Annotated in this window: 54 protein-coding genes and 1 pseudogene (2 of these 55 cut by a window edge); 30 read left to right on the forward strand and 25 right to left on the reverse strand. The window is 62.1% G+C overall.

What is annotated here, in order from left to right; all coding sequences use genetic code 11:
• The 5 genes from FAA86_RS00775 to FAA86_RS00795 all read right to left on the reverse strand — a co-directional run.
• On the reverse strand, positions 1-270 hold the 5' portion of the coding sequence (locus FAA86_RS00775) for a type II toxin-antitoxin system VapC family toxin (protein WP_136537929.1). Its footprint begins 120 nt before the window's first position; the window shows 270 of its 390 coding nt (coding positions 1-270); it begins with the start codon at positions 268-270; its stop codon lies off the left edge, out of view.
• Positions 267-515 carry a type II toxin-antitoxin system VapB family antitoxin gene (locus FAA86_RS00780; protein WP_113461884.1) on the reverse strand — a complete coding sequence of 83 codons (249 nt, stop codon included), beginning with the start codon at positions 513-515 and terminating at the stop codon, positions 267-269. Before FAA86_RS00780 ends, FAA86_RS00775 begins: the two co-directional genes overlap by 4 nt.
• Positions 516-679: 164 nt before the next feature.
• On the reverse strand, positions 680-1,771 hold the full coding sequence (locus FAA86_RS00785; RefSeq protein WP_136537930.1) for a D-TA family PLP-dependent enzyme: 1,092 nt from the start codon (positions 1,769-1,771) through the stop codon (positions 680-682).
• Entirely contained in the window at positions 1,768-3,249 is a 1,482-nt protein-coding gene (locus tag FAA86_RS00790; protein WP_136537931.1) for a M81 family metallopeptidase, read from the reverse strand. Before FAA86_RS00790 ends, FAA86_RS00785 begins: the two co-directional genes overlap by 4 nt.
• A 35-nt stretch (positions 3,250-3,284) precedes the next feature.
• Entirely contained in the window at positions 3,285-3,776 is a 492-nt protein-coding gene (locus FAA86_RS00795) for a hypothetical protein (protein ID WP_136537932.1), read from the reverse strand.
• 112 nt (positions 3,777-3,888) lie between these two features.
• Here FAA86_RS00795 and FAA86_RS00800 point away from each other — a divergent pair, with 112 nt between their 5' ends.
• The 7 genes from FAA86_RS00800 to FAA86_RS00830 are packed head-to-tail and all read left to right on the forward strand — an operon-like array spanning position 3,889 to position 11,406.
• Positions 3,889-4,275: a RidA family protein gene (locus FAA86_RS00800; RefSeq protein ID WP_136537933.1), complete on the forward strand. Its 387-nt coding sequence runs from the start codon at positions 3,889-3,891 to the stop codon at positions 4,273-4,275.
• Between the two features lie 16 nt (positions 4,276-4,291).
• Positions 4,292-5,158 (forward strand): MurR/RpiR family transcriptional regulator, encoded by an 867-nt coding sequence (locus FAA86_RS00805; protein ID WP_113461879.1) that lies wholly within the window; start codon positions 4,292-4,294, stop codon positions 5,156-5,158.
• Positions 5,159-5,189: 31 nt separating this feature from the next.
• Positions 5,190-5,966 (forward strand): SDR family oxidoreductase, encoded by a 777-nt coding sequence (locus FAA86_RS00810; protein ID WP_136537934.1) that lies wholly within the window; start codon positions 5,190-5,192, stop codon positions 5,964-5,966.
• A 25-nt stretch (positions 5,967-5,991) separates the two neighbouring features.
• Entirely contained in the window at positions 5,992-7,923 is a 1,932-nt protein-coding gene (locus FAA86_RS00815) for a beta-N-acetylhexosaminidase (protein WP_136537935.1), read from the forward strand.
• Positions 7,924-7,935: 12 nt separating this feature from the next.
• A complete protein-coding gene (locus FAA86_RS00820; RefSeq protein ID WP_136537936.1) occupies positions 7,936-9,375 on the forward strand; it encodes a M81 family metallopeptidase in 1,440 nt (479 codons plus the stop codon).
• Between the two features lie 59 nt (positions 9,376-9,434).
• Positions 9,435-10,646 carry an MFS transporter gene (locus FAA86_RS00825; RefSeq protein WP_136537937.1) on the forward strand — a complete coding sequence of 404 codons (1,212 nt, stop codon included), beginning with the start codon at positions 9,435-9,437 and terminating at the stop codon, positions 10,644-10,646.
• Complete coding sequence (locus FAA86_RS00830; protein ID WP_136537938.1) at positions 10,633-11,406, forward strand: copper homeostasis protein CutC; 774 nt, start codon at positions 10,633-10,635, stop codon at positions 11,404-11,406. Before FAA86_RS00825 ends, FAA86_RS00830 begins: the two co-directional genes overlap by 14 nt.
• Before the next feature lie 3 nt (positions 11,407-11,409).
• Here the strand turns inward: FAA86_RS00830 and FAA86_RS00835 are convergent, their stop codons facing one another.
• A complete protein-coding gene (locus FAA86_RS00835; RefSeq protein WP_167494847.1) occupies positions 11,410-13,422 on the reverse strand; it encodes a putative bifunctional diguanylate cyclase/phosphodiesterase in 2,013 nt (670 codons plus the stop codon).
• Between the two features lie 171 nt (positions 13,423-13,593).
• Between FAA86_RS00835 and FAA86_RS00840 the strand changes: the two genes are divergently transcribed.
• Positions 13,594-14,196 carry a DUF922 domain-containing Zn-dependent protease gene (locus FAA86_RS00840; RefSeq protein WP_342774114.1) on the forward strand — a complete coding sequence of 201 codons (603 nt, stop codon included), beginning with the start codon at positions 13,594-13,596 and terminating at the stop codon, positions 14,194-14,196.
• 39 nt (positions 14,197-14,235) lie between these two features.
• On the opposite strand, the gene pcaF is transcribed toward FAA86_RS00840, so the two are convergent.
• Genes pcaF through FAA86_RS00855 form a run of 3 tightly spaced genes read right to left on the reverse strand, consistent with a single transcriptional unit; the run spans position 14,236 to position 16,857 of the window.
• The gene (pcaF, locus tag FAA86_RS00845) at positions 14,236-15,441 is read right to left on the reverse strand and encodes a 3-oxoadipyl-CoA thiolase (RefSeq protein WP_136537940.1); all 1,206 of its coding nucleotides are present in this window, start codon (positions 15,439-15,441) and stop codon (positions 14,236-14,238) included.
• Between the two features lie 10 nt (positions 15,442-15,451).
• A complete protein-coding gene (locus tag FAA86_RS00850; protein ID WP_113461871.1) occupies positions 15,452-16,153 on the reverse strand; it encodes a 3-oxoacid CoA-transferase subunit B in 702 nt (233 codons plus the stop codon).
• Entirely contained in the window at positions 16,150-16,857 is a 708-nt protein-coding gene (locus tag FAA86_RS00855; protein ID WP_136537941.1) for a 3-oxoacid CoA-transferase subunit A, read from the reverse strand. The genes FAA86_RS00850 and FAA86_RS00855 overlap by 4 nt, the downstream gene beginning before the upstream one ends.
• Positions 16,858-16,987: 130 nt before the next feature.
• Here FAA86_RS00855 and FAA86_RS00860 point away from each other — a divergent pair, with 130 nt between their 5' ends.
• Complete coding sequence (locus FAA86_RS00860; RefSeq protein ID WP_136537942.1) at positions 16,988-17,749, forward strand: IclR family transcriptional regulator; 762 nt, start codon at positions 16,988-16,990, stop codon at positions 17,747-17,749.
• A 3-nt stretch (positions 17,750-17,752) separates the two neighbouring features.
• Here FAA86_RS00860 and pcaQ read toward each other — a convergent pair whose 3' ends face one another.
• Positions 17,753-18,676 (reverse strand): pca operon transcription factor PcaQ, encoded by a 924-nt coding sequence (gene pcaQ / locus FAA86_RS00865; protein ID WP_136537943.1) that lies wholly within the window; start codon positions 18,674-18,676, stop codon positions 17,753-17,755.
• Between the two features lie 94 nt (positions 18,677-18,770).
• Here pcaQ and pcaD point away from each other — a divergent pair, with 94 nt between their 5' ends.
• From pcaD to FAA86_RS00890, 5 genes are read left to right on the forward strand one after another with little or no spacing between them, the layout of a single operon-like run.
• A complete protein-coding gene (gene pcaD, locus FAA86_RS00870) occupies positions 18,771-19,580 on the forward strand; it encodes a 3-oxoadipate enol-lactonase (RefSeq protein ID WP_136537944.1) in 810 nt (269 codons plus the stop codon).
• Positions 19,573-19,992 (forward strand): 4-carboxymuconolactone decarboxylase, encoded by a 420-nt coding sequence (pcaC, locus tag FAA86_RS00875; protein WP_113375833.1) that lies wholly within the window; start codon positions 19,573-19,575, stop codon positions 19,990-19,992. The genes pcaD and pcaC overlap by 8 nt, the downstream gene beginning before the upstream one ends.
• Positions 19,985-20,734, forward strand: a complete 750-nt coding sequence (gene pcaH, locus FAA86_RS00880; RefSeq protein WP_113461867.1) for a protocatechuate 3,4-dioxygenase subunit beta — start codon at positions 19,985-19,987, stop codon at positions 20,732-20,734. Before pcaC ends, pcaH begins: the two co-directional genes overlap by 8 nt.
• On the forward strand, positions 20,734-21,348 hold the full coding sequence (pcaG, locus tag FAA86_RS00885) for a protocatechuate 3,4-dioxygenase subunit alpha (RefSeq protein ID WP_136537945.1): 615 nt from the start codon (positions 20,734-20,736) through the stop codon (positions 21,346-21,348). The genes pcaH and pcaG overlap by 1 nt, the downstream gene beginning before the upstream one ends.
• Before the next feature lie 19 nt (positions 21,349-21,367).
• Positions 21,368-22,417, forward strand: a complete 1,050-nt coding sequence (locus FAA86_RS00890; protein WP_136537946.1) for a 3-carboxy-cis,cis-muconate cycloisomerase — start codon at positions 21,368-21,370, stop codon at positions 22,415-22,417.
• Here FAA86_RS00890 and FAA86_RS00895 read toward each other — a convergent pair whose 3' ends face one another.
• From FAA86_RS00895 to FAA86_RS00915, 5 genes are all read right to left on the reverse strand, one after another.
• The gene (locus FAA86_RS00895; RefSeq protein WP_113375837.1) at positions 22,418-22,612 is read right to left on the reverse strand and encodes a zf-HC2 domain-containing protein; all 195 of its coding nucleotides are present in this window, start codon (positions 22,610-22,612) and stop codon (positions 22,418-22,420) included.
• Positions 22,609-23,241 carry a sigma-70 family RNA polymerase sigma factor gene (locus FAA86_RS00900; RefSeq protein WP_136537947.1) on the reverse strand — a complete coding sequence of 211 codons (633 nt, stop codon included), beginning with the start codon at positions 23,239-23,241 and terminating at the stop codon, positions 22,609-22,611. Before FAA86_RS00900 ends, FAA86_RS00895 begins: the two co-directional genes overlap by 4 nt.
• A 110-nt stretch (positions 23,242-23,351) precedes the next feature.
• A complete protein-coding gene (locus FAA86_RS00905; RefSeq protein WP_136537948.1) occupies positions 23,352-23,783 on the reverse strand; it encodes a DUF3429 domain-containing protein in 432 nt (143 codons plus the stop codon).
• A 1-nt stretch (position 23,784) separates the two neighbouring features.
• A complete protein-coding gene (locus FAA86_RS00910; protein ID WP_136537949.1) occupies positions 23,785-24,774 on the reverse strand; it encodes an NAD(P)/FAD-dependent oxidoreductase in 990 nt (329 codons plus the stop codon).
• A gap of 45 nt (positions 24,775-24,819) precedes the next feature.
• Positions 24,820-25,716 (reverse strand): LysR family transcriptional regulator, encoded by an 897-nt coding sequence (locus tag FAA86_RS00915; RefSeq protein ID WP_136537950.1) that lies wholly within the window; start codon positions 25,714-25,716, stop codon positions 24,820-24,822.
• A 133-nt stretch (positions 25,717-25,849) separates the two neighbouring features.
• Here FAA86_RS00915 and FAA86_RS00920 point away from each other — a divergent pair, with 133 nt between their 5' ends.
• From FAA86_RS00920 to FAA86_RS00955, 8 genes and pseudogenes are all read left to right on the forward strand, one after another.
• Positions 25,850-27,424 (forward strand): proton-conducting transporter transmembrane domain-containing protein, encoded by a 1,575-nt coding sequence (locus FAA86_RS00920; RefSeq protein WP_183954608.1) that lies wholly within the window; start codon positions 25,850-25,852, stop codon positions 27,422-27,424.
• 4 nt (positions 27,425-27,428) lie between these two features.
• The gene (locus FAA86_RS00925) at positions 27,429-29,843 is read left to right on the forward strand and encodes a YbcC family protein (RefSeq protein WP_136537952.1); all 2,415 of its coding nucleotides are present in this window, start codon (positions 27,429-27,431) and stop codon (positions 29,841-29,843) included.
• Between the two features lie 309 nt (positions 29,844-30,152).
• Positions 30,153-32,693 carry a methyl-accepting chemotaxis protein gene (locus tag FAA86_RS00930; RefSeq protein ID WP_136537953.1) on the forward strand — a complete coding sequence of 847 codons (2,541 nt, stop codon included), beginning with the start codon at positions 30,153-30,155 and terminating at the stop codon, positions 32,691-32,693.
• A gap of 191 nt (positions 32,694-32,884) precedes the next feature.
• Positions 32,885-34,657: a sensor histidine kinase gene (locus FAA86_RS00935; RefSeq protein ID WP_136538317.1), complete on the forward strand. Its 1,773-nt coding sequence runs from the start codon at positions 32,885-32,887 to the stop codon at positions 34,655-34,657.
• Positions 34,654-36,003: a sigma-54-dependent transcriptional regulator gene (locus FAA86_RS00940; RefSeq protein ID WP_136537954.1), complete on the forward strand. Its 1,350-nt coding sequence runs from the start codon at positions 34,654-34,656 to the stop codon at positions 36,001-36,003. Before FAA86_RS00935 ends, FAA86_RS00940 begins: the two co-directional genes overlap by 4 nt.
• A gap of 221 nt (positions 36,004-36,224) precedes the next feature.
• A complete protein-coding gene (locus FAA86_RS00945) occupies positions 36,225-37,205 on the forward strand; it encodes a tripartite tricarboxylate transporter substrate-binding protein (RefSeq protein ID WP_136537955.1) in 981 nt (326 codons plus the stop codon).
• 102 nt (positions 37,206-37,307) lie between these two features.
• Positions 37,308-37,769 (forward strand): tripartite tricarboxylate transporter TctB family protein, encoded by a 462-nt coding sequence (locus tag FAA86_RS00950; RefSeq protein ID WP_113461854.1) that lies wholly within the window; start codon positions 37,308-37,310, stop codon positions 37,767-37,769.
• Positions 37,770-37,781: 12 nt separating this feature from the next.
• Positions 37,782-39,184: pseudogene (locus FAA86_RS00955) on the forward strand (tripartite tricarboxylate transporter permease).
• 53 nt (positions 39,185-39,237) lie between these two features.
• On the opposite strand, the gene FAA86_RS00960 reads toward FAA86_RS00955, so the two are convergent.
• Genes FAA86_RS00960 through FAA86_RS00970 form a run of 3 tightly spaced genes read right to left on the reverse strand, consistent with a single transcriptional unit; the run spans position 39,238 to position 42,390 of the window.
• Complete coding sequence (locus tag FAA86_RS00960) at positions 39,238-40,338, reverse strand: ABC transporter substrate-binding protein (protein ID WP_136537956.1); 1,101 nt, start codon at positions 40,336-40,338, stop codon at positions 39,238-39,240.
• Positions 40,335-41,726 carry a sensor histidine kinase gene (locus FAA86_RS00965; protein WP_136537957.1) on the reverse strand — a complete coding sequence of 464 codons (1,392 nt, stop codon included), beginning with the start codon at positions 41,724-41,726 and terminating at the stop codon, positions 40,335-40,337. The genes FAA86_RS00960 and FAA86_RS00965 overlap by 4 nt, the downstream gene beginning before the upstream one ends.
• A complete protein-coding gene (locus tag FAA86_RS00970) occupies positions 41,713-42,390 on the reverse strand; it encodes a response regulator transcription factor (RefSeq protein WP_113461850.1) in 678 nt (225 codons plus the stop codon). Before FAA86_RS00970 ends, FAA86_RS00965 begins: the two co-directional genes overlap by 14 nt.
• A 263-nt stretch (positions 42,391-42,653) precedes the next feature.
• Between FAA86_RS00970 and FAA86_RS00975 the strand changes: the two genes are divergently transcribed.
• The 4 genes from FAA86_RS00975 (at position 42,654) to FAA86_RS00990 (ending at position 46,903) form a co-directional block, all read left to right on the forward strand.
• The gene (locus FAA86_RS00975) at positions 42,654-43,628 is read left to right on the forward strand and encodes a Bug family tripartite tricarboxylate transporter substrate binding protein (protein WP_246034968.1); all 975 of its coding nucleotides are present in this window, start codon (positions 42,654-42,656) and stop codon (positions 43,626-43,628) included.
• 163 nt (positions 43,629-43,791) lie between these two features.
• Entirely contained in the window at positions 43,792-44,250 is a 459-nt protein-coding gene (locus FAA86_RS00980) for a tripartite tricarboxylate transporter TctB family protein (protein ID WP_136537958.1), read from the forward strand.
• A gap of 29 nt (positions 44,251-44,279) precedes the next feature.
• Positions 44,280-45,800 carry a tripartite tricarboxylate transporter permease gene (locus FAA86_RS00985; protein ID WP_136537959.1) on the forward strand — a complete coding sequence of 507 codons (1,521 nt, stop codon included), beginning with the start codon at positions 44,280-44,282 and terminating at the stop codon, positions 45,798-45,800.
• A gap of 176 nt (positions 45,801-45,976) precedes the next feature.
• Complete coding sequence (locus FAA86_RS00990; RefSeq protein ID WP_246034969.1) at positions 45,977-46,903, forward strand: ATP-grasp fold amidoligase family protein; 927 nt, start codon at positions 45,977-45,979, stop codon at positions 46,901-46,903.
• A 2-nt stretch (positions 46,904-46,905) separates the two neighbouring features.
• On the opposite strand, the gene FAA86_RS00995 is transcribed toward FAA86_RS00990, so the two are convergent.
• Positions 46,906-47,139, reverse strand: a complete 234-nt coding sequence (locus tag FAA86_RS00995; RefSeq protein ID WP_136537960.1) for a hypothetical protein — start codon at positions 47,137-47,139, stop codon at positions 46,906-46,908.
• 218 nt (positions 47,140-47,357) lie between these two features.
• Between FAA86_RS00995 and FAA86_RS01000 the strand changes: the two genes are divergently transcribed.
• Complete coding sequence (locus FAA86_RS01000) at positions 47,358-48,098, forward strand: EAL domain-containing protein (protein WP_136537961.1); 741 nt, start codon at positions 47,358-47,360, stop codon at positions 48,096-48,098.
• A gap of 71 nt (positions 48,099-48,169) precedes the next feature.
• Here the strand turns inward: FAA86_RS01000 and groL are convergent, their stop codons facing one another.
• Positions 48,170-49,795 carry a chaperonin GroEL gene (gene groL, locus FAA86_RS01005; protein ID WP_136537962.1) on the reverse strand — a complete coding sequence of 542 codons (1,626 nt, stop codon included), beginning with the start codon at positions 49,793-49,795 and terminating at the stop codon, positions 48,170-48,172.
• A gap of 36 nt (positions 49,796-49,831) precedes the next feature.
• Entirely contained in the window at positions 49,832-50,146 is a 315-nt protein-coding gene (gene groES, locus FAA86_RS01010; RefSeq protein WP_136537963.1) for a co-chaperone GroES, read from the reverse strand.
• Positions 50,147-50,413: 267 nt separating this feature from the next.
• On the opposite strand from groES, the gene FAA86_RS01015 reads away from it, so the two are divergent.
• Both FAA86_RS01015 and treY read left to right on the forward strand, forming a co-directional pair.
• Positions 50,414-50,686 carry an usg protein gene (locus FAA86_RS01015; RefSeq protein ID WP_136537964.1) on the forward strand — a complete coding sequence of 91 codons (273 nt, stop codon included), beginning with the start codon at positions 50,414-50,416 and terminating at the stop codon, positions 50,684-50,686.
• 88 nt (positions 50,687-50,774) lie between these two features.
• The gene (treY, locus tag FAA86_RS01020; protein WP_136537965.1) at positions 50,775-53,429 is read left to right on the forward strand and encodes a malto-oligosyltrehalose synthase; all 2,655 of its coding nucleotides are present in this window, start codon (positions 50,775-50,777) and stop codon (positions 53,427-53,429) included.
• On the opposite strand, the gene FAA86_RS01025 is transcribed toward treY, so the two are convergent.
• The 4 genes from FAA86_RS01025 to FAA86_RS01040 form a co-directional block, all read right to left on the reverse strand.
• Complete coding sequence (locus FAA86_RS01025; protein WP_246034970.1) at positions 53,415-54,020, reverse strand: cysteine hydrolase family protein; 606 nt, start codon at positions 54,018-54,020, stop codon at positions 53,415-53,417. The genes treY and FAA86_RS01025 overlap by 15 nt on opposite strands.
• Positions 54,021-54,043: 23 nt before the next feature.
• On the reverse strand, positions 54,044-54,346 hold the full coding sequence (locus FAA86_RS01030; protein WP_113461842.1) for a DUF982 domain-containing protein: 303 nt from the start codon (positions 54,344-54,346) through the stop codon (positions 54,044-54,046).
• Positions 54,347-54,419: 73 nt separating this feature from the next.
• A complete protein-coding gene (locus FAA86_RS01035; protein WP_136537967.1) occupies positions 54,420-55,274 on the reverse strand; it encodes a PfkB family carbohydrate kinase in 855 nt (284 codons plus the stop codon).
• Positions 55,271-56,299 (reverse strand): substrate-binding domain-containing protein, encoded by a 1,029-nt coding sequence (locus FAA86_RS01040; RefSeq protein WP_136537968.1) that lies wholly within the window; start codon positions 56,297-56,299, stop codon positions 55,271-55,273. The genes FAA86_RS01035 and FAA86_RS01040 overlap by 4 nt, the downstream gene beginning before the upstream one ends.
• A 351-nt stretch (positions 56,300-56,650) precedes the next feature.
• Here FAA86_RS01040 and FAA86_RS01045 point away from each other — a divergent pair, with 351 nt between their 5' ends.
• Positions 56,651-56,678 carry the 5' end (the start) of an ABC transporter substrate-binding protein gene (locus FAA86_RS01045; protein ID WP_136537969.1) on the forward strand. 1,232 nt of this gene lie beyond the right edge of the window, so 28 of the gene's 1,260 nt are visible here — the first part of the coding sequence; it begins with the start codon at positions 56,651-56,653; its stop codon lies off the right edge, out of view.

The following is a 56,678-nucleotide window of genomic DNA, read 5'->3' on the forward strand; positions in this document are numbered from 1 at the left end:
CCTGCCTTTGCCGAAATCCAGGAATGCCTGTCGCGCGAGATTGCCCTGATCGATCGTAACCGGCTCGATGGTAATCGATGCTCGGCGGAAGAAGGCATCCACCTGTATCATCCCCTCGGGGCCAAGTTGCTTTTCGATGACCATGGACAATTCCACATAGTTCGCCACGCTGATCCGCGTTGATGCCGCGCCATGGATGCGTTTCGTGAAGTCGGCAGCCTCCGGCTCGCCATAGAAGATCGCGACCATTGCAGACGTGTCGACAATCATTTCGGGAGGCCATGCTCATCATAGAGAAGCTCGGCGTGATCGGCATAAGGCTGCTTCACATGCGCTCTGGCCCGGCTCGCGATCGTCAAAAGCTCATCGACAGACGCCTTGGCTTGCTGCTTCTCGAGTTGCGCATACCGCTCACGCAGTGCATCAGTGACAACACGGCTCATGCTCTGCCCCGTGGCTGCGGCGATCGCCTGAGCGAGGCGATGTGCCTCGGGATCCTTGATGTTAAGGCTCATAGCGCGTCGCTCCATTCTACCAAGGTGGCCAGAATTCTACCATTGTAGCTGACTTTACGGCCCTTTCAAAGCGTAGCAGTGCCGGCTGCAAATCCGCCCACTAAGACTCTATCAAGTACGCCTAATCGTGCTTTCTTCGGCGGGAGAAACGCCGGCTAAGGCGATTACCAAACAAGCCCGCGCGCTGTGACCTCTTCCACTCTCGTGACGATCCCGTCGTGGTGGAAGGTCATGATGTCGAAGAGGTTCGACACGACGCAGGTGTGGTTCGGGATGATCCTCACCTTTTCGCCGATCTCCGGTCGCCGTCCCTGAACCTTGGAGAGATCGACCGTGCCGTGCTCCTCGGAAAGACCAGTGATGACGGCCTCCGGGTAGTCGACAATCATGCCGTAGTCGGAGAAGCCGAGAAGATCCGAGGTCAGGGCCTTGGAGCCGGCGTCGAGGATGGCGCGATCCTCTGTCGGACGGGAGACCACGGTCGCCAGGATGTGCATGGCGCAGTCGTCGAGGCTGCAATGACCTGATCTTGCCATGGCACGGTCGTTATAGACATAGGTACCGGCGCGGTGCTCGGTCGCCGAGGTCACCTTGTGGGCGGAGAAGAGGCTCGGCGTGCCGCCATTGGAGACGATGGGGCAGGGGATGCCGCGGGCGGCGAGGCCGGCGAGCGTGGCGGCGAAGAAGGCTTCGACTGCTTCCTCGGTGTCCGCCTTCGGGTAGGTTAGGATGCCACCGAAGGTGAGGCCAGGGGCGGCAGCAATGGTTTCAGCCAGCGCAATGGCGGCCTGCGGGGTCTGGACGCCGCAGCGCCCGCCGCCGGTATCACATTCGACGAGAACGGTGAGGGGACGAGTCTGCGAGAAGGCGCAGGAAAGGCCGCGCACGGTAGTCTCGCTATCGGCGACGACCTTCAGGCCCGAGATGCGGCTGTTCAGCGCCACGAGCCGTTTGTGCTTCTCCGCGCCCAGAATGTTGAAGGTGATCAGCAGGTCCTCGAAGCCGGCATCGGCGAAGACCTCCGCCTCGGTAATCTTCTGGCAGTTGATGCCCTTCGCGCCCGCTTTCACCTGTGCGTCAGCGATCGCCGGGATCTTATGCGTCTTGATGTGCGGTCGGAAGGCGAGGCCGTGGCTGTCCATATAGGCCTGTACACGGGCAATGTTTGCAGCGAGCTTCTCTTCGTCGATCAGGGGCAGAGGCGTGGAGAGATCGGCAATGGACTGACCGATCCCGGGGTGGGGAAGTTCCATCATGCGGCCTCGCTGCCCTCGGGTGCATCATGCGGATTGGCCATAATGGGCCAGATGTCGCGGCGCACATGCCGATAGGCGGTCTTGGCCGGATCGTTCGGATAGGGTGTGCCGGCGGCACAATAGAGGATTTCCGAGGCGATCTGCGAGAAGGCCGCATAGAAGTGGTTGGTCGACTTGATCACGAGAAGATGCTTGGCTGTCGGGTCGATGCCGAGCGCCGTGAAGAGAGACGGGTCGTAGCTCTGGACCCGGACCGAGCTCAGGATGATGTCGATGCCGTTGAGATTGATATGGGCCGCATCGCCGAAAGGCGCGATACTGTCGCCAAAACGCATCTCGGCACTGGGGACGACCTTGACCACCTTCACCAGACCGTCGATCGGATGGCCGGTGCCGGGTGCTGATTTCGCGCCGAACCGCAAGGGGATTTCTGCGCCTTCGCCGGCCGCCATGCAGATCTGCACCGCAATTGGGTCCCAGATCATGCCGACGGCGGCATTCGTCACGCCACGTGCCAGCATTTCCTCGAGGATCACGGTCGCGTCACCCGCCGTGCCGCCACCCGGATTGTCCCACATGTCAGCGATGACGACCGGACCTTCCGGGTAGGCAAGTGCCTGATCCAGCGCCGCCTTCTCGTCGATCTGCGGCATCATGAAAGTGCCGCGTTTGGCAAAGAGATCAAGGCCAAGCTCTCGCGCGAGCATCGCGCCCTTTTCCGGATGACCGTCGGTGACCACGATCGTCTTCGTCCCCATCTCCGGCACGTCGCCCGCCATGAAGCCATGGATGACGGAGAGCGACAAGACCTCCGGATCGACCATCTCGATGGCCACAAGTCTGTCAACAAAGCTGCGCATCGGTTCGCGCGAGGTAGGGAAGACATCGATCATGCGGCAGTCGAAGACCGACATGACGGGCTTCACCCGGCCCTCCAGCGTGTCGACCGCGATCCGCCAGAGATCCTCCGCGCGATCGACGAAATCGGTATGCGGAAATTCCTTGAAGACGACGAAGAAATCGGCGGCTGCGACGCGCTTGGCCGTCAGATGGCTATGCGGATCGAGTTCGGCGCAGAGGAGAATGTCGGGGCCGATGATCTCGCGGATGCAGGTCAGGAGATCGCCTTCCGGATCAAGATAGCCGTCTGCGACCATGGCGCCATGCAGGCCGAGCACAACGGCATCCACGGGCATGGCGGCACGCAGTTGATCGAGGATCTCGTCGCGCAGGCTTTCAAAGGCCTGCCGGTTGATGAGACCCGCCGGATCGGCCCAGGCCGCCGTGCCCTCAATTAGCGTCCAGCCCTTGTCAGTGCAGACCTTGCGGCCAACCGTGATCGGCGCGGTGCAAAGTGTCGGCGTCGCGGGGTGCTCGCCCGGAGGTGCATAGAGCGAATCCTCGAAGGCGCGCCGGTCGATGCAGATCGGGGAGAAGGTGTTCGTTTCCGTTGCAAGCGCGGCGGTGAAGATGCGCAAAGACCGACCTCCAGGTCACAAGGGTTGGGGGCGGTTCAGGACTTGCCCATCGGATTGGGCAGATAACCGGTAAAGCCGGAGATTTTCCAGCGGCCCTCGTGCAGGCGGCAATAATAGAGCGTCTGCCAGCGCAAGACGTCGAGCGTGCCATCGGCCTTCTTGATGCCGCCGTCGAATTTCTTGCGCACGAGCGCCGTTTCCCCTGAGATCTCGATCTCTTCCAGCGTCGTGGTGGTGAAGATCGCGCTGCGCGGGTCTTCGCCATAGGTCTGGGCCGCGAAGTCCTTGGCCTGCTTCAGCCACTCGTCGCGATAGGCGGCGAGATTGGGGAAGGCGAGCGTCCACTTGTCCGGATTGTCCTCACGTTTGCCGCTGATGCCGATGAACCCGTGTTCGACGAAGTCATGGGAGACCATGCTCCAGTCGGCGGCGAGGAAGGCGTCGATGTCGCGGGGGACGAGCATCTCCCAGATGGCGTGGCGGGCTTCGTCCGCTGCCGGAAACGGATTCTGGAATGGGTCGCGCATTTCTTCCCCGCTTTTAAATTCTTTTCATGAATGACGATTTTGTCTGGTCAAATTCCGTTTTTTGTGGTCGCTTGTCAACGATCGAAGAAAATAATTTGCATAAGGGGTGTCCATGTCGATCAAGCGTTACGGAGCTGAAAAGGCAGGTGCAGGTGGTCAGCGACTGCCATTTGCCCGGGCCGTCGAGGCCGACGGCTGGCTCTATGTTTCCGGTCAGGTGGCCATGGAAGATGGCGAGATCATCTCGGGCGGCATCATCGAGCAGACCCACAAGACGATTGCCAATGTCATCGCGATTCTGGAAGAGGCAGGTTACGGCCTCGAGCATGTCGTGCGTTGCGGCGTCTGGCTCGACGACCCCCGCGATTTCTGGACCTTCAACAAGATCTACCAGCAGTATTTCGGCGAGCACCCGCCGGCACGCGCCTGCGTTCAGGCCTCGATGATGGTCGATTGCAAGGTCGAAATCGACTGCGTAGCCTTCAAGCCTTCGAAATAGGAAAGAGGGCAGGGCATTGGATATCTTCGCGCGCATTCAGGAAGAGGCAGGGCAGTTTTCGGCCTCCGAGCAACGCATTGCGGATATCCTCCTCAATTCCTTCGACTTCGCGGTCAATGCCTCGATCATCGAGCTCGCGGAGAAGGCAGAAGTCTCGCCGCCGACGGTGACGCGCTTCTGCCGTCGTCTCGGCTGCCAGAGCTTTGCCGACTTCAAGGTCAATCTTGCCCGCACGGCCTATGTCGGGGTGCGCTATCTCAACCCCGAGGCCCAGAGCACGGAGCCGGCCGATGTCGCGACTGATGTCATCACCAAGGCGCAGAATGCGATGTTCATGGTGCATCGGGCGCTCGATCCTGTTGTGCTGGACAAGGTTGCCGACCGGCTGGCGCGGGCGGAGATGGTCTATGCCTTCGGCTCGGGCGGCAATTCCTCGATGATCTCAGGCGAGATCCAGAACCGTCTCTTCCGACTGGGGTCGCGGGTGACGGCCTCGGCCGACCACAACATGCAGCTTATGCTGACAGCCGCTGCTCGATCCAACGACGTTTTGATCGGCTCGTCGTTTTCGGGTCGCAATGCCGAGCTGGTCAAGTGCTTCAAGCTCGCCCGCGAGAACGGCATCACCACGATCGCGCTGACCCAGAGCAACAGCCTGGTGGCCGAAGCGTCCGAACTCGTCATCGGCATCGATCTGCCGGAGGGCGAAAACATCTTCCGGCCGACCTCTACGCGCTTTGCCTATCTCGCCGTCGTCGATGTCATCGCGAGCCTGGTCGCCTATCGCAATCGCAAGCAGTCGCAGGTGACGCTTCGCCATATCAAGCAACAGCTGGTCGAACACCGCGATGGCGGGGACGATCGGCAACTTCTCGGAGACTGAGCCATGCCCGTATCGATAGCGGAGATCCGCCGTGACGCATAAGGTTGCCGTCGTGACCGGCGCTGCCGGCGATATCGGCCGGGCGATCGCCAAGCGTCTGGCGGACAGCCATGACGTTGTTGTTTTGCTCGATCTGGATTCTGCGGCATTGGACAAGGCAATCGGGGAGCTTGGAAGCGATCCGCGTTTCGTGCCGATCACTTGCGATGTGACGGATGAGAAAGATCTCTCCGAGACTGCCGCGCGGGTGGCCGAGCTTGGGCTCGTACACACCCTCGTCAACAATGCCGGTGCAGCGCGGGCCGTCAGCCTCGGCGATACCGATGGCGAGATCTGGCGCAAGGACAATGCGCTCAATCTCGAAGCCCCGTTCCTCTGCTTCCGCGCTTTCGAGGAGGCGCTGAAGGCATCCAGGGGCGCGCTCGTCAACATCTCCTCGGTCAATGGCATGGCCGTCTTCGGTCATCCGGCCTACAGCGCCGCGAAGGCCGGCCTTATTCACCTCACCAAGCTGATTGCCGTCGAATACGGCAAATACGGTATCCGCTCGAATGCGGTCGCACCCGGCACTGTGCGTACCCAGGCCTGGGAGGCGCGTGCTGCGGCCAATCCGCAAGTCTTCGAAGAGGCTAAGCGCTGGTATGCGCTGCGCCGCATCGCGACGGCCGAGGACATTGCCAATGCCGTTTTCTTCCTTTCGAGCGATCAGGCGGCGGCCATCACAGGCGTTTGCCTGCCGGTCGATTGCGGGCTGACGGCCGGTCAGGCCGAGCTCGCGCGAACCTTCTCGCAATCCGACAATTATTGATATCGCAAAGCCCGGAGCATTCCCCATGGCAACAGAAGTCCAGTTCCGCCTCGAAAACGCGTGGCATCCGGTGGAGGGCGACGACTGCGGCGCCTTCGTCTTCACGCTGGTCAATCTCTCCGACGTGGCGCTTTCCGATTTCAAGCTCGCCTATACGTCGCTGACCCGCGTGAAGGATACGCAGGAGCCGATCCTCGAAAATGCCGTCTTCCTGAAGCGCAACGCCAATTTCCATCAGTTTGCACCGCCGGCCGGCTTTGTGCTCGAACCCGGCGCCTCCTGGACCTTCCGTGTCGGCGGCCTCTGGCGGCCGGCCAAGCATCGGACGGATGGGGCGAAATCCGCATACATCACCCTCTCCACCGGTCAGCATGCTGCCGTCGCGGTGGCCGATCTGATGCTGGGCGGTGGTCACAGTGCGCCACCTCCGGCCTTGCTGCCTGAGGGCAAGGTAACACAGCCCTTTGCCATGCTGCCCTGGCCGGCCTCGGCCGAGCTCGTGGTCGGAGAAGGTTTTCCCGTCGCGCTCTATCCGGCGGAAGGCGCCTCGCTGGTCGAGCTGCGTGCCGTCGAAAACGTGCTGCGTCTCTTTTGCCGGCTCTTTGCGGTCGGTCACGCGCCGCTGTCGCTGGCACCGGTACATCAGGGCCGGGCGATCTCGCTCAAGTGCGACGAGGCGCTTGGTGCCTCCGCCTATCGGCTGGACTTCGCCGCTGACGGCATCACGCTGACCTATGGCGATGTCGCAGGCCTGCAATATGCGCTGACCCTGCTTGCCCAGATGTTGCATGGTGCGCGGACACAGCCTGAGACCTTCCGTTTCCCCGCATCAGGCACGATCTCCGACAAGCCGCGTTACGACTGGCGCGGTTGCCATCTCGATGTCTCCCGTCAGTTCTACCCAGTCGCTGACGTCAAACGGCTGATCGACATCCTGGCCTGGTTCCGGATGAACACGTTCCACTGGCATCTGTCCGATGACGAAGCCTGGCGTCTGGAAATTAAGGCCTTCCCGCAGCTGACGACGCTTGGCGTGTTGCGCGGGCCGGACGAGCCGCTGCTGCCGCAGCTCGGCAATGGCGCCGAGCCGGTCGGCGGCTTCTATGCTCAGGACGAGGTCCGCGATATCGTCGCGCATGCCGCAGCTCTACAGGTCGAGGTGGTGCCGGAGATCGACATCCCCGGCCATAGCACGGCGATGCTGGTAGCCCTGCCGGAACTGGTCGACGGCCAGGAAGCGCCTGACAGCTACCGCTCGGTGCAGGGTTATCCGAACAATGCGCTGAACCCGGCGATCGAATACACTTACGAGGTGCTGGGCAAGGTGTTCGACGAAATGGTCGAGCTCTTCCCGTCGAAGCTCATTCATATCGGCGGCGACGAAGTGGCGGCCAATACCTGGATGGCTTCGCCGCTCGCGCGAAAGCTGATGGAGCAGGAAGGCATCGAAGGCACCTTCGGGCTGCAGAGCTATTTCATGAAGCGCATCCAGAAGATGCTGGCCGAGCGCGGTCGCAAGCTCGCCGGCTGGGACGAAGTCAGCCATGGCGGCGGCGTCGATCCCGATGGCACGCTGCTGATGGCCTGGCAGAAGCCGGAGGTCGGACTGGAACTGGCGAAACAGGGCTACGACGTCGTGATGACGCCGGGCCAAGCCTATTATCTCGACATGGTGCAGGACGAGGCCTTCCAGGAGCCGGGTGCGAGCTGGGCGGGCACCGTGCCACCGCACCATACCTATACTTACGAAGCGGTCGCCGAGTTTCCGCCGGAGCTTGCGGCCCGCATGCGCGGCGTGCAGGCCTGCATCTGGTGCGAACACTTCCTGACCCGCGACTACTTCAACCACCTCGTCTTTCCACGCCTTCCGGCCATTGCCGAGGCCGCCTGGACGCCGAAGGACAACAAAGACTGGCTGCGCTTTGCCGCCATCGTCCGCCTGAGCCCCCGCTACTGAGGATCTGAGCCAATGACTTTCCGCATCGCCGTTGGCGGTATCCATACCGAGTGCTCGACCTCGTCTCCCGTCTTGATGCAGCCCGAGGATTTTCGCGTGCTGCGCGGGGCGGATTTGCTGGCACACGAATACTTCGACTTCCTCGAAGCGGAAGGCGTCGAACACCTTCCGTTGTTGCATGCGCGTGCGGTTCCCGGTGGGCCCCTTGCGCGCGCTACCTATGAGGGGTTCAAGGCGGAGTTCCTTGAGCGGCTGAAGGCCACACTCCCGATCGACGGGCTTTACCTTGCCATGCATGGTGCGATGAATGTCGAGGGCATGGATGATGCCGAGGGCGACTGGATTTCGGCGGCGCGCGCCGTTGTCGGTCCGGACGTGTCGGTCGCGGCGAGCTACGACCTGCATGGCAATGTCACCCAGAAGATTGTCGATCAGCTGGATATCTTCGCCGGGTATCGCACCGCACCGCATATCGATGTGCGCGAAACCATGGTGCGGGCCTGGTCCATGCTGGTGCGGGCGCTGCAGACCGGCGAGAAGCCGGGCGTTGCCTGGGCGCCGGTGCCGGTTCTCCTGCCCGGTGAACGGACGTCGACCGAGGACGAGCCGGCAAGGAGCCTTTATCTGAAGCTGCCGGAGCACGACGCCGTGCCCGGTATTTGGGATGCCAACCTGATGGTTGGCTATGTCTGGGCTGACGAGCCGCGCGGCACGGCCTGTGCCGTCGTCACGGCTGTCGACAAGGCTGCGGCGGAAAAGGTTACGGCTGACATCGCGCAGTCCTATTGGGATGCCCGTGAAGACTTCCGCTTCGGTCCGGTGACGGGTCCTCTCGCGGAGATGCTGGATATCGCTGAAAGCACCGAGACACGGCCTGTTATCCTCGCTGACTCCGGCGATAACCCGACCGGTGGTGGCGTTGGCGATCGGGCGGATGTGCTGAAGGCGCTTCTAGCACGGTCGATCGATGACGTCCTGATTGCCGGCATCACGGACCGACCCGCCGTCGAACGCTGTTTTGCAGCTGGTGCCGGCGCGCGGGTATCGCTCAAGGTCGGAGGTTCGCTCGATCCGGCAAGCCCGTCGGTCGAGTTGGAGGCGGATGTCGTCTTTCTCGATGATCCCGGCTCGGCTGCCGAGCAACAGGCGGTCGTCAGGATCGGCGGCATCACGCTGGTGCTCGCGGCGCGGCGTCGGCCCTATCACAACATCGCGGATTTCACCCGGCTCGGGCTCGACCCGACCAAGGTGCGGCTGCTCGTCGTCAAGTCTGGCTATCTTTCGCCGGAGCTTGCACCGATCGCCAATCCCAACCTGATGGCGCTGACGGACGGCGTGATCAACCAGGATATCGAGAACCTGCCCAGTCACCGACGCCATCAGCCGAGCTATCCCTTCGTCAGGGATTTCAGTTATATGCCGAAGGTCTTCTTCTCGACGCGATTCCCTTGAGACATTGATGTCGGTGCCGCCCCTTCGGCGGCACGACCCCCAACCCGATTGTACCCTTGATGTTGTCCTCCTTTTCGGTGGTCTATCGCCACAAGCCGATCCGGGTCAGTGCGGCCGCGATCTTCTTTTTCGGCTTCTCGGGCGCTGCGACGTCGCCCTACATGTCGCTGATCGGCATCCGTGAACTCGGACTGTCGGACGCCGTCTATTCGGTGCTGATCTTCTTGGCGGCGGTAGTGAATGTTTCGGCCAGCGTGACCGCTGGCATCGTCGCCGACAGGCTCGGCCACTTCCGGTCGCCGATGATCCTGGCAGCGCTTTTCGGCATCGGCGGTTTCGGGTTGGTCTATGTGGTGCCGACACCTGTGATGTTCGCCATCGCGACGCTGGTCTTGATCCCGGTCTTCGGCACGATCAATTCGCTGATCTTCGCCAATATCCGGGCGGTCTCCTCGGGCATGGCCGTGCGCGAGCTGATGGCGGTGAATTCTGCCGTCCGGGCTGTACTGTCTGCTTCGTGGGTGCTGGTGCCTGGCATTGTGGGCGCGTTGCTCGTCGGCCAGCCCAGCATGCTGCCAGCCTTCCTGCTGGCGAGCCTTGCCTGCCTTGTCTGTCTTCTTCTGTTCGTCTTCGGGCTCGATCGCCTGCCGCCGGTTCAGGAGGGGGAGCGGCAGCACTATTCCTTCTTCCGTTCCATCCGGCAGATCGGCTCGGCAAGTGTGTTGCCAAGGCTTCTGGCGATCTCGCTGATCTCGGCGATGCTGCATGCCAATGGCACGGTGCTTCCGCTGATCGTCACGGGCAAGGCCGGCGGAACACCGGCCGATGTCGGCGTGATCGTTGGTATCGTCGCTTTCCTCGAGATCATCTTCATCCTGTTTTGGGGATGGGTGGAGGCCAGAACCTCCATCCTCTTTGCCATGGTCACGGCAGCGCTGATCTATTGCAGCTATCTCGTCTTTCTCGGCCTCGCCGACCGCCCGATGGACGTCTATCTGCTGACCGTCGTTGCAGGCCTTGGCGCGGCCGGCATCATCGCGATCCCGATCACCTATCTGCAGAACCTGATCGCCGACCGGGCCGGCCTCGGCAGCTCGCTGATTGCGGTCAATATCTTCTTGAGCGGTGGCATGGCTTCGCTGATGTTTGCGCTCGGCACCAGCATCAGCGACTATGCAGGTACGGCGATCATCGCCTCGATCGCCGGCTTCTCCGGCGTCGGCCTGCTGTGGCTGCTCGATCGAAAGCCGAGGTTTCATGCACAAGGGTGAGGATCAGGTGGTGGCAACGTCTCCCAGCAAAGCTTCAGGCCCGCTGCTCGAAATCTGCGTCGACGACGTCGCCGGCCTCAATGCCGCAGTCACCGGTGGCGCAGATCGTATCGAACTCTGCTCGGCCCTCGGCTCAGGGGGACTGACCCCGTCACGCGGCTTCATGGCCGTTGCAGCCAAGGCTTCCATTCCGGTCTATGCGTTGATCCGTCCGCGCGTCGGAGACTTCACCTATTCTGCGGCTGAGGTTTCAGTCATGGAGGCCGATATCGCTGCAGCGCGCGACGTGGGCCTGGCAGGAGTGGTGATCGGTGCGACCACTGCGGATGCGAAGCTCGATGCCGATGTCATCCGTCGGCTTGTCCGAGCCGCAGACGGACTCGATCTCACCCTTCACCGGGCAAGCGATGTGGTCGCCGATATGGATGCCGCGCTTGAACTTGCGGTGGAAATCGGTTTCTCCCGCATTCTGACGTCCGGCGGCGCCCGGCATGCGGAAGAGGGGATGGAGACGCTGACGAAGCTGGCAACCCGCAGTGCAGGGCGCATCTCCATCATGCCGGGCGGCGGAGTGCGGCCGCAGAATGCGGCGCGTCTTTTGGCGTTGCCCGGAATTCGTGAGCTGCATGCTTCCTGCAGCGAGGCGAGCGCCAGCGAGACGCGGCTCGTGGAGCTTGGTTTTTCCTCGGAGACGACCCGGCGGACAGATGCCGACACCGTCAGGGCCTTGAAGGCGCAGATGATGAGTGCTGCCCGCTAGTCCTCAGGATGCCAGAGCCTGGGTCTTCTGCAGGGCAAGGCGCTTCAGCGTATCCTCGGCTGCCATCGGCTTGCCAAAGTAATAGCCCTGGACCGCGCGGACGCCGAGGTTTTCCAGAATCCGCAGTTCTTCTTCGGTCTCGACACCTTCAACGATCGCTTCCAGCTCCATCTCGGCGCACAGCGCGAGCACCGATTTGACGATATTAAAGCTGGTGCGGCGGGTGTGGATGTTGCGCACGAAGCTGCCATCGATCTTGATCTTGGTGAGCGGCAGCTTGTGCACGTGGTTCAAGCTGGAATAGCCGGTGCCGAAATCGTCGAGCGAAATACCGGCTCCGAGTTCGCGCAGCATCTGGATCGACGCGCTTGCCTGTTCAAAGTCGTGCATGACCGCCGTCTCGGTGATCTCGAAATTGATGCGGCGGGGATCGAAGCCGCTCTTCAGGACGATCGAGACGATCTTCAGCGTGTTTTCCGGCGATGTCAGGTCATGCGGCGACAGGTTGAAGGAGAGGTAGACGTCGTCGGGCCAGAGGGCCGCCGTTTTCAAGGCTCTTTCCAAGAGCATCCGGGTCATCAGCGTGATGCGGCCATTGTGCTCGGCGACGGGGATGAATTCGGCCGGCGACACCTGGCCGATGCGCGGGCTTTCCCAGCGGGCCAGCGCCTCGAAGCCGATGCAGATGCGTCGGTTGATGCAGGTGATCGGCTGATAGACGAGCGACAGTTCCTTCTCGAGATCGGCCGCGACAAGCGCTTCCTCGACAATTTTCTGACGGTTCAACTCGTTTGCCTGGACGGCGTTGAAGATAACAGTGCCGGCGCGGTGATGGCGCTTGGCGGTATAGAGCGCATAATCGGCGAGCTCGTAGATCTCCTGGCCGGTTTCCCCGACATCCGGATAGATGGCGAAACCGACGGAGCCGGTGACTTGCACCATGCCACTGCCGATGTTGATGCGCTCGGCGATCAGTTCGCAGACCTTTTGCCCCAGCGCCATCACGTCGCTTTCACTGCAGTCGCCCTCGAGCAGAAGACCGAATTCGTCGCCTCCGAGGCGGTAGACCGAGAGCTCACTTTCACCGATCGAGGAGAGACGCGTGCCGATCTCGATCAGCACCTTGTCGCCGGCGGAGTGGCCGTAGAGGTCATTCACCGGCTTGAAGCCATCGAGGTCGATAACGCCGACGGCGAGCATGGCGCCGTCGTTGCGGGCGCGCCCGAAGGCTGTCTCCAGCATGTGGAAGAAGCTGCGGCGGTTGGCGAGAAGTGTCAGGCTGTCGAGGTTGGCAAGCCGCAGGTTTTCGTCCGACAGCGCCTGCATGGCCTTGTTCTGCTCCTGCAAGGCCTGCTGCTGCAGCATGAGGACATTGCGGGATTCGTGCAGTTGGCGAAAATCGCGGTAATGCGAGACGAGGATCATGATCATCGCCATGGTGACGAGAATGACGTTCACGCCGGTTGCGATGAAGGTCGGCTCGCCGGAGAGGCACATGACCACGAAGAAGGGCAAATTGACGGTCACCGTCACGATCAGGGCCGCCGATCGAAGATGCATCAGGCAGAAGATGCAGCCGATGACGGTGATGGCCATGAAGAAGGCCACATGCGCCTGCTGGTAAGCGTCGCCATAGGGCAGAAGCGAGACGGACCAGCCAGTGCAGAAGACCGCGATCGGAAAGGAGAGGATGTTGGTGGCTCTGAGCTGGCGATAGGCCTGTTCCGGCGTTCTCTGGCGATTGCGTCCACGCAGCCAGATCAGCGAGCGCAGCGCAAAAAGCGATGTCATGAGGACCGGCAGATACACCACCAGATAGTCTGGTGCCGCGCCCTGATGAGTCCAGGACAGCGAGATCATGTTGGTCGCGAGAATGAAATAGAGCAGCGGGACCTGCTTGGAAAAGGCCTCGAACTGGGCAGCCGTCAACGCGGGGTTGCCGTTCGGTACCTTGAGGAGATCCAGCCACCTGCCGAGGCGGGTCTTCCTGTCCTGCGTTGTTCCGTTTTCTGCCACGCCTGCCTGCTTTCCTCGTCGTTCCCCGTTGCAACTTCTATATGAGACTCCGTTAAAATTACGGAAAGCGACGATTATCAATTTCGGGCGAGGCGGGCGAAGGGAGAGCAGATCGTCGTTGCAGTGCCAGTTGTGCACGGATATCACCAGGCCATCATCAAGGAGCATCATGTGCGTTTCATTCCCCGTTCGACCGTATTTGCAGGCTTTCTGTTTGCGCTTGGGATGGCCTTGCCGGTCAGTGCGCAAGAATGGCAGCCGACGGAGAAGATCGAGCACTACAAGGTGAACGGCACATCCCCGATGGCGCTCTACCAGTCGATCGGTGAGCGGGGCCCGAAGCTCAGCCTTGGGCGGGTGATTGCCCACACAACCTTCAAGCTCACCTGGCAGCGCGACTACCAGCAGCAGGGTGCGGCTTGCGTGCTGGCGACAGCGAAGCCGAAGCTTGTGATCACCCACACGCTGCCGAAGCCTGCTCAGAAGTTGCCGGCCGACGTGGCGGCGAAATGGGAGACCTTCTACGACGGCATCGTCGAGCACGAGAAACTGCATGGGCAGTTCATGAAGGACCTGACCCAGCAGATCCAGGATGTGTCGATCGGCCTGCGCGATGAAAACGATCCGGGCTGCAAGAAAGTGCGCGCCGCGCTTCAGGCCCAGCTGAAGCCGATTTCCGATGCGCATGTGGCGCGTCACAGCGAATATGATCAGGTCGAGATGTCACCGGGTGGTGCGGTGCATCAGCTGATCCTCGCCTTCCTCAATCCTTGACAAGAAAAGGCGCCCGCATGGGGCGCCTTCAATCTTGTGTCAGACCCGTTCCAGGGCAATCGCAATGCCCTGGCCGACGCCGATGCACATGGTGGATAGCGCATAGCGTCCGCCGGTTTCCTTGAGCTCCAGAGCAGCGGTTCCGGCGATGCGGGCGCCCGACATGCCGAGCGGGTGGCCAAGAGCAATCGCGCCACCGTTACGGTTGACGCGCGGGTCGTCGTCGGCGATGCCGAGATCGCGGAGTGTGGCGATGCCCTGAGATGCAAAGGCTTCGTTCAGCTCGATCACGTCGATCTGCTCTTGCGTCAGGCCGAGGCGGGCGAGCAGCTTCTTCGAGGCCGGCGCGGGGCCGAAGCCCATGATGCGCGGCGGAACGCCTGCCGTTGCACCACCCAGGATGCGGGCGATGGGGGTGAGGCCATATTCCTTCACCGCAGCTTCCGAAGCGATGATCAGGGCGGCGGCCCCGTCATTGACGCCGGAGGCATTGCCGGCGGTGACGGTGGCACCGTCCATCTTGTTGACCGGCTTCAGCTTGGCGAGCGCTTCCACCGATGTCGCGCGCGGGTGCTCGTCGCGGTCGACGATCACGGGGTCACCCTTGCGCTGCGGCACGGTGACAGCAACGATTTCCTTCGCCAGCCGGCCATTGGCTTGCGCTTCTGCCGCCTTAGCCTGGCTGCGCACGGCAAAGGCATCCTGATCCTCGCGGGAGATCTTGAAATCGATCGCGACATTGTCGCCGGTCTCCGGCATGGAATCGACGCCGTATTGCTTCTTCATCAGAGGATTGACGAAGCGCCAGCCGATCGTGGTGTCGTAGATCTCTGCATTGCGGGAAAACGCCGTGTCAGCCTTGGGCATGACGAATGGCGCGCGGCTCATGCTTTCGACGCCGCCTGCGATCATTAGCTCGGCTTCGCCGGACTTGATGGCGCGTGCGGCGGTGATCACGGCATCCATGCCGGAGCCGCAGAGGCGGTTGATCGTGGTGCCGGTGACGGAGACGGGCAGGCCGGCGAGCAGGGCCGACATGCGGGCGACGTTGCGGTTGTCTTCGCCGGCTTGGTTGGCGCAGCCGAAGATCACGTCCTCGACGGCTTCCCAGTCGATGCCGGCATGGCGCTCCATCAGCGCCTTCAGTGGCACTGCGCCGAGATCGTCGGCCCGAACGGAGGAGAGCGAGCCGCCGAAACGGCCGATGGGTGTGCGGATGTAATCGCAGATAAAGGCTTCGGTCATTGGGATTTCCTCAGAGAGCCGGCACGACGAGGTCGGCAACCGGACCGTCGGTATGCAGCTTAGCGCCGGTCATGGCCTGCAGCTCGTCCATGGTCATCGCGGCAAGCTTTTCGCGTACGACGAACTTGCCATCGACGATGTCGATCACGGCATGGCTCGTATAGACGCGGGTGATGCAGCCGACGCCTGTGAGCGGAAAGGTGCAGCGTTCTACGAGCTTCGGCTTGCCATCCTTGGTGACGTGTTCGGTGATGACGACAACCTGCTTTGCGCCATGCACCAGATCCATGGCGCCGCCAACGGCGGGAACACCCTTGGAGCCGACGCGCCAATTGGCGAGGTCACCGTTTTCGGCCACCTGATAGGCGCCGAGGATCGCGACATCGAGATGGCCGCCGCGGACCATGGCGAAGCTGTCGGCATGGTGGAAGAAGGCGGAGCCCGGCTTCAGGGTAATCGCCTTTTTGCCGGCATTGATCAGATCCCAGTCCTCTTCGCCGGCAGGCGGTGCCTCGCCGAAATTCAGCACGCCGTTCTCGGTATGGAAGATGGCCTGTCGCCCTTCCGGCTGGAACTTGGCAACCATTTCCGGAAAGCCGATGCCGAGGTTGACATAGGCGCCGTCGGCGATGTCCTGGGCGGCGCGCCAGGCGATCTGGGCGTTGGAGAGCTTGATGTCCTCGCGGGTGTCAATGGCTGGTGCGTCGGTCATGCGTAGGCCACTCCGGCTCGGATGAGCTCTTCTTCCTGTTGCGGGTTGGCGACTTCAACGACGCCATCGACAAAGATACCGGGGGTGATCACCTGCTCGGGATCGATCTCGCCTGGCTTCACGATCTTCGAAACCTGGGCGATGGTCTTGGCGGCGGCCATGCACATCAGCGGATTGAAGTTGCGGCCGGCCATCCTGTAGGTCAGGTTGCCCATGGTATCGCCGAGATGCGCCTTGACGATGGCGAAGTCGGCCTTCAGCCAGCGTTCCTGGACGTATTTGCGGCCATCGAACTCCGCAATCACCTTGCCCTCGGCCAGTTCCGTGCCGAAGCCTGTCGGGGTGTAGAAGGCCGGGATGCCGGCGCCGCCAGCGCGAATGCGCTCGGCCAGGGTGCCTTGCGGCACCAGTTCCAGCTCAATCTCGCCAGCCAAATAGCGATCGGTGAAGGCGCGGGGATCAGACGAGCGCGGGAAGGAGCAGATCATCTTCTTCACGAGACCGGCGTCGATCATCGCGGCAATGCCGATGCGGCCGTTGCCGGCGTTGTTGTTGATGACCGTCAGGTTCTTCGGGCCCTTGTCGATCAGTGCGTGAATGAGTTCGATCGGCGCGCCGGAGCCGCCGAAACCGCCGATCATGACGGTTGCGCCGTCGCCGATCTCGGCCACCGCATCCGCCAGGCTTGCAATTGTCTTGTCCATGGGAACTCCCGTTTCCTCTGGCTGCGGACATGCCGCGCCTCGCCAACAAATAGGTCCGCTCCACCATCGACAGCAAGCGGTTTGTGCGATAATTGATATTTGTTCGATAATCGCACAATACGGAGTGGATATGGCGGTCGGAGAGCGGGACCTGATGGGTGGTTTTGCCAAGGGGCTGAAGGTGCTCGAAGCCTTCGGGCCTGATCGTCAGCGGCTCAGCATCACGGATGCCTCTGACATCAGCGGGCTCGACCGGGCGACGGCTCGGCGCTGCCTGCTGACACTCGCCGAACTGGGTTATGCCGACTACGATGGGAAGTTCTTCTCGCTGACGCCGAAGATCCTGCGGATCGGCCATGCCTGGCTGTCTGCCACACCACTGCCGGTTCTGCTGCAACCGCATCTCGATCAATTGTCGGAACGCGTCGGCCACAGCGCTTCGGCTTCGATCCTCGATAATACCGAAATCGTCTACATCGCCCGTGCCGCCCAGAAGAGGGTCATGTCGATCAACCTGATGCCTGGGTCGCGATTGCCGGCGTACAGCGCCTCGATGGGGCGAGTGCTGCTGGCAGCGCTTTCTGACGCCGAAGTCGACGCCATCCTTCAGGCGTCCCCGCTGACGGCAAATACACCGCGTACCATCACCGATCCTCGTTTGCTGAAAGAGGAGATCGCCAAGGTTCGGCAGCAGGGTTACGCTGTGATCGACCAGGAGCTGGAGATCGGTCTCTGTTCGATTGCCATTCCTGTCCGCAACGATCGGGGCCGGGTGGTGGCTGCCATCAATGTCGGTGCGCCGGCTGCCATCCTGCCTGCCGCCGATCTGCCTTCCCAGTGTTTGCCGGCGATGCTGGAGATGCAGGCGAGGCTTAGGCCGCTGCTGCACTGACCATTAGGATTTTGCTGCTTCTGCTGCTGCCTCGCGGATGGTGCGCATCAGAAGGGCGAGCGGCATGGAGGGGATGGCGTCCGCCCGGACCGTTAGCCCGACCGGTCCCTTGGTCTCGCTGGTGTCGATCGGAAGTGCCGCCAGCGTCCCATCCGCGATATCGGTCGCGACGACACCGGTGGAAATAATCCAGATTGCATCTGTCTGGCGCACGAAGGCGCGGCCGAAACTGTCGGAGACCGTCTCGATCTGCGTTGGCAGGCCAGAAATGCCGTTGGCGATCAGGAAACGTTCCACGAAAGGCCGGATGATCGAAGCCCGTGTCGGCATCAACACAGGGTAGCGTTCGAGTTCACCAAACAGATCCGACCCCGCTGACAGAAGCGGGTGGCCGGCGCGGACGCAGAAGACAACCTGTTCGGAATACAGGTGCTCGAAGGAAAAGCCCGTCATCTGCTCGGGGGCCGCGAGACGTCCGACCACGAGATCGAGGTCTCCGACCCGAAGCTGTTCGAGCAGGACGGCGTTTTCGCCCGTGACGATCTTGATGCGGGCCGGCACGTCCTCTTTCAGAAACAGCGTCATCGCCTGTGGAATAATACGGGTCGAGACTGTCGGCAGCGCGCCGACGCGGATCGGCGGGGCGTCGGCATGCAGGGCGTGCGACACGGAATCGAAGCCCTGGCGGAGCGCGGTCAGAGCGGCGCCTGCGTGTTTGAGAAAGGCTTCGCCGTAGCGGGTAATGCGGATGCCGCGACCGTCCTTTTCGAAGACGGCGACGCCCAAAACCTCCTCCAGTTCGCGGATCGTCTTGGTCACTGCAGGCTGGCTGACATGCAGGAGCTCCGCCGCTTTCATGACGCTTTTCTGGCGCGAAACTTCGACGAAGGTCTGCAGGTGGCGAAACTTCACCCGGTTGTCGATCATGAAAGCATAACCCTACGGTTAGGTGTTTCGTGGAAAACATCATTTTACCTAACCAAATCGCATGAGCAATATGGAGGCAACGGAGGAGGATCCCGTGCAGTTCGTTCAGGTCAACGGCGTCAGCCTGCATCACCAGATCATTGGTGGGGCGGGCAACAAGCCCGTCATCGTCTTCATCAATTCGCTGGGAACGGACTTCCGCATCTGGCGCGACGTGATCGTGCGGCTCGCCGGCAGTTACCCGCTGCTCACCTATGACAAGCGTGGCCATGGTCTTTCGGATGTCGGCCAGGCCCCGTACTCAATCGAAGACCATGTCGATGATCTGATCGGGTTGCTCGAGCATCTGAAGGTGAGCGATGCCGTTGTCTGCGGGCTCTCCGTCGGCGGGCTGATCGCCCAGGGGCTTTATGTCCGCCGCCCCGATCTGGTGAAAGCGCTGATCCTTTGCGATACGGCTCACAAGATCGGCACGGCAGACATGTGGGCCGCCCGCATCGCCGCCATCGATGAGAGCGGTCTTGATGGGATCGTCGATGGTGTGATGGAGCGCTGGTTCACGCCGGCCTTCCGCGAAAGCGATTCCGCCTTTCCAGGCTATCGCAACATGATGCTGCGGCAACCAGTCGAGGGTTACACCGGCACCTGTGCTGCGATCCGCGATGCCGATTACACCGCCGCCGCCGGCGAAATTGCCGTTCCAACGCTCTGCGTCGTCGGCGATCAGGATGGGGCGACGCCACCTGAGCTTGTTCTTTCACTGGCGAAGCTTATCCCGCGCGCCCGCTATGAAGTCATCAAGGACGCCGGCCACATTCCCTGCGTGGAGCAGCCGGAAATGCTTACCACAATCATCGAGGCCTTTCTCGCGCCCGTCATCTCAGGAGAGGCAGCCCATGGCTGATGCCCGTAGTCCTTCAGATCGCTATCGGCAGGGTATGGCGACCCGCCGGCGTGTGCTCGGTGATGCGCATGTCGATCGTGCGTCCTCCTCTGCGACGCCGTTTGATCAGCCCTTCCAGGAGATGATCACCGAGGGTGCATGGGGTACGGTCTGGTCGCGTCCCGGTATCAGCCCTCGCGAGCGGTCGATGATCACGATCGCGCTTCTCGCAGCACTCGGTCACGACGAGGAAGTCGCCATGCATGTGCGGGCGACGGCGAATACAGGTGCCAGCCGTGAGGATGTCACGGAAGCCTTGATGCATGTTGCTGTTTACGCCGGGGTTCCCGCCGCCAACAGGGCTTTCAAGATCGCCAAGCACGTGTTTGATAAGATGGATGCCGGCGAGACCGGGGGAGGGAGCCATGACTGACCTGTCGAACAAGAAGCCGGAAACAGGCGCCTTCTTCCCGCGCGACCGCAACTGGCATCCGCCGGCCTATACGCCGACCTACAAGACCTCTGTCCTGCGCTCGCCGCAGAAGGCGCTTCTGTCGCTTGATGGCACCAAGTCCGAAATCACCGGCCCGGTTTTTGGTCACTCCATGCTGGGTGAGCTCGACAACGACCTGATCCACAATTTCGCCAAGCCCGGCGAGAGCGCGATCGGCGAGCGGATCATCGTGCATGGCCGCGTGCTCGACGAGCGCGGGCGGCCTGTGCCGGGCGCACTCATCGAGTTCTGGCAGGCCAATGCCGGCGGGCGCTATCGCCACAAGAAGGAAAGCTATCTCGCACCGCTCGACCCGAATTTCGGTGGCTGCGGGCGCACGATCACCGACGAGAACGGCTACTACGCCTTCCGCACGATCAAGCCCGGTCCTTACCCCTGGCCGAACGGGGTCAACGACTGGCGGCCGGCGCATATCCATTTCTCGATCTTCGGCCATGGCTTCTCGCAGCGCCTGATCACCCAGATGTATTTCGAGGGCGATCCGATGATCTGGAAATGTCCGATCGTGCTGACGATCCCGGACCGTGCGGCCATCGAGCAGCTCGTCGCCGCGCTCGATTGGTCGGCCACCATTCCGATGGATGCGCGCGCCTACAAGTTCGACATCGTGCTGCGCGGGCGCCGTTCGACATTGTTTGAAAATCGCATGGAGGGCAACTGATGGTCCAGGATCTCGGCTACCTCAAGGAAAGTGCCAGCCAAACGGCGGGCCCTTACGTCCATATCGGTCTCACGCCGAACTTCGCCGACATCGAGGGCGTCTATCCGGCTGATCTCGGCACTGCCATGGTCAACGACAAGACGCGCGGCGAGCGCATCACGGTGACCGGCCGCGTGATCGACGGTACGGGCACGCCGCTCAAGGATGCGCTGATCGAAATCTGGCAGGCGGATGCCGAGGGGTTTTACAACAGTCCGTCGGAGACGCGCGGCAGTGCCGACCCGAACTTCACCGGCTGGGGCCGCTGCCCGTGTGATCTCACGACTGGCGAATATCGGTTCGAGACGATCAAGCCGGGCCGGGTGCCGTTTCGCGATGGCCGGTTGATGGCCCCGCATATCTCCTTCTGGATCGTCGCGCGCGGCATCAATCTCGGTCTCAACACGCGTCTTTATTTCGCCGATGAAGAAGCAGCCAATGCCGAGGATCCGATCCTTGCGCGCATCGAGCACCGGGTGCGTGTGCCGACGCTGATTGCGCAGCGTGACGGTTCGACCTATCACTTCGACATCCACCTGCAGGGTGAGAAGGAGACGGTCTTCTTCGATATCTGAGAAGGGCCTCGATTACAGCATGACCGCATCCGTCTTCGACCATCCGATCCTCTCCGGCCTGCTCGGCGACGAGGAAATCGGCGCGCAGTTCGCGGCCGTTGCCGAACTCTCCGCCATGTTGCGTTTCGAGGTGGCACTTGCCGACGCAGAAGCCGCAGAAGGGCTGATCCCTGGCGCTGCACCTACCACGATCGCCGCTTTGCAGGAGACGTTCACGGCGGATATCGAGGCGCTCAAGCAGTCGATCGGGCGTGATGGCGTGGTCATTCCAGAACTCGCGCGACAATGGCGGGCGGCACTGGGAGAGGCGGGCAAGGATCTCCACTTCGGTGCCACCAGCCAGGACGCCATCGATACGGGCCTGATGCTCCGGCTGACGACAGTTCTATCGATACTCGATCAGCGCCTCGGCGCCGTCATCGCAGCCCTCGACGGTCTGAACGGGCGGTTCGGTGGCAAGTCGCTGATGGGCCGTACCCGCATGCAAGCGGCGATCCCGATCCGTGTTTCCGATCGGTTGTCGAGCTGGAAAACGCCGCTTGTCGGCCATCAGGCGGCTGTTCAGGAGATGCTTTTGGCTGGTCTGCCGCTGCAGTTCGGCGGTGCTGCCGGTACGCTGGAGAAGCTCGGCGACAAGGCTGTCGCGGTTCGCGCGCGACTGTCGGACATCCTGAAGCTGTCGGACCGGCCGCAGTGGCACAGCCAGCGGGCGGTGATCGCCGAGATCGGCGGCTTGTTCTCCCAGGTCACCGGCAGTCTGGGCAAGATCGGTCAAGATCTCGCGCTGATGGCGGACAATGGTACGGCGGTCATTGGGGGTGGCGGTGCATCTTCCGCCATGCCGCACAAGCGCAATCCGGTGAAGGCCGAGGTCCTCGTCACGCTGGCGCGGTTCAATGCCGTGCAGATCTCCGGCCTGCATCAGGCGCTGGTGCACGAGCAGGAGCGATCGGGCGCTGCGTGGACGCTCGAATGGATGATCCTGCCGCAGATGGCGATCGCTGCGGGGGCTTCGACACGACTGGCCATCGATCTCCTCCAATCGGTCGAGGAGATGGGTGACCGCTGATCAGCGCTCGCCCGGATCCGATGCGTCTGTCGCGACATAGCGACGGGTCGCCTTGCGCAACACCCCGATTTGCTTGGCAAAGCCCGAGCAGGCACCGCACTTCATCAGATGCAGCCGGAGGCCGACGGTCTCACGGATGGAAAGGCCTCGGTCCAGCTCATCGGAAGCCAGTTTCGTTGCGTTTTCACACATCATGACAGGCTCTCCTTCGGCGCGAACCAGTGGCCTTCTAGGCAGTTGCGCAGCCGTAGCCGGGCACGATGCATGAGGACATGCAGATTGGTGGTGGTGATGCCGACCTCCGCACAGATCTCTGATGTCTCCATCTCGACGAATTCCCGCATCATGAAGACTCGGCCCTGATCCGGTGGCAGATGATCGAGGCAGGCTTCGAAGACGCGCCAGAAGTCCTTGCCCAGGAGCTCGATCTCCGGATTGCCCCAGTCACTTGGCCGGTTTTCCGGAGCCCAGTGACCCTTGGCGTCGAAATAACGGGGTTCGTCCTCATCCGGAAAATGGCCAAGCGGCATGGCAATCATCTGCGACTGTCGACGCTTGAAGCGGATCTGATCGGCGATCTTGTTGCGCAGGATGGCGAAGACCCAGGTGCGAAAGGCGGAGCGACCGGCAAAAGCCTTGGCGTTTCGGAGCGCACCTGCGAGCGCTTCCTGCACCGCATCTTCGGCCAGGCCCGGATCGGCCAGCTGAAGGCTTGCGAATTTCAGCATGCGCTCGCGCAGTTCCGCCATATAGACCGCATCGGCGAGAAACGGTGCCGCCGCACTCGTCCCACCGTTCAATTCGTGCTCACCCACATTCCTCATCATGATCCCCCGGACATCGTCCGCGCCTGCCAAGATCCCGTGCGTCACATAGCACGCTCACCTTTGTCGCGCGTTGCGATCCCGATCTTACAGCATGGAACAAAAAAATCTCATGTCAGGATCATGACCACCGCATAGGCTGCGATCACCAACAGGGTGACGTTGCGCCGAAGCGCCAGATACCAGGCGGGCTGGTCACCTCTGCGGTGAATGTTGAGGTCGGCAGCCAACAGGCCGAGAAAGACCATCACATGCAGTGCCATCGTGATGACAGGCGCGAGCGGGAAGACAAGAAGTCCGCTGATCGCCATTAATGCGGCGACATTGCTTCCGATCAGCATGATCCTCGGATCCTGGGCGCGGATCTGTGCCTGGCTCCACAGGGTGCCCGCCATGAAGCAGGCGATCCCGGACCCATAGGCGATGAAGGCCTGAGCAGCGAGGGCGGGTTGATAGCCGAGCACCTGGGCGAGGCCGAGCACCCAGAAGGGCAAGGCGCCGGAATAGGTCAGGAGTTTGGTGAGCGTCGGATCGCGGTACATATCAAGCTCCTTGCAGGCGTTGGGTCAGCAGTTGCGACAGCGCCTGAGCGCTCTCCACGGCCGCTTCGACCCGGTTGCCGAGACACCAGTCGCCGCAGGCGCCGAGGCCAAGGCTTGCGTCAAACAGATAGGGCTGGCCAATGGGTTTCTCGACATTGGCATAACGCCAGCGGTGCAAATCGAGCCATGGAGCAGTCGAGAAATCTTTGCCGAGGAGACGGTCGAGGGATTGGAGCATCTCGCTTTTCACGGCATCACGGTCGCGCTCCAGATTGGCTTCGGCCCAGTCGTTGCGGCTGTGAATGGTGAGCGCAGTTTTTGCGGGCCGCCCTGGCTTGCTCGTTTCAACGGCGATCCAGCTCAGGACGTCATCCTCGATGCGGGCAGCCTCGAAGCCGAGGTCGAGTGGCGCCTGCAAGCCGATCATCAGGGTGAAGCAGCCGCTCATTTCGGCAGCGTTGAGGGCGGCATGACCGCTGAAAGTCTCTGGCATCAGCCGGCCGGTCTGCGGAGCGGGGGCGGTGGAGATGACGAGGTCGAAGCGGCCAAGATCGTTGCCGTCGTTGTCGCCGAGCGCCCAGCCTGCATCGGCAGAGACAATCTCCGCCACGGTGGCTTCCTTGCGGATGTGGAGCCCTTCAGCCAATCCATGGGCAAACGCGCTCATGGCGGGAGTGCCGACATAGCGCGGCTCCGGCGGGCGCGTGTCGCTCACAAGGCCGTCTGCCTTCAGCGTGTGCACTGCCTTCGGCCAGATGCCGGCATGACCGCCTGCTGCGGCGCTTTCCGCGGTCGCCTTGAATGCCGGCGAGCGCGCGGTGAAATACTGGGCGCCGTGGTCGAAGGCAAAGCCCTCGCGGCGCCGGTTTGCCATCCGGCCGCCGAGGCCTCGGCTCTTTTCGAACACGGTGACATCGGCGTGAGCGGAGAGATTGCGGGCGAGCGTGATGCCAGCAATACCGGCCCCGATGATGGCGATGGATGTCTTCACGCGATGCCCTTCTCAAATGCCTGATGCGTTTGAGCTTTACGTTGTTCAGCCGCCGGCGGTTTTGCCGTCTTCGCTCGCTTCCAGCAATGGCCGGATCAGCGGATTGGGGAAACGCCGCTTTACGGTCACGGCAAAGAAGGATTCGATCATGCCGGGCAGGGCATCGAATTCGACCAGCGTGCCGGCTTCGAGCTCGACCTTGACGACGATCGGCGGCAGAACGGCAAGACCCGCCCCTTCGCGGGCGAGAAGACGCATCATCGCCATGTCGTCGACTTCGGCCGCGATCTGCGGATTGATACCGAGCCGCGCGACGAGGGCTTCGAATTGCGAGCGCACGCCGCTTTCCAGCGTCGGCAGGATGACGGGATGCTCGCCAAGCAGGTCGGCAAGCGTCGCGCCGGGCTTGCCGTAGGTTGGTTTGCCGATCAGGCTGACGCGCTGCTGATAGACGTGCTGGGCAATGAAGGGCGTGACCGAATCCGCCATCGGCGCCTGGTTGAGCAGGACGATGTCGAGGTTCAGCGCTTCGAGCGCGCCGAGAAGCTCGCTGGTGCTACCAGAGCGCAGGATCATGTCGACGTCCGAGCGTCCGAGGATCGGGCGGAGGAACTCCATCTGGAAGTTGCGGGAGAGGGTGGCGAGCGCGCCGATGCGGATCGCGCGGCGGGTTCTGCCGGTTTCCTTCAGCGTCTCGACCAGTTCCTCACCGGCCGAAAAGATGGTGTCGGCATGGTCGAGCGCGATGCGGCCGGCTTCCGTCAGATAGAGCTGGCGCCCGCGGCGCTCGAAGAGCGAATGGCCCAACCGCTCTTCCAACTGCTTGATCTGGATCGAGAGAGCGGATTGCGACAGGTTCAGCCGCTCCGCCGTGCGCGTGAGGTTGCCGTCATGGGCGACGGCGCGGAAGTAACGCAGATGGTGATAGTTCAGCTCGGCCATGGTTCTATTTTATAGAACGAATTTAGAGAAACAATGAATTTTTCTTGCGATCACGCCGCTGATAACAGGTCTGTGAGATCGCCGCTGCCTCCTCCCAAGCAGCGGCCCAGCCCGGAGACATCACGTGATCCATATGCTGCCGCTTCTTGCACCGCTGCTGCTTGCCGGTACGTCCTATTATGCATTCAAGGCGCCGGGGCTCCGCCCGCGTCTTGCCATCCGCGTTGCTGAATTCGCCGCGCTCGGATCGATCGTCGTCGCGATCCTGTCCGGTGTGGTCCTTTATCTCCAAGGTCCAGGGACGAGCCCGGCGATCGGCTACAGCTACTTCGCGCTTGCCTCGCGGCTCGATCTGGTCAGCCTGGTGATGCTGCTGCTCGTCTCCTTCATCGGCTGGGTGGTGCTGCGCTATGCGGGCACCTTCCTCGACGGGGAAGCACGGCAGGGCCCGTTCACCGGCTGGATGACGGCGACCCTCGCTGCCGTCCTGCTCCTCGTCCAGTCGGGCTCGCTGCTGCAGCTTGTCATCGGCTGGGTCGCAACCAGTCTTCTCCTGCATCAACTGCTGCTCTTCTACCCCGAGCGGATCGCCGCCCAGCGCGCCGCGCGCAAGAAATTCATCGTCTCGCGCACCGGTGATGCCGCCCTGATCGGCGCTGTCATCCTGCTCGCCATTTCCTTCGGCACCGGCGACATCGCCACCATCCTTGCTGCCGCACGGGAAGGCGAGGGGCTGCCGCTGACCATCGCGGCCGCCGCACTGCTTGCTGTCGCCGCACTGCTCAAGTCCGCCCAGTTCCCGACCCATGGATGGCTGACGGAAGTGATGGAAACGCCGACCCCGGTTTCTGCCCTCCTGCATGCCGGTGTCGTCAATGCCGGCGGCTTCCTCCTGATCCGCTTTGCCGATGTCATGCTGCAGGCGCCGGTGGTGCTGGCGGTGCTGGTCATGATCGGCGGCTTCACGGCGCTGTTCGGCAGTCTCGTGATGCTCACCCAGTCGGCGGTGAAGACCTCGCTCGCCTGGTCCACGGTCGCGCAGATGGGCTTCATGATCCTGCAATGTGGTCTGGCTCTCTTCCCGATCGCACTGCTGCACATCGTCGCCCACTCGCTATACAAGGCCCACGCCTTCCTCGCCTCCGGCTCGGCCATCGAAACGGTCGCGTCGATCCGGCGCCCCGGTCCGGTCGCGATCCCGAATGCCAAGGCGGTCGGGCGCGCCTTCCTGCTGGCGCTGGCCATCTATGCCGTCATCGGTGTGCTCTTCGGCTTTGCCGACAAGCGGCCACAGGCGCTGGCACTCGGTGCGATCCTGATCTTCGGCGTCGCCTATCTCATCGCGCAAGGCCTGGCGGATGCGGCTCCCCGGGCTCTCACCTGGCGGACCTCGCTCTGTTCGATCTCTGCAGCCACGGCCTACTTCGCCCTGCAGCGCATCTCCGACAAGCTGATGCTCGGCACGCTGCCGGCCACCCCGCAGCCAGGGCCATTGGAATGGACGCTGATGCTGCTTGCCGTCGTCACCTTCGGCGTGGTCGCCGTCGCCCAGTCGCTCTTCCCGCTCTGGGCCTATCATCCGGCGGCTGCGGGCCTGCGCGTCCATCTCGCCAACGGCCTCTATGTGAATGCCCTCTTCGATCGCCTGCTGGGTGGCTGGACGCTTCCGCGCACCACCTCCGCAACGCCTGCTTCCGTCAAGGAGTGAACCGATGACCGAGATGACCACAGTGGACACCCTGCATGGCGAAGCGCTTGCCCGGGCGGCAGATCAGGCTGTGCGGGCGATCCCGCCGGCCTGGCCGCTGACGGCGACCGTTGCCGTCAATCCCTTCCTCGGCCAGATCAGCGAGACACTGGAACATACCGCAGCCCGGCTGGCCCGGATCGGTGGCGTCCGGCTGGCTCTGCCGCGCAAGCACTATGCCGACCTGATCGCCAAGGGCGAGATCACGGATGAGGATCTGGTCGCCGCACTTCAGTCAAGCACGCTGTTCAACCAGATCGATCTGCCGGCCCTGAAGGCTGCCCTTGCCGAAGAGCCACAGGCGGTTGCCGCGCTCCCGACCGTTGCGGAGCTTGCCGCACGGGCCACGGGCAAGGATTGGCCGGGGCTCGTGTCCGAGCGGATCGGGACGTTTGCGGCCGGCTTCTTCGACCAGGGGCAGGCACTCTGGGCCGCATCCCGGCGCAACGGTCTCTATGCCGCCTGGCGCGCCTTTGCCACCCATGACCTGACGCCGGAAATCCTGGGGCTGAAGGGCTTCAGCATTCATGTCGACGAAACGCCGGAGACGCCGCATGGGGCGATCGAGCGGGCAGCCGTTTCGCTTGGTCTTGGCGCTGAACCCGGCACCTATTTCCATCAGCTTCTGCTGACTGTCGCTGGCTGGGCCCAGTATGCGCGCCACATCCAGTTCAAGGCGGAGGTCGAAGGCCGCACGGATATGACTGCGCTCGAGCTGCTGGCGATCCGGCTTGTCTTCGAAGAGGCGCTCTATGCCCAGCACAAGACCGCCATCGAAAGCGAGTGGCAGCAGGTGCGGCGTGTTCATGCCGAGCCGGTCAGTCCGGATTTCGGCACCACCATCGACGGGCTGCTGCAGATGGCGGCGGAGCGGGCCACACAAAGGAAGCTTGCTGCAAAGCTCGCGGCACCTTCGACGGTCAAGGTCGCCGAGTTGCGGCCAGTGCTGCAGGCGGCCTTTTGCATCGACGTGCGCTCGGAAGTCTTCCGGCGCGCGCTCGAAAGTGTTGATCCTGCTGTCCGCACGCTCGGTTTTGCCGGCTTCTTCGGTCTCGGCGCCAGCCACAAGGGCTTTGCCTCCGACGTTGCGGAGCATCGTCTGCCGGTTCTCCTGAAGCCCTCCGTCTTCAGCTGCAGTGCGGTCGATCATGACGAGGACGCCGATCAGCAGGCTCGCTTCAGCGCGCGTGCCACCCGCGCCTGGGGTCGATTCAAGCTCGCTGCCGTCTCCTCTTTCGCCTTCGTGGAAGCCACGGGCCCCGTTTATGCCGGCAAGCTGATGCGGGATGGTCTCGGCTTCCACAAGGGCAAAGGTCCAGACACCGCCAAGCCGCGCTTTGCGCCGAGCCTCGATCTGGACACCCGTGCCGTGGTTGCCGAAACAGTGCTGAAGGCCATGTCGCTGACCGAAGGTTTCGGCCGTTTCGTGCTGATCGCCGGTCATGGGGCGAATGTGGTCAACAACCCCTATGCCAGTGCCCTTCACTGCGGCGCCTGTGGCGGGTATGCGGGCGATGTCAACGCGCGTCTGCTGGCCGATCTGCTCAATGATCGCGCCGTGCGGGAAAAGCTGGCGGTGAACGGGATCAACATCCCGGCTGATACCGTCTTCCTCGGTGGCCTGCACGATACGACGACGGATAGCGTGACGCTGTTCGAAGACGATCTGGAAAATGACCTCGCAGCGGAGGATATCGTCCGCATCCGCCAGTGGCTTGCGCAGGCCGGCCGCCTGACGCGGGCCGAGCGGGCGCGGCGTCTGCCTCGGGCGACGGCGGAGAGCGTCATCGCGCGCAGCCGCGACTGGTCGGAAGTGCGGCCCGAGCTCGGGCTTGCGGGCTGCCGTGCCTTCATCGCGGCACCGCGCTCACGGACGGCTGGTCGCTCACTGGAAGGCCAGGCCTTCCTGCACGACTATGTGTGGAAGAAGGATGAGGGCTTCAAGATCCTCGAACTCATCCTGACGGCTCCCGTCGTCGTGGCGACCTGGATCAGCCTGCAGTATTTCGGCTCCTGCGTTGCGCCCTCGCTCTTCGGTGCCGGCAACAAGCTCTTGCACAATATCGTCGGTGGCATCGGTGTCGTGGAGGGCAATGGCGGCAATATGCGCGCCGGGCTTCCCTGGCAGTCGGTGCATGACGGGGAGAATTTCGTCCACGAGCCGCTGCGCCTGACCGTTGCCGTCGAGGCTCCGAAGGAGGCGATATCAGACATCCTGAAGCGGCATGCCCAGGTGCGCGCCCTCTTCGACAATGGCTGGCTGCACCTCTTCACGCTCGACGAGCAGGGGCAGATGGCCTGGCGCTATGCCGGCAATCTCGGCTGGACGGATGTCCGAGCGGGTGCTGCATCGGATGCCGAGCGGAAGGCCGCAAGCTGAATTGTGGGGATGTGATAGGGTAGCGTCGGTCGAGCACATACGCTGAGCCCGCCCTCGGCCGGCGGCGAGGAGCCATCGAAGTGACATCCGGGATCATCCATCCCGGATGCATGTTCACGTGCTTTGTTTGCTACTAAAGATTGCGCATCCCGAGATGTCTGCACAGCGAATTAGTTGCGTCTGCGACTTTAATAAGACGCATCTCATTAAGCTCATTTTAGTCTTCCTTGTCCATCTTTCATAGGATTCACGCATGGACGTCGACGAACATGAAAATGCTGTTCGTCAATGTCGGAGGAGACTGAAACCGTGTTCATTGACCGTATATTGTCGCGCTTTAACATCCAGACGAAGGTGCTGATCTTCATTCTGCCCTTCGTCATCAGCATTTCCGCCGTCGGATTCACGGGGCTCTATGCCTCCGGTCTGCTGCAAGGCCGGATCGAGATTTCCAACAGCGTGCTCAAATCGCTAAGCGGCTTCCGCGACGTCTCCGCCTCGATGAACAGTTTCCTCGCCGACACCACGGATGCAGCCAAGGCCGACCTGACGGGCCGGCTCGAGCAGCAGAAGCGGGATCTGGCGGCGACGCTCGCCCAGCTTCCTGCCGACGCCGACGGTCGCGGCGAACTCGAAGAGGCGCAGAAGCGGATCGATGACGTCTCCGCACATATCGAGACCCTCTGGAGCCTGCATGCCGCACAAACCGGGCTTGTGCAGTCGCTGCAGACGGGCACCGGCCAGATCGTGGCCTTCCAGGATCAGATCGCAACCGCCATGGTGACGCTCGACGAGGCCGTGCAGGCCGACGACGCGGCCGCCAAGACCATGCTGCGCGATGCCGAAAGCATTCGCAGCACCGGCACCTTCCTGACCGAAACCAATTCCGCCTTCACCAAGGCCAAGACCCCGGACGAGAAATTTGCCGTCATCGCCGGCCGGATCGATGAAATCATCGCGCGTCAGCAGGTGCTGGCGGCCGTCCTTCCGAAGGCGAACCAGTCTGCCGCCAAGACGCTCGACAAGATCGGCGGTGAACTGAAGACCGCACTTGCGGGCGGGGACCGGTCCGAGGCGGCCGTCACCGATGTCGCCGGCAAGCTGCGCAACTTCACGCAGCTCAACGCCTATCTCGGGCTTGCCGCCCAGCAGAAGATGAAGGACGCGACGATCAAGTTCGGTGAGCTCGACGCGCCGCTTGCCAAGGCACAGGCCGTCATCGCCGATGGACGCAGCCTGCAATCGGCCGGGTATGGCCTGCAGATCATGATGGCCCGCTTCCTGCTGGCCCCGACGGAAGAAAACAGGGCGCTGCTCGAGAACCAGTTTGCAGCGCTGAAGACTGCTATGGCGGCTCTTGAAAAGACCGCAGCCGATCAGCCGGATCTCGTTTCCGCGGCGCAGACCCTTGCGCCTGTCGTCGACCAGATGACGGCGGCCAGCGCCGAATTCGTCAAGGTCAGCGAAGACCGCAAGATCAGCTATGACCGCGCCGGTGCCGAGCTCAATGAAATCTGGAAGCAGCTGACAACCTTTGCGGAGATGCAGAAGGTCTCGGCAGGCCAGGAGCGCCAGGAGGCGAACTCGATCTCCATCGGTGCCACCGGGATCGGCATTCTCATCTCAATCTTCGCCGGCATCGGTCTGGTGCTCACCTTCAAGGGGCCGATCGGCCAGATCACCGGCGCCATGCGTCGCCTCGCCGAAGGCGTGCTCGACACCAAGATCACTGGTGAAGCCCGCGTCGATGAGATCGGCGAAATGGCGCGCGCCCTTGGCGTCTTCAAGCAGAATGCGCTGTCGAAGATCGAAATCGAAAGCCGCAGCGAGGCCGAACGTGCCCAGGCGGATGAAGAGCGCCGTCGCAACGATCTCGAGAAGCAGGAAATCGACCGCCAGATCGAGTTTGCCGTGAATTCGCTGGCGTCCGGTCTCGGTCGCCTGGCGAAGGGCGACATTTCCGAGACCATCGACACACCGTTCCATGGTCGCCTCGAGCAGCTGCGCAACGACTTCAACCAGTCGCTGGAACATCTGCAGAGCACGATGACGCAGATCCGCTCGAACACCTACATGATCCAGCGCAATGCTGCCGAGATGAGCAGCGCGGCAGACCAGCTCGCCAAGCGCACAGAGCAGCAGGCGGCCTCGCTCGAGGAGACGGCGGCCGCGGTCGACGAAATTACGGTGACCGTCAAGTCCTCGGCGGAGCGGGCCGAAGAGGCCAACAGCATCGTGGCCGACACCAAGGGCCGGGCCGATACCTCGTCCACGGTCGTTGCGAATGCGATCGACGCGATGGGGCGGATCGAGGATGCCTCAGCCCAGATCGTCCAGATCATCGACGTGATCGACGAGATTGCCTTCCAGACCAATCTCCTGGCGCTCAATGCCGGCATCGAAGCCGCCCGTGCCGGAGAAGCCGGCAAGGGTTTTGCCGTCGTTGCCCAGGAAGTGCGTGAACTTGCCCAGCGTTCGGCCGGTGCTGCCCAGCAGATCAAGGACCTGATCCACAAGTCGAGCACGGAAGTCTCTTCCGGTGCGAAACTCGTGCAGCAGACAGGCGCAGTGCTTGCCGAGATCTCGGCCAATATCATCACCGTCGCCGACCGCGTCTCGGTCATTGCCATGGCGAGCCGCGACCAGTCGAATGCGCTGGCCGAGGTCAATTCCTCCGTCAACGAGATGGATCAGATGACCCAGCGGAATGCCGCCATGGTCGAGGAAACCAATGCCGCGACCCGCCAGCTGGCGGACGAGGCAGATGCACTGATGCAGCTCGTCAACCAGTTCAAGCTCGCGCCGGAAACCCGCCGCCAGTCGTCGGCGCCTGCGCATCGCGCTGCCTGATTGCGAAGCCGCGCCATTCCACCACAAGCCGCCGGTCATGTCAGGCCGGCGGTTTTTTCGTGCCTGACAGACCGTAATGGCAAGCCGGCTTGGAAAGCCGCTTTTGGGCCGCTATCCTTCCCTCACGGAGGAGCGCAGATTTGACGATCGGATTGGTACCACCCGCACGGCGACTGGCCGCGGCCCGGCGCATGATCATCGCGCTCGTCGTGGTTCTGATGGCTGCGAGCCTTGCCTTGCTCACCGTCGGCAATCGGCTGATCACGCGCAATGTCATGGAAGAAGCCTCGCTGCAGGCCAACAGCGCCCTGCGGCTTGCGGCGTCGGCCCTTGCCGGTCATCTCAGCCGCTATGAGACCTTGCCGGCGCTGATCGCGGATCACGATGACATGAAGGAGCTGGTGCTCGACCCCGCCAATCCGGCGCTTCGGGACGCGGCCAATTATTATCTCAAGGAGATCAACGCGCTGCTCGAATCCTCCGACATCTATGTGATGACGATGGACGGCAACACGATTGCAGCCAGCAATTTCGACGGAACGGCGAGCTTCGTCGGCGAGAACTTCAGCTATCGCCCCTATTTCTACGAAGCGGCCGCCGGCAAGCAGGCGCGCTTCTATGCGCTCGGAACGACTTCGGCGAAGCGCGGCTACTATTTCTCCTCACCGATCGAGGTGAACGGCGCCGTGCGCGGCGTCATCGCCTTCAAGGTCGATATCGAGGACATCGAGACGTCCTGGCGGGGTGGCGAATACAAGATCCTCGTCCACGACCCCGAGGGCATCATCTTCATGACCGGCAATCCGGAATGGCTTTATGCCTCGGTGCTGCCGCTCACGCCCGAGCGGCTGGAGCGGACAAGCGCCTCCCGACGCTATTCCGACGCCGTTCTGCGGGAATTGCCGATCAAGCGCGGCGCGCTGGACGACCATCTCCTGATGACCGTCACGCAGGATGATGGAAAGCGCGAGTATCTGGTGCTCGAGCAATATATGCCGGACGCCGACTGGACCGTGAAAGTGCTCTTCGACACGGGCACCATCCATGCACAGGCCCGCACCACGCTCATTGCCATTCTGCTCTCGCTTTGCCTCTTCGGCCTCGGGCTGGCCGTCGTCATCCAGCGACGCGCCCGGCTGCAGGAACAGATGCATATGCAGATCGAGGCTCAGGCCGAACTCGAGCGCCGGGTCGAAGAGCGGACGGCGGATCTGGCGCGCGTGAACCTGCAATTGCGGCAGACCCAGGCGGATCTCATTCAGGCTGGCAAGCTTGCCGGCCTCGGCCAGATGTCGGCTGCCCTGTCGCACGAGTTCAACCAGCCGCTGGCTGCGGCCAAGACCTATGCCGATAGCGCGACGATGCTGATCGACCGGAACAGGGTATCGGAAGCGCGCGACAATCTGGGCCGCATTTCCAGCCTGATCGACCGGATGGCTTCGATCTCGCGGCACCTGCGCAATTTCGCGCGCAAACCGAACGAGAAGCTTGGGCCGATTTCGATCGAAGAAGTGGTGCGCGAAACGCTGGAGATCGTCTCTGCCCGGCTCGGAACCGCCGATGCCAGCCTCTCGCTCCATTTCGATCCGGGCTTGCCGCCGGTGAAGGGCGGGCCGGTTCGTCTTCAGCAGGTGCTGGTCAACATCCTGACCAATGCCTGCGACGCGGTGGAAGGTCTCGACGATCGAGAGATCGCGCTTACGGCGCGGCGGGAGCAGGGGCGGGTGGTGATCGAAATCGCCGACCGCGGTCCCGGCGTGCCCCCAGCCATTGTCGAGCGCATCTTCGATCCCTTCTTCACCACCAAGGGCGTGGGCAAGGGGCTTGGTCTCGGGCTTTCGATTTCCTACAACATCATCAAGGATTTCGGCGGCAGCCTGACGGTCGGGCAGCGAGAGGGCGGAGGCGCACTCTTCCGCATCGAACTCCTGGAAGCGGAAGCATTGAACGAGGCGGCGGAATGAGTTCAGGACAGGTCTTGCTCGTCGATGACGAGGAGGAGCTGCGCTTCTCCACCAGCCAGGCGCTCGAACTGCACGGCCTGCAGGTCAAGGCCTTCTCCTCGGGCGAAGAAATCCTCTCGCGTGTCGGTTTCGGCTTCGATGGTGTCGTCGTGTCCGACATTCGCATGCCGGGCATGGATGGAATGACGCTGCTGCACCGGATCCGGGAGCTCGATCACGAGATCCCGGTCATTCTGTTGACCGGTCACGGCGAGGTGCAGCTGGCGGTCAAGGCAATGCGGGAAGGCGCCTACGACTTCATCGAAAAGCCGTTCGCGAGCCAGGCCTTGGCCGGCGTTGTGCGTCATGCGCTCGACCGCCGGTCACTTGTCCTGGAAAACCGGCGGCTTCGGGCGGTCGCGGGCAAGCGGGACGATATCGAGACCAGGCTTCCGGGGCGCACGCCCATCATGGTCGATCTGCGCTACCGCGTTCGCGCGATCGGTGCGACGGAGGCGGATGCGCTGATCATCGGCGAAACGGGTGCGGGCAAGGAGGTTGTGGCGCGCAGCCTTCATGATGTCAGCGCGCGATCGAAGGGGCCGTTTCTCGCGATCAACTGCGCCTCGCTGCCGGAGACACTGATCGAGAGCGAGCTCTTCGGCCATGAAGCGGGTGCATTTCCCGGCGCAATCCGCGCCCGCTACGGCAAGTTCGAACATGGGCGTGGCGGCACGATTCTGCTCGATGAAATCGGCTCGATGCCATTCGATCTTCAGGCGAAGTTTTTGCGCGTCCTCCAGGAACGGACGATCACGCGGCTTGGGTCTAACGAGACGGTGCCGCTCGATGTTCGCTTTCTTGCGACGAGCAAGGTGGATCTCGAAAGCGAGGTCGCAGCCGGACGTTTCCGCGCAGACCTTTTCTACCGCCTCAACGTCGTGACGCTGCGCGTTCCGTCGCTTGCGCAGCGACGGCCGGATATTCCGCTGCTCTTCCTCCACCTGGTGCGCGAGGCCTGCGCCCGCTACGGCCGCGACGACATGGAAGTCGATCCGGAAATCCTGTCGGAAATTGCCGAGCGCGATTGGCCGGGCAATGTACGCGAGCTCCGAAACGCTGCCGACCGGCTGGTCCTCGGCATCGAGACCGGGCTCGATAGTTCGGCAGGTTTTGAAACTATTCATTCGCGCCTTGCGGACAAGGTTGCGGCTTATGAAAAGCAATTGATTGCGAATGCTATCACAGCCCATGGTGGGGCGCTGCGGCCGGTCTATGAGCAGCTCGGAATATCGCGCAAGACCCTTTATGAAAAGATGCAGAAGTACGGGCTAGACAAGAGTCTTGCCCTTGATGCTCGGGATTAGAGATTTCGCCAGACCTCGGCGTGCGGGAATGGGTGGAGATCCACACATGTTTTCTCGCGCTTGGGCGGGAATCTACCCATGCTGCGGTGCGACGTGTGAGAAAAGATCGATAGTCGCGATACGTCCTGATTGTGAGGTCAGTGCACCTGGACAAGATCTCTCCCATCCAGTGCCGGCGGGAGGAGCCGAACCGGCAGGATATATTCAACCGGGAGGCTTTCATGACTTTCTTCAAGTCGCTCTTCAGCGCGACCGCCATTACGGCAACCTTTATCGCAGCATCCGCGTCTGCCCAGACCTACCCCGAGCGTTCGATCACCATGGTGGTCCCGTTCGCAGCAGGCGGCCCGACGGATACCGTCGCGCGTCTCGTTGCCGAGTCAATGTCCAAGGATCTGGGTCAGCAGGTGCTCGTCGAGAATGTCGGCGGTGCTGGCGGAACCCTGGGTGCTGGTCGTGTCGCCAGTGCGGAGCCGGATGGTTACACCGTGCTCTTGCACCACATCGGAATGGCGACCAGTGCAACTCTCTACCGCAAGCTCGCCTATGATCCGCTCAATGCTTTCGACTACGTCGGCCTTGTCACCGAAGTTCCGATGACCATCGTCGCGCGTAAGGACTTCGAGCCTGCCGATCTCAAGGGACTGGTCGAATACGTTAAGGCCAACAAGGATCAGGTCACGGTTGCGAATGCCGGCATCGGCGCTGCCTCGCACTTGTGCGGCATGCTGTTCATGAGCCAGATCGAGACCTCTCTCGTCACCGTGCCGTACAAGGGTACCGGACCTGCCATGACCGACCTGCTCGGCGGCCAGGTGGACATCATGTGTGACCAGACCACCAACACGACGAAGCAGATCCAGGGTGGCACAATCAAGGCCTATGCGGTCACCTCGCCGGAACGTCTGTCGGTCCTGCCCGATGTCCCAACAGCAGCCGAAGGCGGTCTCAATGACTTCCAGGTCGGTATCTGGCACGGCGTCTATACCCCGAAGGGCACTCCGCCGGAGGCGATCGAAAAGCTAACCGCGTCGTTGCAAAAAGCGCTCAAGGACGAGAATGTCGTGGCACGCTTCGCCGAGCTCGGGACCGCTCCGTCGCCAGAGGCAGATGTCACACCTGAGGCTCTGAAGGCCAAGCTCGAAGGTGAGATCGCCCGCTGGAAGCCTGTCATCGAGGCAGCTGGTCAGTACGCCGACTGATCGAGAAAAGCTTCAGGCGGACCCGGTTTCGTGATCGGGTCCGCGCTTTTTGGCGTCGGTCGGGATTCCTCTGGCCGTCCGCGTGTTTTGTCGGGGGACATTATGAAATCCTTACGCTTCGACACGGCAAACCTCCTGTGTGGTCTGCTGTTCATCGGGTTTGGCCTCTTCTTCGCCATTCAATCCTTGTCGTTGGAACTCGGAACCGCGTTCCGTATGGGGCCGGGTTACTTTCCGCTGGTCCTTGCAGGCGTCCTAACCCTGCTCGGCATCGTTATTCTTGTTCAGTCCGTGAAGGTCACGGGCGAGGTTATCGGCGCTATCGCCTGGCGTGGCATGTTGTTCATTCTGCCAGCGCCGATCGTGTTTGGCCTGCTCGTGCGCGGGGCCGGCTTCGTACCCGCACTGTTCGTTGCCGCCTTCATTGCAAGCTTCGCTTCCGAGCGACTGCGCGTGCCAGCCGCACTTGCGCTTGCTACGGGCATCACGCTTTTCTCGGTCCTCGTGTTCAGCTACGGCCTCGGCCTGCCCTTCGAACGCTTCGGCCCTTGGTTCCGGTTCTGAGGACGCACAGCCATGGACTTCATCAGTAATCTGGCCCTCGGCTTTTCGACGGCCGGCTCCGTCGAGAACCTCTTCTTCTGCCTCATCGGGGTCATCCTGGGAACCCTGATCGGTGTTCTCCCCGGTATCGGTGCGACTGCGACGATCGCCATGCTGCTGCCGATCACCTTCCAGCTGGAGCCCGTCTCCTCGCTCATCATGCTGGCCGGCATCTACTACGGCGCGCAGGAGCAGCACTTGCCATCGCCGCAATCGGCTCGTTCTTTGCTGGCACTGTCTCCACTTTTCTGGTCGCGATCTTCGCACCGCCACTGACTGCCATCGCGCTGGAGTTCGGCGCCGCCGAATACTTCTCTTTGATGATTGTCGGTCTCGTCTCCTCAATCGCGCTCGCACATGGTTCGATCATCAAGGCGCTGGCCATGGTCGCACTGGGCCTCCTGCTCGGTCTTGTCGGCACGGACATCTATTCCGGCACGCCTCGCTTCACGATGGGCATCACGGAATATGCAGATGGCCTCAATTTTGTCGCGGTCGCGGTCGGCGTCTTCGGCATCGCCGAAATCCTCCGAAACCTGGAAAGTGATCGCAATCGGACTGTCCTGATGACCAAGGTCAGCGGGCTCATGCCCACACGCGAGGATTTCAGGCGTCTGGTTGGGCCGGTGCTGCGCGGTACGGGTATCGGCTCAGCCCTCGGAATCCTGCCGGGTGGCGGCGCTATCCTCGCCTCCTTCGCCTCATACACCGTCGAAAAACGCATGGCGAAAAACCCGCAGGAGTTTGGTCACGGTGCGATTGAAGGTGTAGCAGGTCCCGAGTCAGCCAATAATGCGGGTGCGCAGACCTCATTCATTCCTCTGCTGACCCTCGGTATTCCGGCCAATCCTGTCATGGCGCTGATGGTGGGTGCGATGATCATCCAGGGAATTGTGCCCGGCCCAAATGTCGCCACTGAACAGCCGGCGTTGTTTTGGGGCATCATCGCCTCGATGTGGATCGGCAACCTGATGCTGCTGGTCTTGAACCTGCCGTTGATCGGGCTGTGGGTTAAACTTCTGACCATCCCGTATTACGTCCTCTTCCCGATCATCATGGCCTTCTGCTCGATCGGGGTCTACAGCGTCAACGGCAATATCTACGACCTCTATGCCGTCGCTTTCTTCGGACTCATCGGCTACGCGCTGGTCAAGCTTCGTTGCGAGCCGGCCCCTTTGCTGCTCGGGTTCGTTCTTGGTCCGCTGCTTGAAGAGAATCTGCGCCGCGCCATGATCCTGTCGCGGGGCGATCCGACGACCTTCATCACGCGTCCGATCAGTGCAACGCTGCTCTTGATCGCGCTGGCAGTGCTCATCGTCGTCTTCCTCCCGAGCGTGAAGAAGAAGCGCGAAGAAGTCTTCCAAGAAGAAGACTGAGTTCTGTCGCCTGGTGCACTGAAAGGCTGGCGGCGTCGCCGGCCTTTCTATCGTTAGCGCGCACCGGGCGCAAAAAGCGATGTCCAGTTGCGGATGAATTCCTCGCGGGTTGCGCGATCCTGAGCGGCGAGGAGGGCGGGGCCGACGCGGATGGGGCGACCGATGCCGGATTCGATGAGCGACATGGGGCCGTCCACACCGGGGGGCAGGGGGGAATTTTCCGAGAAGTAGAAGGCTTCCTCCTGCGCCACCTTCTGTCCGCGGGGCGAGAGCAGATAATCGAGGAAACGCTGCGCCAGGGCTGGATTGGGCGCAAGATCAGGAATGAGGGCGCCGCGCGACAGGATCAGCGCATAGTCGCGCGGGATGACAACCCGCAGGTCCGGATTGCGCTGGGCGGCCGCGTAGGCATAGGACCCGAGCACGTTATAAGCGATCAGCAGCCGGCCGCTGGCAATCTGGCCCAGCACCTCGCTGTTGCAGCAGCGGGTCACGACATCCGCACGGCTGAAGCTTTCCAGAAGACGGCCGTAGGTCGTCGGTGCCTGTAGCGCATCGTGAAAAGCGAGGAGATACCCGATGCCCGAGGCGCGCACGTCATAGGTGCCAATGCGGTTGCGGTAGACGTCCGGCTTGGACCTCAGCAGTTCGGCAATTTCCACATGCGAGCGCGGCACGTCTTCCGGCGGCACGCGCTCACCGTCATAGACGATCACGGCGGGTTCGAAGGTGAAGCCGAAGACCTCGTCGCGCCAGTTGGCCCAGTCGGCCACGCGCTCGGTCTCGGGCGATCGATATTCCTGCGCACAGCCGTCATTGGCCAGCTTGACGAGTTGGTCGACCGAGGAAGAGAGCAGCAGATCGCCATAGGCGAGCTGGTTTGCGCAGGCGTCTTCCGCTTCCTTGAAGAGGTCGTTGGTGACGTAGTCGTTGAACTCCACGGTCACGTCAGGCGCAAGACGCTGGAAGTCGATAATGAGCGGCCTCATCGCTTCGACATCGGTGGCACCACGGATGACCAGGCGCGCGCGTTCGGCCGCCGCTGCTGGGAATACCGTCTGCTCTCCCTCGAGGGCGAAAGCGGGCAGAGCGGTGGTCGCGAGAAGGCTCGCTGCGAGAAGAAGCAGTGACTTCAATTTACGACGAGCGGTCATGCACCCTCCCTCTGCATGAGAGGCAGTTCGAGCACGACGGTGAAGCCGCGCTCCTCGGTTTTCTCACGGAAGGAGAGGGCGCCCCGAAGGGCGCCCGCCACTTCGGATGCGATGGCAAAGCCCAGGCCGGAGCTGCCTTCGCCCGATTTGGATGAGACAAAGCGCTGCGTCACATGCGACCAGTCCGCGGGCGGAATTCCCGGACCGTCGTCTTCGACCTCCACCAGGCCGAAATTGCCTCGCCGCACGACCCGGACTTCGAGTTTCGAAAGTGTGCCGTGCCGCAGGGAGTTGTCGATGATGTTGACGATCGCCTCCCGTAGGCTGAGGCCGTCGCCCAGAATGGTGAGCGTCTCGTCGGGGGCTTCGAAGGAGACGACGGTATCCGGGTCGATGGTGATCGGCACTGCCGCTCTAAAGGCCTTGCGGGCGACATCGGTCAGATCGAGCGGAAACAGCTGAACGGATTCGAAGCGATGGATGACCATGGCGTGGTTCAGAAGCTGCGTCGTGAAGCGCGCGAGTTCGTTCGTCCGGTCGCGGACGCGGTTCAAGTGACGGCGGTCGGGCTCGGAGAGAGCTTCCTCGTCGATCAGGCTGACTTGTGCCGACAGGGCTGTCAGCGGTGTCCGGAGCTGATGGGCGCTGTCTGCGATGAAACGCTGCAGCACCTTCAACCGTTCGTCGAGACGACGCATGAAGTGATTGATCGAGTCGACGAAGGGCACCAGTTCACGCGGTACTTCCACCGCAATCGGCGTCAGATCCTGGGAGTCCCGTCGCCGCAGCGTGTCGCCGAGGGCATCCAGCGGACGCAGCGAATAACGAACGGCGAGAACGGTGCCGGCCAGCGCAAGCAGGCTCATGATCGCGACGAGGATCAGAGCGCGGGTGGTCAGTTCCGTCGTCAGGGCCTGGCGGGCCTCCGTCGTCTGAGCGATCAACACATGCGCCCAGCCGCCGATGCTCGGATCGGAGATGGCGCGACTGGCCTGGACGACACGCACGGGCTGGTTCCGATAGCGGCTCGTCTCGAACTTCGGCGCGTTCAGTGCCGTGTCTCGCGGGGTCTGTGCGCCGAGGTCCTCGTAGCCGGTCAAGGTGCTGCCATCCGGGGCGATGACCCGGTAGAAAATCCGATCGCGCGAGGCGAGGCCCAGCAGCTCGAAGGCGCTGGGGGGCAGGTTCACGGCGATCCTGCCGTCGTCGACGACGAGAGATTCGAGGATCTGGATCGCTGCACCCTGCAGCAGGCGGTCATAGGCCTGGTCGGCTGCCGCGCGGGCGTAAAACCAGGCGGCAGTCATCAGGATGGCAGCTCCGCCCGCCAGAACGAGAGCCACGCGCAGGACGAGCCGGGAGAAAAGGGACGGCTTAGTCCTCTGCATCGGACACCAGCTGATACCCTGTTCCGCGTACCGTCACGATCCGGGCTTTCGCACCTTCGAGCTTCTTGCGGAGCCGGCCGACATAAAGCTCGATCGCATTCGGTCCGGCCGCCTCGTCGAAGCCGAACATCTGGTCGAGAAGCTGCTCCTTGCTGAAGATGCGTCCCGGACGGCTTGCCAGGATCTCCAGCAGGGTCATCTCGCGACGCTTCAACTGCACCTCGCGCTTGCCGACCCTGACAGAACGCTGGGAACGGTCGAGCAGCACGTCGCCGCAGACGATGATGTTCGTGGCTTCGCCACCGCTGCTCCGGCGCATAAGCACACGGGCACGAGCTTCGAGTTCACGGAAATCGAAGGGTTTGACAAGGTAATCGTCGGCACCGAGATCGAGAGCGCCGACCCGGTCGTCGATCTCCGATCGCGCGGTCAGGACCAGCACCGGCACGGGGTTCTTGTTCTGCCGCAGGCGCTTCAGGATCGAGAAGCCATCGAGGCCCGGCAGCATGACGTCGAGAATGACGAGATCATACTCCGTGAAGTCGAGGATATCGGAAGCCGCACGGCCATCCGTCTGCCAGTCGACCGTATGGCCGATGGTCTCAAAGCGGCGGCTGATCGCCTCGCCCACATCGAGCGTGTCTTCCACCAGAAGGATGCGCATGGAAAAACGGTGGCATGTCTCGGGTCCGCGATCAAGCGACCGGCTGCAGGCTGCTGCGACTGTTAACGGGTTTGACAGGATCGTGACAGGATTGAGGCCTATCAATGTCGGCACCGGCATAGGGAGAGAGCTTAAGCCGGTACTGGGGAGGATCCCATCGCGATCGCCACAAGGAACACGCGGACACAGGTCCTGCGTGAGCGCTCTTGTCATGGCTTGCGCTGGGATTGTCCGAGAAACGCTCAGACATTCGGGAGAGAATGATGATCCGCAACACGATGAAATTTCTGGCCGGCGCGGCCCTGATCGGCCTTGCTGCCGCCACCGCTGCCGTTGCCGAACCGACGAAGCCGGAATGCCTGGCCGGTGCCAAGCCGGGCGGCGGTTTCGACCTGACCTGCCGACTGGCTGCCAATGCCCTGCTGGAAACCAAGCAGATCAGCCAGCCGATGGCCGTCACCTATATGGAAGGCGGCGTTGGCGCCGTGGCCTATAACCACGTCATCTCGAAGCGTGCCAGCGATCCGAACCTGATCACGGCTGCCTCGTCCGGCTCGGCCCTGCTGCTCGCCCAGGGCAAGTTCGGCCAGTACGATGAAAGCGCCGTCCGTTGGCTGGGTGCACTCGGCGCCGACTTCGGTGTGATCGTCGTCAATGCCGACTCGCCCTACAAGACGATGGCTGATCTGGTCGCTGCTTATAAAGCCGACCCGACCACCTTTGCGATCGCCGGCGGCGGTGCCGTTGGTTCGCAGGACTGGATGAAGGGCTCGCTGATCGCCAAGGCTGCAGAACAGGATCCGAAGTCGATGCGCTACGTCGCGCTGGAAGGCGGCGGCGCCGTTCTGACCGCTCTCGAAGGCGGCCATGTGCAGGTCGGCTCCGGCGATGCTGCCGAAATGGGCAAGCATCACCTCGCCGGCAAGGTCCGCATTCTCGCCGTCATGTCGCCCGAGCGCCTGCCGGGTGAACTGAAGGACATCCCGACTGCCAAGGAGCAGGGTTATGACATCGAGTGGCCCGTCTGGCGCGGCTACTATGTCGGCAAGGACGTTTCCGACGCGGATTACGACTGGTGGGTCAAGGCCTTCGACGCCATGAGCAAGACGCCTGAATTCGCCAAGGAGCGCGACGCTCGCGGTCTGTTCGAATTCACCATGCTCGGCAAGGACTTCGATGATCGCGTCAAGAGCGACGTGGCGAAGTTCAAGGTCATGGCGAAGGAAGCCGGCTTCTGATCCCGCTTGCGGTGCGGCCGTGTCCGGCCGCATCGCCCCCTCCGCGCCGAGTGGCTGCGGAGCAGCAAAATCAACGCATGCCGCGGCTTTTGGCTGAAGGCATCACGTCCTTGGATGATCCGGCGCTTGCCAGCGACCGCAGCTCCGTGTGCGAGGAAAACTAATGTCGGAAAACACGAGAACCCACCAGTTGATCGGCCGTATCAGTGCGCTGGTCCTGTTCCTGCTCGCCGTCGCCTATGGCATCGGCGGCAGCATGATCGAATATGCCTTTTCGTCCGATCCGCTCGGACCGCGCTTCGTGCCGGTGATGCTCGCCATACTGCTTGGCCTGTTCACCCTGATCTATCTGAAGTTTCCGGGAACCGTCGAAGGCTTCCCCACCGGCAATGCGCTGGTGCGCGTGCTTGCCGTTCCCGTCACGCTCATCGTCAGTGTGGCCCTGATGGAGCCGCTCGGCTTTGCAATCTCGATCTTCCTGTTGACCACGGTGGTCGGATGGATCTTCGGCGCATCGCCCAAGCTCTCGCTGGTCGGCGGCGTCGTGCATGCGGCCATCTGGTGGTTCATCTTCTCCTTCTTGCTCGAGGTCTACCTCCCGACCGGCGCCATTTTCGGCTGACCGTCGGCAAGACCTGAAAGGACAATTCCATGAGTTTCGAATATCTGTGGCATGGCTTCGGCGTTGCCCTCACGGGCCAGAACCTGCTGATCGGGTTCATCGGTTGCTTCATCGGCACGCTCGTCGGCGCACTTCCGGCCATCGGTCCGATCAACGGCATCGCACTGCTGATGCCGATAGCCTATTCGATGGGCCTTCCGGCTGAAAGCACCATGATCCTGCTCGCCTCGGTCTATCTCGGCGCAGAATATGGTGGCCGCATTTCGTCCATCCTGCTGAACGTGCCTGGCGATGCCGGTGCCGTCATGACGGCCATGGATGGTTATCCGATGGCCCGCCAGGGCCGCGCCGGTGAAGCGCTTGCGCTCTCGGGCATTGCCTCCTTCGTCGGCGGCACGCTCGGTGTTATCGGCCTTGCCTTCTTCGCCCCGGTACTTTCAGGCCTCGCGATCGGCTTTGGTCCTGCCGAGTATTTCGTGCTGATGGTCTTCGCCTTTGCGACCCTCGGCTCGATGGTTGGTTCGCAGCCGGTCAAGACGCTGATCGGCTGTACGCTCGGCCTGATGCTGGCAACGGTCGGTCTCGATGCGACCTCGGGCGCTTATCGTTTCACCTTCAACGAGCCTGAGCTTGGCGACGGCATCGAATTCGTCACGCTGGTCATTGGCCTGTTCTCGATCTCTGAGGCCATGCTGATCCTCGAGCATCAGACCAAGGGCTCCACCGTGATCCGCGAGCTCGGTCGCATGACCGCGCGGATGTCGGATGTGGTAAAGTGCACGGGCACCATGCTGCGCGGTTCAGTCATCGGCTTCGTCGTCGGCATTCTGCCGGGGACTGGCGCCTCGGTGTCGAGTGCCGTCTCCTACACAACCGAAAAGCGGATCTCCGACACGGAAGGCACGTTCGGCAAGGGCGATGTTCGCGGTCTCGCAGCGCCTGAATCCGCCAACAACGCGACGGCCGCTGGCGCCTTCGTTCCGATGCTGACGCTCGGTGTTCCGGGTTCGGGCACCACCGCCGTCATGATGGGCGCGCTGATGCTCTACAACATCCAGCCCGGTCCGATGCTGCTCGCCGAACGCCCGGAAATCGTCGGCGGTCTTGTGGCCTCGCTCTTCGTCGGCAACTTCATCCTGCTCGCGCTGAACCTGCCGCTCGTGAACATCTTCGCCCGCGTGCTCACCATGCCGAACTGGATCCTCGTGCCTGGCATCCTGGTGCTCTCGGTCATCGGCGTCTATTCCACCCATGCCTCGATCTTCGCGATCTACCTGATGCTGGCGATCGGCATCGCCGGATGGCTCCTGCGCAAGGCCGGTTTCGACATGGCGCCGATCATTCTCGGCTTCGTGCTCGGCAAGGTGATGGAAGTGAACTTGCGCAACGCGCTGGCCATCAGCGGTGGCGACATTGCCATCCTGTTCCAGAGCAAGATCTCGCTGGTCCTTTGGACGCTCGCTGTCGCCGTCGCGGTTCTGCCGATGCTGCTTGGCTGGCGTGCGAAGCGCCGTCGTGCCCTGGCCGCCGCGGAATCGGCAGCCCAATAAAAAAAACGATGCCGGCAACCTCTGCCGGCCTTCTCCTGATCCTCCCCGGACGCGCCGCGCTCTGCTCTGCAGACGCGGCGTTTTCCGTTCGGAAGCCGCAATTCAGGGCTTCCGGTTAACTCGACGATAAACCGGGGCCTCTAAAGTTCGCCGCAACAGGGAACGGAGAGGGCGTCTTGGCAGAGGAACAGAAGGAAAGCTTCATCCGGGCTGGTTATGACCAGAACTCGTTTCGTTATCTGATGAAGCGCATCTTCTGGCGCCTGATCGCGCCCTTGCCGGACAAGCCCTACGTCCAGCTGAAATTCTGGAGCATTAAGGGGGAGTGGCCTGATGTCGACCACCCCAAGACGTTTTCGGAGAAGGTGCAGTATCGCAAGATCCATGACCGCAATCCGCTTTATGGCACGCTCGTCGACAAGCTGGCGGTGAAGGATTATGTCGCTGAAAAGGTCGGGGCAGCCCATGTGATCCCGACCTATTGGGCCGGCACAAACCTATCTGAGGTCGACTGGTCGAAGATCTCGCTGCCGGCTGTGATCAAGCCGAACCATGCGAGCGGCCTCGGGGAATTCCTCTATACGCCAGAGGACGTCAGAAGGCTCAAGCAAAACGATCCCTGCGCCGAATGGCTTGCAATCGATCACGCCCGCTACAACAGGGAATGGGCTTACTCGCAGGTCGACCGGAAGGTCGTCATCGAGCAGATGCTGAGCAAGGACGGCGGCATTCCCTGGGATTATCGCTGCTTCGTCTTCAACGGCCGACTGTCGCATATCATCATCGACACCCGCACGGACGACCAGGGCTATTCCGCGACCTATTCCCGGGAGTGGGAGCGTCTGCCGTTTTACGATCCGGATTATTACCCGCCCTATCCGGAGGAAATTCCGCGGCCTGAGCAACTGGACCTGATGGTATCCCTGTCAGAAAAGATCGGTCGCGATCTCGATTTCGTCCGCGTCGATCTCTTCGATACGGGGGACAATCTTTATGTGGGAGAGCTCACACTTTATCCCGGCGGCGGTTTTGAAGCTTTCGAGCCGCCGGAATATGATCGCCTCATCGGCGACAAGTGGCAGGTCGCCAAGAGCGCCGGTTGATATCAGGCCGGCTGCAATCCAGCTTGTGCATGCATGGCGGCCATGGCCTCGGTCGGCGGCGCCTGCATGGCTTCAATCAGCGATGCCATGATCGCCGTTCGCAACGCATAGGTGTTGGCGGTGGTTTTCTTGTGGTCCAGTCTCTGGGCGGCGACGACCAGATTGGCCCCTTGCTGCATTACAATCTGCTGAGCCCTGATCATTGCCCAGGTCTCGATATCGATCTGTTCCTGCATGTCCGCATCCCCAGCTAAGTCATTTAGCCCGCGAGGCTTTCTCGAATCGCCTCACTCTCAACAATATTCGATTATCCAGATTCGTTAAACAAGGTAACCAAAAAAGGTCATGAATTGATCTCTTGCCCGGTTGCCAAATTCAAAACCACCCGCGTAGCAGCCTTCAGGCTTCCTTAAGATGGTTGTGGTGTATTACCGCTTTCACCCTAGGAGGAAGTATGACCTGCCAAGGTTGCACGAACGGAGCTGCCTTTGGCTCCAGCTTCACGATGGCTTTCCAACCCATCATGGATACCCGTCGTGGTGCGGTCTTCGCCCATGAAGCACTGGTCCGCGGTTCCGACGGTAGCGGTGCGGGATCTGTTCTGTCTCTCGTTGACCCCAACAACCGCTATGCCTTCGATCAGCAGTGTCGGGTGCGCGCCATCGAGCTTGCCGCACAGCTCTTCCCACGGGACGAGATGCCCCATCTGTCGATCAATTTCATGCCGAATGCGGTCTATGAACCGCGGGCCTGTATCCGGCAGACGCTGGAAACGGCCAGACGCACGGATTTCCCGCTCGACCGGATCATCTTTGAATTCACCGAAGTCGAAAAGCTTGATACCGCGCATCTGCTCAACATCCTGAAGAGCTATCGCGAAATCGGTTTCAAGACGGCGATCGACGATTTCGGCGCCGGTTATTCCGGGCTCAACCTTTTGACGCGTTTCCAGCCTGATATCGTCAAGCTGGACATGGATCTGATCCGGGGCATCGATATCGACAGGGTCAAGCAGATCGTGGTGAGCCGCACGCTGGACATGCTGCGCGATCTTGGCGTCACGGCCGTTTGTGAAGGTGTCGAGACGGCGGGGGAACTCGAGGTTCTCAGAGATCTCGGTGTGGATCTGCTCCAGGGCTACTTCATCGCTCGCCCGACCTTCGAGGGACTGAGCCCCATCTCGCTTGCGGCTTGACCTCAGACCGAGAGATGAAGAAAGGGCCGCCATCAAGGCGGCCCTTTCACTTTGACGTTGAGGCTTAGGCCTTAAAAGTCCATGCCACCGGCCGGCATGGCGGGTGCGGCTTCCTTCTTCGGCTTTTCGGCGATCATGGCTTCGGTGGTGATCAAAAGCCCTGCCACGGAGGCGGCATCCTGCAGCGCTGTGCGCACCACCTTGGCGGGGTCGATGACGCCCTGGGCGAAAAGGTCACCATATTCGCCGGTCTGGGCATTCCAGCCATAGGCGAATTCAGACGTCTCGCGGAGCTTGCCGACAATGATCGAGCCTTCCGCGCCGGCGTTTTCGGCGATCTGACGCACGGGGGCTTCGATGGCGCGGCGGATGATGTCGATGCCGACGCGCTGGTCGTCATTCGGAGCCTTCAGGTTCTCGAGCGCCTTGACCGAGCGGAGCAGGGCGACGCCACCACCGGGCAGGATGCCTTCCTCGACGGCGGCACGGGTCGCATGCAGGGCGTCGTCCACGCGGTCCTTCTTTTCCTTCACCTCGACTTCGGTCGAGCCGCCGACGCGGATGACGGCGACGCCACCGGCGAGCTTGGCCAGACGCTCCTGGAGCTTCTCGCGGTCGTAGTCGGAGGAGGTCTCCTCGATCTGCGCCTTGATCTGGGCCACGCGGCCATCGATCTCCGCCTTGGAGCCGGCGCCGTTGATGATTGTGGTGTTTTCCTTCTCGATCGACACCTTCTTCGAACGGCCCAGCATATTGAGGGTGACGTTCTCAAGCTTGATGCCGAGGTCTTCGGAGATGACGGTGCCGCCGGTGAGGATGGCGATGTCCTCGAGCATGGCCTTGCGGCGATCGCCGAAGCCCGGCGCCTTGACGGCTGCAACCTTGAGGCCACCGCGCAGCTTGTTGACGACGAGGGTCGCGAGCGCTTCGCCTTCGACGTCTTCCGCGATGATGACGAGCGGCTTGCCGGACTGAACGACGGCTTCGAGAACAGGAAGCAGAGCCTGCAGGTTCGACAGCTTCTTCTCGTGGATCAGGATATAGGGATCGTCGAGTTCGACGCGCATCTTTTCCTGATTGGTCACGAAGTAGGGCGAGAGGTAGCCGCGGTCGAACTGCATGCCCTCGACCACTTCGAGTTCGGTCTCGGCGGTCTTGGCCTCCTCGACGGTGATCACGCCGTCATTGCCGACCTTTTCCATGGCTTCTGCCAGGTAGCGGCCGATCTCGGTGTCGCCATTGGCGGAGATGGTGCCGACCTGGGCGATCTCGGCATTGTTGGAGATCTTGCGGGCATTCGCCTTCAGCTCGGCGACCACGGCTTCGACGGCGAGATCGACACCGCGCTTGAGGTCCATCGGGTTGAGGCCGGAGGCGACGGCCTTGGCGCCTTCCTTGACGATGGCCTGGGCCAGAACGGTCGCGGTGGTGGTGCCGTCGCCGGCGAGGTCATTGGTCTTGGACGCCACTTCGCGCAGCATCTGCGCGCCCATGTTCTCGAACTTGTCCTCAAGCTCGATTTCCTTGGCAACCGAAACGCCATCCTTGGTGATGCGGGGTGCGCCGAAGGACTTGTCGATGACGACGTTGCGGCCCTTGGGACCGAGCGTCACCTTCACGGCATTGGCGAGAATGTCGACGCCACGCAGCATCTTCTCGCGGGCATCGGTGTGGAATTTCACTTCTTTTGCAGCCATTGTTCACTCCTCAAAGGCAAATGATGACTGATGGTCTCAAGCGGCTTTCTTCTCGGCGGCCTGGGCTTCGATGATGCCCATGACGTCGGCTTCCTTCATGATCAGCAGCTCTTCGCCGTCGATCTTGATCTCGGTGCCGGACCATTTGCCGAAGAGCACGCGGTCGCCGACCTTGACGTCGAGCGCGACGATCTGGCCCTGCTCGTTGCGAGCGCCGGAGCCGACGGCGAGGACTTCGCCTTCCTGCGGCTTTTCCTTGGCAGTGTCGGGAATGATGATGCCGCCCTTGGTCTTCTCCTCGGACGAAACGCGGCGGACGACGATGCGGTCGTGCAGCGGACGGAACTTCATGTTTTCCTCCTGGACAAACAAAATGGAACGTCCCCAAAGGCCGGACCGGATAGGGTCCGGACGGGTCGCCGGACCCTTGAGAGGCATCCGGCGCGCGATGATCTGGTTTTTCCGATTTTTTGTTTCAAGAGCGAGTGACGAAAAAAATCAGCACTCTCGTCGCGTTGCTGCTAACAGCATGATTTATAATCACAATTTTTGCGACCCTCTTGCCATTTCACGTGGTTTTGTCAAACTTTTTATCGTCAATGACCAAGAGGGAAACGCATGACATCCAGCAAAGACTTCACCCTCCAGATGGAGGGATATGGCCTCACCACCGCACACATCCTCTATCGGCTGCCCGACTTTCGCTCCGTGCTGCAGACCTTCCTCTGGCAGGATTACGATCTGGCGCCTGATTTCCCACAGATGACGAAGTTTCTCGATTTCTGGCGGGCCAATCTCGATGGCGATCTGCATTCAGTGCGCTTCAGTCACAAGCGGCTGATCGGTCCCAACGAATGGCGGAAACTCGACGGGGAATTCAACCTCCATTAAGTCCCTCGCATCCTCGGGGGCGGCGGAACAAGGCGCGCCGGCAGACGTTGGATCTGGTCGCCACCGCCACCCTCCCAAGGATGCCAGAATGCCATTTCCCGTTTCGACCTACCGTTTGCAGTTTCGCAACGGCATGGATTTCGACCGCGCCATCGGTCTCGTCCCCTATCTGAAGCGCCTCGGCATCACCCATCTCTATGCGTCTCCGGTCTTTGCGGCGACCGAAGGCTCGACCCACGGTTACGACGTGACCGATGCAAACCTCATCGACCCGGTGCTCGGCGGTCGCGAAGGGCTGGAGCGGCTTGCAGAGGTTCTGAAGGCGGAAGGTCTGGGGCTCATCCTGGACATCGTGCCCAACCACATGGCAGCAAGCCTTGAGAACCCCTGGTGGCGCAGCGTCATCGAATGGGGTGAGGCCAGCCGCTATGGCCACTATTTCGACATCGACTGGAGCCAACGCCTCACACTGCCTTTTCTGGGAAAGCCATTCGAGCAGGCGGTGGCGGATGGCGAGATTTCACTCACCCTGGACCGCGAGCACGGGTCTCTGGCCTTCGCCTATTTCGACAGCATCTATCCCCTGACGCCGTCCACCTATGCCGCAGCTTTGGACGGCTGCTCGCATCCATTGGCCGCGCGCCTCGCCGAACTCGGGCACCAGGCCGATCCGGCGGAGGACGCCGCGTTTCACCGCGACGTTTCGGCTCTGTGCCAGGAAGGCGAGAGCGACGGTCTGCTTGACGAGCTCAAGGTCAAAGCGGACGACCGGGCGTTTCTGGTCCGTCTCCACGACCTGCAGCCATGGCGCCTGATGTTCTGGACGGAGGCTGGCAAGGGACTGAGCTACCGCCGCTTCTTCGAAATCGCCGGCCTTGTCGGTCTGCGCGTTGAAGCAGACGATGTGTTCGAGGACGCCCATCGGACAATCCTCGAGATGGTGCGTGCCGGCCAGGTGGATGGACTCCGGATCGATCACGTCGACGGCCTTGCCGATCCCGGTCGCTACCTGCAGCAGCTGCGAAGCGCTGTCGGGGAAGACATTCCCATCTATGTCGAGAAAATCCTGGCGCCCGGAGAAGACCTTCCCGAGGACTGGCCGGTGCAGGGCTCGACGGGTTACGAGTTCATCGCAGCCCAGGTGCCCGTGCTGCTCGATCGGACGGGTTTTCAGGCGATGCGCGAGGCCTATTCGCAGATTGCCGGTCCGCAGCAGGCTGTCTCCGAAAAGATGCGCGAAGCGAAGCTGCGGATGATCCGGATCAATTTTGCCGGCGAGGTCAAGGCGCTGGTGGGTCAGGCGTCGGAGCTTTCCGGGCAGCCGGAGGATGGGGTTCGCAAGGCTCTGGAGGAACTGCTTGTCGCCTTTCCACGCTACCGCACCTATGGCGCAGAGCAGGGGATGCCGGTATCCGATCAAGCTCTTCTCGATGAGGTGCTGGCGCTCGCCAAGACGCGACTTGATGGCGACACTCCTGCCGTGGCCGAGAAGATCGTGGGGCTCGTCAAGGGCGAAGGCCTAGCGCAGGAGCATCCGGCTGCCGTCGCCGTCTTCCGTCGCCGGTTCCAGCAGCTCACCGGCCCGCTGATGGCAAAGTCGCTCGAGGACACGCTGTTTTTCCGCCATGTCGAGTTCCTGGCGCTCAACGAAGTTGGCGGCGAGCTTGAGCCGGAAGAGGGGGGGCTGGAGCATTTCCATGCCGAAATGCAGCGCAGGGCCAAGCGGCAGCCGCTGGGGCTGTCGGCTTCGTCCACCCATGACACCAAGCGGGGCGAGGATGCCCGGGCGCGCCTCTTTGCCCTTGCCGAAGATGCACCACGCTTCGCCCGCCTCATCGACGCTTGGCGCGAAAAGCATGCGGATGTCATCGAGATTGACGGAAAACCGGCGCCGGAACCTGAGGTCGAGTGGATGATCTTCCAGGCGCTGATCGGCCATTGGCCTGTCGATCTCGATGCCGGCAATCTGGAAGGCCTCTCGGATTTCGCCGATCGCGTTGCCGCTTTCCTCGAAAAATCCCTGCGCGAAGCAAAGCTTCGGACCGACTGGAACGGCATCAACGCCGACTATGAACATGCCGCGACCGATTATGTTCGTCGCCTGCTCATCGACAATCACGACTTCGTCGAGGCGTTCGTTCGGGAGATCCAGCCGCTGATCTGGGCTGGTCTGGTCAACGGCTTGACGCAGACGGTCATCAAGCTGTCGGCGCCGGGGATCCCGGATATCTATCAGGGAAGCGAAAGGCTCGATCTGAGTTTCGTCGATCCCGACAACCGCCGCCCCCCGCCATTCGATACGCTGGCCGAATTCGATCCTACGGCACCCCTGTCCTTCACCGACGAACGGGCGCTGGCGGAAGGCTGGCTGAAACAGGCCGTTGTGGCGCGTGGTCTTGCCTTGCGAAACCGCCACCCGGACCTGTTCCTCGATGGCCAGTATCTGCCCCTGACGGTATCGGGGCCGCGTCGGTCCCAGGCGGTCGCCTTTGCACGCGAGAAGGACGGTCTTGCTGCCATCACCGTGGCCTGCCGCCTGCCGATCGCCATGCTGAGAGAGGGCGAAGGCCAGAGCTCGGCCGCGTTCTGGGGCGACACGCAGGTCGAATTGCCTGCGACGCTCGCCCGCATGTCCTTCAGGGATGTCTTGACCGGACGAGAGATCCGTTCGGCAGATGGCCTTCTGCTTCGTGACGTCATGGACGGCCAGACGGTCGCGCTTCTCGTGTCAGAGGTGAAATGAGGTGGGCTGATCCGCAATGAGGTCCAGAACCTCGCGGGTCCGCAGCGTCGTCAGTTGGGCCGAAAAACGGGCGTTGAGCAGGGCAAGTGAGGCGTCATGCGCCTTGTCGACGCCGGAGCAGACGGCATCCGTCACCAGGATGACGTGGTATCCGAGGTCGATGGCGCCCAGCGCCGTTGCCATGACACAGACGTCGGTCTCGCCGCCGGTCAGAATGAGGCTCTCGACCTGTTCTCGCCTCAGTGTCTCATGCAGGGTGCTGCCCAGCCATGGTGAATAGACCGGTTTGTCGAGAATGCGGGCGGGCGGCACCATGGCCGCAAGTTCGGGGGCAAGTTCCAGCATCTCGGGCGGCAGGTGCTGACCGGTCATCATCCACCAGCGCCGATAGTAGTCCCGCCACGCGCCCGGCGCCTGTTCGGGATCTGTGGGAGGAATGAAGCGTGTGAAGATCGTGCGGGCGCGTGCGGCTTCGGCGATGGCGGCGATATCGGGCAGCGCTTTTGTCATCCATGGCACGCACCAGGGGGTGTCGGCCACGAACATGCGCTGAACATCGACACAGACATGGCGCCATCGGCCAAGTCTCATGACACTCCTCCCTTCGCCGCCGCTCAGGCGACGGCGGATCTCGCACGTGGCAAAAAGCTCACGCGTTTCTGCGGGTTGAGGCATTGGCGCATGCCGGCTTCGTCGGCGGCCGCGATGAAGGCACTGCGGGCGAGCTCTGCCGCGCGCGCGCCGCGCAACGCGTTCCTGCAGAGACGCAAGGCACGCTCATAGGCGGGGCCGCGGCGGGTCGGCCATTCGGCATCGAGAAAATCCAGCGCATCATACGCATTGAGAAAGCGCCGCGTCAGCCCGCAGGGCAGTTCCAGTTCGACGGGCACGTTCCAGGTGAAATCGGCTTCAGTCATGCCTTCCTCCGTTTGGCCGCCCTCAACTCGGAGGGCGGTGGGGAAGTTCCCGAAGGCCGATCAAATAAAACTGTTATGATATTGATTTTTCTGTTGCAGCCTGGGTTTCCGCCTCGCGCTGCGTAAGCCAGGCGGTGGTTTCGTCACCCGCAATCTTGGCGGCCTCGACCACATCTCGGCCTTCTAACAGCCCATGCAGCAGGCTACCGCTGAAGGTGTCGCCGGCACCGATCGTGTCGCGGACAGTCACGATGCGGTCGAGGCTGACGCTGTGCTCTACGCTGCCATCGAAGACGGTGATTGCGGCCGGACCGTCCGTCATCACGAGGTGTCTGAGCCGCGGCCCGGCGAGGGTGGAGGCCCTGTTCCAGATGTCGTCCAGTGCCATGCCCGGCAGATCCGCCTTCGAGCCGATCATCACATCCGCCGGCCTCGGCTCCGCTTCCCGAAGCGGAAACTGCGAGAGTACAAGGGGCGACTGGTGCAAGGAGGCGCGTATCGCCTCCGGCAGCTTCGGCGCATTGACGTAAAAGGCGTCCGCTTTGACCGGCTGGTCGAGGTGAAAGCTGCGAGACAGGCGTCGCTCGCTGGAGAGAATGGTGCGCTCCCCGGTCGGGTCGAGCAGGATGTCGGCAAAGTCCGTCTCGCCCTCGCGCTGCGTGATCAGTGTCGTATCAAAGCCGGCCGCTTGAAGCGCGGTCAGCGCCTCTCTGCCGTGGCCGTCCGTCATCAGAGTGGACAGGAGTGCCACATCGTGCCCCAGTTCGAGCAGGCGGCGGGCGGTGAAGTATCCACCGCCGCCGAGCCGGGTTTCGCGGGAAGACCAGGCGATACGACCACCGGCACGCAGGGGCTCGGTCAGGCGCCAGATGCGATCATGGTTGATGTGGCCGACGACGATGACCCGCTTCCTCTCTGTCATGCTCATTCGGAAGCGTCCTTCGGTGCGGGGCGGCTGGTTTCGCGCAAAATGAGCTCGACCGGCCAGAGTTCCTGAATCTCCGCAGCCTCTCGACCGGCTAGCATCTGCAACAGGAGATCGGCGATGCGCGTGCCGGCCGCCCGGATCGAGGAGCGGGTTGTCGAGAGCGGCGGCACCATGTTCTCGGCTGTGAGATAAGGGAATACGTCGTCATGCGCGATCACGGAAATGTCCTTGCCTATCACAAGGTTCCTCGCGCGGGCGGCTCGATAGATTCCGAGTGCCGTCATCATTGATCCGGCAACGAAGGCGGTGGGGCGTGGGCGCTGTTCCAACGCCGAACGGGCATAGCGGAAGCCGATCTCGTCGGTGAAATTATCATGGGTCACGAGTTTCGGGTCGAAGTCGATACCGCGCACGGCAAGGGCCGTCTTGTAGCCTGCCAGACGATGCAAGGTGAAGGTCAGGCCTTCGCGTCCATTGAGCAAGGCTATCCGGCGATGGCCAAGGTCCAGCAGGTGCTCTGTGCTGCGGCGGATGGCCCCCTCGTTGTCAATGTCGAGCCAGGCATGCGGTACATCGGTTGCCGATCGGCCGTGCACGATAAAGGGCAGCTTCAACTGGTGCAGCAGGGCGATGCGGGGGTCTTTCGGGCGCGGCGAATGAATGACGACCGCATCGACGCGGCGGCTCTCCGCCAGGCGCCGGTAGAGCTGCAGTTCATCACCGGTGTGGTGTTCCGCCATCGGCGTGATCAGAATGTCGATATCCTCTCCGCTCAGGCGGTCGGCCATGCCGCTCATGAACTCGGAGAACTGGTAGTCGCCGGCCTTGGTCATGACGACGCCGATTGCGCCGGCTCGACCTGTTGCGAGACGCACCGCATTGATATTGGGTCGGTAGCCGAGGCGGGCAGCTTCTTCCATCACCCGGGCGCGTGTTGCCTCGTTTACCTCCGGATAGCCGCTTAGGGCCCGACTTACCGTCGTTGGCGACAGTCCGATCTCTCTTGCGAATTCCTTGAGCTTCATTCGAGCCTGTCTTTCCCCGCCGGTAGAGGGTCTCTCCTCCCTGACAACGCTTATCCCATGCTGTGGCAGGCACTTGCAAGATTTGCACTTCGCCTCTTTAAAACGTTACGGAAATTCGCGTATCCCGATCATTAGGTAATTCGTCGGTAGGGCGGGGTGTGGAAGGGCCGCCCGCTTCATTGAGTGCGAGATGAAATCAAATATTTCAATAGGTTGGTTCGATTGACTTTGGCATTCTTCGAATCGGGTTTGACAGGCTTCAGAATCTTTGCCAGCTTTCCGCCTACCAAACCGTTTTCAAATTATCGGGAGAGTGAACGGATTGGTTGTTTTTTTTGGGAGGAGATATCCATGAAGAAGCTCTTGACTGCCGCCTTCA

It is taken from the genome of Rhizobium rosettiformans W3 (assembly GCF_004912135.1).
Classification (GTDB): domain Bacteria; phylum Pseudomonadota; class Alphaproteobacteria; order Rhizobiales; family Rhizobiaceae; genus Allorhizobium; species Allorhizobium rosettiformans.

Coding starts and splice junctions, on each gene's coding strand:
- pcaF (WP_136537940.1), bottom strand. CDS start 15,441: ATGACCGAAGCCTTTATCTGCGATTACATCCGCACACCCATCGGCCGT.
- FAA86_RS00965 (WP_136537957.1), bottom strand. CDS start 41,726: ATGCAGAGGACTAAGCCGTCCCTTTTCTCCCGGCTCGTCCTGCGCGTG.
- FAA86_RS01040 (WP_136537968.1), bottom strand. CDS start 56,299: ATGAAGCTCAAGGAATTCGCAAGAGAGATCGGACTGTCGCCAACGACG.
- FAA86_RS01015 (WP_136537964.1), top strand. CDS start 50,414: ATGACATCCAGCAAAGACTTCACCCTCCAGATGGAGGGATATGGCCTC.
- FAA86_RS00905 (WP_136537948.1), bottom strand. CDS start 23,783: ATGTACCGCGATCCGACGCTCACCAAACTCCTGACCTATTCCGGCGCC.
- FAA86_RS00960 (WP_136537956.1), bottom strand. CDS start 40,338: ATGACCGCTCGTCGTAAATTGAAGTCACTGCTTCTTCTCGCAGCGAGC.
- FAA86_RS00940 (WP_136537954.1), top strand. CDS start 34,654: ATGAGTTCAGGACAGGTCTTGCTCGTCGATGACGAGGAGGAGCTGCGC.
- FAA86_RS00830 (WP_136537938.1), top strand. CDS start 10,633: ATGCACAAGGGTGAGGATCAGGTGGTGGCAACGTCTCCCAGCAAAGCT.
- FAA86_RS00860 (WP_136537942.1), top strand. CDS start 16,988: ATGGCGGTCGGAGAGCGGGACCTGATGGGTGGTTTTGCCAAGGGGCTG.
- FAA86_RS00850 (WP_113461871.1), bottom strand. CDS start 16,153: ATGACCGACGCACCAGCCATTGACACCCGCGAGGACATCAAGCTCTCC.
- FAA86_RS00800 (WP_136537933.1), top strand. CDS start 3,889: ATGTCGATCAAGCGTTACGGAGCTGAAAAGGCAGGTGCAGGTGGTCAG.
- FAA86_RS00995 (WP_136537960.1), bottom strand. CDS start 47,139: ATGCAGGAACAGATCGATATCGAGACCTGGGCAATGATCAGGGCTCAG.
- FAA86_RS00920 (WP_183954608.1), top strand. CDS start 25,850: ATGCTGCCGCTTCTTGCACCGCTGCTGCTTGCCGGTACGTCCTATTAT.
- FAA86_RS01000 (WP_136537961.1), top strand. CDS start 47,358: ATGACCTGCCAAGGTTGCACGAACGGAGCTGCCTTTGGCTCCAGCTTC.
- FAA86_RS00855 (WP_136537941.1), bottom strand. CDS start 16,857: ATGGACAAGACAATTGCAAGCCTGGCGGATGCGGTGGCCGAGATCGGC.
- FAA86_RS00945 (WP_136537955.1), top strand. CDS start 36,225: ATGACTTTCTTCAAGTCGCTCTTCAGCGCGACCGCCATTACGGCAACC.
- FAA86_RS00975 (WP_246034968.1), top strand. CDS start 42,654: ATGATCCGCAACACGATGAAATTTCTGGCCGGCGCGGCCCTGATCGGC.
- FAA86_RS00900 (WP_136537947.1), bottom strand. CDS start 23,241: ATGAGGAATGTGGGTGAGCACGAATTGAACGGTGGGACGAGTGCGGCG.
- FAA86_RS01035 (WP_136537967.1), bottom strand. CDS start 55,274: ATGAGCATGACAGAGAGGAAGCGGGTCATCGTCGTCGGCCACATCAAC.
- FAA86_RS00785 (WP_136537930.1), bottom strand. CDS start 1,771: ATGATGGAACTTCCCCACCCCGGGATCGGTCAGTCCATTGCCGATCTC.
- groES (WP_136537963.1), bottom strand. CDS start 50,146: ATGAAGTTCCGTCCGCTGCACGACCGCATCGTCGTCCGCCGCGTTTCG.
- FAA86_RS00970 (WP_113461850.1), bottom strand. CDS start 42,390: ATGCGCATCCTTCTGGTGGAAGACACGCTCGATGTGGGCGAGGCGATC.
- FAA86_RS00935 (WP_136538317.1), top strand. CDS start 32,885: ATGATCATCGCGCTCGTCGTGGTTCTGATGGCTGCGAGCCTTGCCTTG.
- FAA86_RS00895 (WP_113375837.1), bottom strand. CDS start 22,612: ATGATGTGTGAAAACGCAACGAAACTGGCTTCCGATGAGCTGGACCGA.
- FAA86_RS00815 (WP_136537935.1), top strand. CDS start 5,992: ATGGCAACAGAAGTCCAGTTCCGCCTCGAAAACGCGTGGCATCCGGTG.
- FAA86_RS00820 (WP_136537936.1), top strand. CDS start 7,936: ATGACTTTCCGCATCGCCGTTGGCGGTATCCATACCGAGTGCTCGACC.
- pcaC (WP_113375833.1), top strand. CDS start 19,573: ATGGCTGATGCCCGTAGTCCTTCAGATCGCTATCGGCAGGGTATGGCG.
- FAA86_RS00780 (WP_113461884.1), bottom strand. CDS start 515: ATGAGCCTTAACATCAAGGATCCCGAGGCACATCGCCTCGCTCAGGCG.
- FAA86_RS00950 (WP_113461854.1), top strand. CDS start 37,308: ATGAAATCCTTACGCTTCGACACGGCAAACCTCCTGTGTGGTCTGCTG.
- FAA86_RS00890 (WP_136537946.1), top strand. CDS start 21,368: ATGACCGCATCCGTCTTCGACCATCCGATCCTCTCCGGCCTGCTCGGC.
- FAA86_RS00980 (WP_136537958.1), top strand. CDS start 43,792: ATGTCGGAAAACACGAGAACCCACCAGTTGATCGGCCGTATCAGTGCG.
- pcaQ (WP_136537943.1), bottom strand. CDS start 18,676: ATGATCGACAACCGGGTGAAGTTTCGCCACCTGCAGACCTTCGTCGAA.
- groL (WP_136537962.1), bottom strand. CDS start 49,795: ATGGCTGCAAAAGAAGTGAAATTCCACACCGATGCCCGCGAGAAGATG.
- pcaH (WP_113461867.1), top strand. CDS start 19,985: ATGACTGACCTGTCGAACAAGAAGCCGGAAACAGGCGCCTTCTTCCCG.
- FAA86_RS00985 (WP_136537959.1), top strand. CDS start 44,280: ATGAGTTTCGAATATCTGTGGCATGGCTTCGGCGTTGCCCTCACGGGC.
- pcaG (WP_136537945.1), top strand. CDS start 20,734: ATGGTCCAGGATCTCGGCTACCTCAAGGAAAGTGCCAGCCAAACGGCG.
- FAA86_RS00915 (WP_136537950.1), bottom strand. CDS start 25,716: ATGGCCGAGCTGAACTATCACCATCTGCGTTACTTCCGCGCCGTCGCC.
- FAA86_RS01025 (WP_246034970.1), bottom strand. CDS start 54,020: ATGAGACTTGGCCGATGGCGCCATGTCTGTGTCGATGTTCAGCGCATG.
- FAA86_RS00925 (WP_136537952.1), top strand. CDS start 27,429: ATGACCGAGATGACCACAGTGGACACCCTGCATGGCGAAGCGCTTGCC.
- FAA86_RS01030 (WP_113461842.1), bottom strand. CDS start 54,346: ATGACTGAAGCCGATTTCACCTGGAACGTGCCCGTCGAACTGGAACTG.
- FAA86_RS00795 (WP_136537932.1), bottom strand. CDS start 3,776: ATGCGCGACCCATTCCAGAATCCGTTTCCGGCAGCGGACGAAGCCCGC.
- FAA86_RS00825 (WP_136537937.1), top strand. CDS start 9,435: ATGTTGTCCTCCTTTTCGGTGGTCTATCGCCACAAGCCGATCCGGGTC.
- treY (WP_136537965.1), top strand. CDS start 50,775: ATGCCATTTCCCGTTTCGACCTACCGTTTGCAGTTTCGCAACGGCATG.